Below are 57671 nucleotides of genomic sequence, written 5' to 3' on the forward strand. Positions count from 1 at the left end.
ACCCACTGACTGGCGAGCCGTATGCGGGAGAACCGCACGTACGGTTCTGAGGGAGGGGAGTCCGGCTCAACCGGACTTCCCTACCCCTATCAGGTTGGATTTGGTTCTCCATCGAACGGAGTCGATGGGCGACTTTGGACGCTGGCAACAGAGTAGAACCATTGTCCCCAATTGTTCCCTCTGGCGGCTCGCCGTCGCGAAGCGGTGTGACATTCAACCCAAGATCACCCCGTTCGTGCCAGGCTTCTCGCGGATTGAAACTGGCACGCGAACAATTGAGAACACCCGTCCACTCTTCCGTAGCACGGTGGTCTACACCGTGAGTGCGAGTGAGATTGCGCTCGGCTCGCTGGGGGCCCCAGCGAGCTACAGGTTGGATTTGGTTCTCCATCGAGCGGAGTCGATGGGCGACTTTGGACGTTGGCACCAGAGTAGAACCATTGTCCCCAATTGTTCCGTCTGGCGACTCGCCGTCGCGAAGCGGTGTGACATCGATTCAAAGTTCGCACCGTTCGTGCCAGGCTTCTCGGCGACTAGAACCTGGCACGCGAACAATTGAGAACACCCGTTCACTCTTCTGTAGCACGGCGGTCTCCACCGTGAGTGCGAGTGAGATTGCGCTCGGCTCGCCGGGGGCCCCAGCGATCTACAGGTTGGAAGCGAGCGATCAGGCTGGGGCGGGTCGGCCGTAGTAGAAGCCTTGGGCCAGGTCGAAACCGATTTCTTGGCAGGCTTCGGCTTCTTCGATCGTTTCGATGCCTTCCGCCAAGGCCGAGATATTCAGATCCTGGACCATGCTGACGAGCGACCGGAGCATTCGCATGCGATTGTCGTCGGCGACGCTCAATCCGCGAATCAGCCCGATGTCGAATTTGACGTAGTCCGGCCGAGCTTCGACCAATTCTGCCAAACGGGCTTGGCCGGCACCAAAGTCGTCATAAGCGAGCTGGATGTCCAATTCCTTCAGCGTCGAATGCAGACGCTGCATTTGTTTTGGGTTGGTCACCGCCGACTCGTGGATCTCCAACACGATCTGAGAGTTCGACGCCATGGAGCGAACCTTGCACAGCGAGTCAATCAGCGACTGGCCGTCTTCCATCTCTTTCGGGTGAGTGTCGACGAACAACATCGGCGAGTCGGGAAGTTCGCGTCCAACACGAAGCCCTTCCCAACGCAGCAGACGACTGAGCTCGACTTCCAAGTTCAATTGCTCGGCGGCCTGAAACATGGCGCCGACGGATTCAAGCCCAAACACGCTGCCACGACCCAGGATCTCGTAGCCGATCATGCGAGCCCCCACCAACGTCACAATCGGTTGAAAGTGCGGGCGGACAAGCCGCTGGCTCATCAAGCGATCGAATTGCACCAACGCGAGGGCTTGGTCACAGACATTTTCCGAGATCGTCCCCGCGGTGACTCCCGTCGGGGATTGGCGTCGCACGCGAAAAGGTGCTTCGGCAAAGTGAATCAGGTCTTCGTCGCCGACCAAGACGGGTTCGGTGACGCGTTTGCCGTTGAGGTAAGTGCCGTTCGTGCTTTCGAGATCACGCACGATGAGCTTGCTGTCTTCGATCTTCAGTTCGGCGTGGTTCCCGCTGACGGTCCGGAACTGCAGCTTCATCGCGACGCCAGATTTCCGGCCCACGATGAATGGCTCTTGATCGATGGGTGTGTGTTGCAGCGTGTCGCCGGGCCCCATGGGACCGGACAGAAACCACACGTCCTCGAGGACGGCGGTGCTGCGACGAAGTCGGTCGATGGGAAGGCTATCAACGGAAGCCATGACAACAATTTCGTGAAGGGATGGGCGGAAAACGAGCGACCACAAAAGGCCAGGGTTTTGCTCTGCTGCAAAGCTAGGTCACGAGTTGTGAACAAACACATCGTGCTTTTGAATTTCAGGCGATTTCCAACGGATGTCCTCACGACGATGACAGATTGTGCCCTAGGACGATCGGCGTGCGCCGGTTGTGCGGGATGAAGGGGTTGAGCGGGGATTGGTTGGGACGCTGATGTACTTGCGCTCGTCTCGGTGGGTGACCACCGAGCTACAGGTTGGGCTTGGTGTTCTCCATCGAGCGGAGTCGATGGGCGACTTTCGACGCTGACACCAGAGTAGAACCATTGTCCCCAATTGTTCCGTCTGGCGGCTCGCCATTGGGAAGCAGTGTGACATTCATTCCAAGGTCGCACAGTTCGTGTTGGGCGTCTCGGTGAACTGGAACAGGCGTGTGATCAGTGGGGACAACTGCTCCGCTCTTCCGTGGCACGGTGGTCTCCACCGTGAGTGCGCGGGAAGTTGCGCTCGGCTCGCTGGGGGCCCCAGCGAGCTACGGTTGGCCGTTGCTCTGCCATTGAGCGGAGTCGATGGGCAACTTTGGACGCTGGCATCAGAGTAGAACCATTGTCCCCAATTGTTCCGTCTGGCGGCTCGCCGTTGGGAAGCAGTGTGGCATTCATTCCAAGGTCGCAGCGTTCGCGTTGGGCGTCTCGGTGAACTGGAACAGGCGTGTGATCAGAGGGGACAACTGTTCCGCTCTTCCGTGGCACGGTGGTCTCCACCGTGAGTGCGCGGGAAGTTGCGCTCGGCTCGCTGGGGGCCCCAGCGATCTACAGGTTGATTGACCATTTCGAAACGAAAAAAGGCCGGCCTCTTTCGTTGGAAAGAAGCCGGCCTTTGAATGTCATCAAGCGATTGCTAGGCAGTTCGCTCAGCTGCAGCCCATCGAGTTGCCGCAGTTGTGGCACAAGTAGCAGTTGCCGTTTCGGACGGTGATACTGCCGCAGTTGTCACAACTCGGAGCATCGGTTTGGAAACGTGAGAACTGGTCCGATTGTCCGCCCAAGCCGTCAGTGGACTTTTCAGCCACCGCACCGTTGGCAGCCCCATCGGCCGAATGACCGTTGGAGTGCCCGTTGGCTGCACTGCCGTTGCTGGTTCCATTTTGCAGGCTTGCCAACAAAGTGGCTCGTTCAACCAAAGCCACCGCGGCACCCGCGTCGGCTCGCAGTTCCGCCATCACGGGACTGTTGTTGTTCGACGTTGCACCCGCGGGAGCGGTCGTCATGTCAGGGCCATTGCCGCCCGTCTTTGCCGCACCTTCCGCACTGGGTGAGTAGTCATTGCCGGACATGAACGTGATGCCCAACCAACGAGCGATGTAATCGACGACGCTCTTGGCAATGCGGATGTCCTTGTTGGACGTGTGCCCCATTGGCTCGAACCGAGTGTGGCTGAACTTGTTGACGATCACTTCCAACGGCACGCCGTACTGCATCGCGATCGACAGAGCGGTGCCGAAGCTGTCCATGATGCCGCCGATCGTCGACCCTTCTTTGGCCATCGTGATGAACATTTCACCTGGGCGTCCATCAGGATACAAACCGACGCACAAGTAACCTTCGTGCCCAGCGATGCTGAACTTGTGAGTCAAGCTTTGACGTGTGTCAGGCAAACGTTCGCGACGTGGTTTGTAAACAATCTTCTCGACCGTTTCGACCTTCACCGCTTCGGCTGCGTCCGTGGCCTTCTGTTCGTCCGACTTGGTGTTCAAAGGTTGCGACTGCTTGCTGCCGTCACGATAAATCGCGATCGCCTTCAGCCCCAATTCCCAGCCCCAGAAGTAAGCGTCCGCGATGTCTTGCGGGGTCACATCGGTGGGCATGTTGACCGTTTTGCTGATCGCACCCGAAAGGAACGGTTGAGCAGCGGCCATCATCGTGATGTGTGCACGCCAGCCGATGCTGCGAACACCGTTGGCAGGCTTGAAAGCACAATCGAACACGGCCAAGTGTTCGTCTTGCAAACCAGGAGCACCTTCGATGGTGTCGTTGGCATCGACGTACTTCAGAATCTCTTCGATGGTGTCGGCGTTGTAGCCGAGCGTCTTCAAGCCGAGCTTCACGGTTTGATTGACGATCTTCAACATCCCGCCACCGGCGAGCTGCTTGTATTTCACGAGTGCGATGTCGGGCTCGATGCCCGTCGTGTCGCAGTCCATCATGAAGCTGATCGTGCCGGTCGGTGCCAACACGGTTGCCTGTGCGTTGCGGAAGCCGTACTTCTCGCCGATTTCCAAGACACCGTCCCACAATTCGCGGGCGGCTTCTTTCAGTTCGGCTGGGCCATCGTCGTTGATTTCTTCGCAAGCGTCGCGGTGCATTTGCATGACGCGGAGCATCGGTGCTTCGTTTTCGGCGTAGCCGTCAAACGTTCCGACGACGCTGGCGATTTCTGCGCTGGTGCGGTTGGCTTCACCGTGCAACAACGAAGTCAACGAACCACACATGCCGCGGGCTGCGTCGCTGTCGTAAGGCAATCCAGCCGTCATGACGACGCTGCCCAGGTTCGAATAACCGAGTCCCAGCGGGCGATACTTGTGGCTGTTGCGAGCGATGGGCTCGGTCGGATAGCTGGCGTGATCGACCAAGATTTCTTGGGCAATGAAGAACGTCCGGCAAGCGGAACGGAAGCTTTCGTGATTGAACGATCCGTCCGATTGGACGAACTTCATCAAGTTGATGCTGGCCAGGTTGCACGCGGTGTCGTCCAGGAACATGTATTCCGAGCAAGGGTTCGATGCGTTGATCGCTCCGCTGTTCGGGCACGTGTGCCACTTGTTGATCGTCGTGTCGTATTGCACACCTGGGTCGCCGCAGTGCCATGCGCACTCGGCCATTTTGTTGAGCAATTCTTTGGCGACATAGCTTGGTGGCTCGGTGGTCGGCTTGTCCGTGATCCAACGCGTTTGGAAGGTTTCGTTCTTGCGAACCGCTTCCATGTATTCGTCCGTCAAACGCACCGACAAGTTCGCGTTTTGGAAACAAACGCTGGCGTAAGCTTCGCCGTTGAAGTTCGAATCGTAGCCTTCACGAATCAACGCGTGAGCCTTCTTCTCTTCCGCCCATTTGCACTCAATGAACTCGAGAATATCTGGGTGCCAGACTTTGAGCGATTGCATCTTGGCCGCACGACGAGTCTTGCCGCCCGACTTCACCACACCAGCGATCGAGTCGTAGACACGCATGAACGACAGGGGACCGGAAGGTGTTCCACCGCCGGACAGCTTTTCGCGTTGGCTGCGGATGGTCGACAGGTCGGTTCCCGTTCCGCTGCCGAATTTGAACAACATCGCCTCGCTGCACGCCAGACGCATGATGTCTTCCATGTTGTCATCCACCGACTGGATGAAACAGGCTGACCCTTGTGGGTATTCGTATGGGTTGTCGGGCTGGGCGGTGGTGTTTTCGGTGCGATCCCAGTGCCAGTTGCACATGTCGCCTTCGACGTTGTACTGAGTGTGCAAACCAACGTTGAACCACACTGGGCTGTTGAACGCACCGTGCTGGTGCAAGCACAACCAAGTCAGGTCGCGATAGAAACGCTCGCCGTCTTCGGGGGTGTCGAAGTAACCGTCGGCCAAGCCCCAATCGCTGATCGTTCGAGTGACGCGGTGGATCAGTTGGCGAACGCTTCGTTCACGTTCTTCGGTGTTCTTGGGGTCGCCGTAGAAGTACTTCGAAACAACGACGTTGGTCGCCAGTTGGCTCCAAGAGGCCGGGACTTCACAGTCGGTTTGCTCGAACAGAGCGTTGCCCGATTCGTCCTTGATCGCAGCCGAACGCAAATCCCAAGCGGTCGTGGCGAACGGGGTGCGCCCGTCATCGGGGCAGAACTTCGATTCAATCTTCAGACCGGCGCGATCGCCTCGCAGGGCGGTGCCGAACTTCTCGCGTGCGTACTCAACGCCGTGCTCGGAATCGACCTTTTCCAGAGCAGGGTCATTGGCGGGGATGCGGGAGGTCGCGTTCGACTCAGGCAGAACAGTGGACATAGCGCGTCACAAACTCCTTAAAGAGATCGTCCGTGGACGGTGCACCAGAAGTTGACATTCGCGGTCCTCGCGAAACTTCCGATCCCGTCAAATTTGAAATGAGAGCTGGCAGTCGCCACTGAGTGCTGCTTCCGTGAGCGAAACGAACTACCGCGTGATCCATGATGTCGATATCGGATCATTGATCGTCAAAATCGATGCAAAGTGATTTGCTATCACTACCGGTAGTGGTTTCCATGCCGTCGAGGCACTACATGTGGGCGACGGGCGGAATATTAGAGGTTCCCACGATTGTGTCAATCTCGATTTTAAAACTGCCGTAAACAGAGACCAGCAATTGGTTTGCGCGCGGCTCTCATTTTGAACACCTGACATCTTTCGGCCCCGAACCGCCGACGTAAAGCTCGCCCTGGTGAAGAGTTAGTGAATCTCCCGAGAAGAGATGCTGCCCTCGTGGAAAACTTGTCGGCAATCAAAATTTTCTTCTCATCACGCACCAACTGCCCGGTCACTTGGGACGATCGCAGAAGGTGGGTAAGAGGTAGTGGAAAGGGGGTCAGGGCCACAGGGCCACAGGGCCACAGGGGCTCAGGGGCTCAGGGGCTCAGGGGCTCAGGGGCTCAGGGGCTCAGGGGCTCAGGGGCTCAGGGAGCAAGAGGCAGGGGGGTTGATTGAAAAAGTGAAATTGACAATTTCAAATTGTAAAATCGGAGGGGTGGGCTCTGCCTTGATTGCGTTCGATGCTCGGCCTGGTGACCAGAGCCGGACCTGTCCTGCTACAGACGCCAGCTCGGCAGATGGCAAGTCACTTTGCAATTTACAATTGTCAATTTCACTTTTTCAATTTTGCCCCTCCCCTCTCCCCAAACTTTGTTTCGGAAGAGGTGCGACATGGGGAAAACGCCAACAAGCGGTATCAGACTGCTCGACCTCGGAGGATGAAGGGCTGCACGAGCACGAGCACGAGCACGAGCACGAGCACGAGCACGAGCACGAGCACGAGCACGAGCACGAGCTAGAAGCTAGAAGCTAGAAGCTAGAAGCTAGAAGCTAGAAGCTAGAAAAGCCGCCACTCTCTGTGGCCCTGAGTTCCTGAGGCCCTTTTCCACTTCATGCCTTGACCAGCGTGGCGGGATCCGATTATCGTCAGATCCATGAGCGGACAACTTTGCCTCCTACTGAATCTCGACCTCGGCCTTCTAGCGAACGGCCTGAGCGGATTCATGGTGGACGCCTGACGGCGGTTGTCTCAATTTTCCATCGAATGAATTAGCCCGGGCCGCACTTGCCGCGACTCGGGTTTTTTTGTGCCCGAATGCATGTGCGGCGGGTGCGATTCCGGGGCTCTGAAGTTTATCTTCTTCCCTATCCGAGATTGCAGTCCCATGTCTGACCAACCGACACCTGATGCCATGACCGACGCCGCGAAGCCCCAAACCTCCGAGCCCTTGGCCACTCGCCAAATCCGCATCTTCGACACCACGTTGCGAGATGGCGAGCAATCGCCGGGTGCCAGCATGAACTTGGCGGAGAAGCTCGAGGTCGCTTCGGCTCTGGTCGATTTGGGTGTCGACATCATCGAAGCCGGTTTCCCGATCGCTTCACCAGGTGACTTCGAATCCGTCCGGCAAATCGCCACCACCGTTCGCGGTGCGACGATCTGCGGGTTGGCTCGTTGTGCTGAAAAGGACATCGATCGAGCATGGGAAGCTTTGAAGACCGCCCCACAAGCTCGTATTCATGTGTTCTTGGCCACCAGTGCCATCCACCGCGAATTCAAATTGCGGATGACGCCGGACGAGATCGTCGAACGGGCGGTCGCCGGGGTTCGCCGTGCCGCTTCGCACTGCGACGACGTGGAGTTTTCACCCGAAGACGCTTGCCGGACCGAGCACGATTTCTTGTGCCGCGTGGTCGAAGCCGCGATTGATGCGGGAGCCACCACGATCAACGTGCCCGACACGGTCGGCTACACGACACCGGGCGAAATCTACGACCGCTTCAAAATGTTGCGGGACCGTGTGCCGAACATGGACAAAGCCGTCTTGAGCACGCACTGCCACGATGACTTGGGCATGGCGGTCGCCAATTCCTTGGCCGCGGTCGACGCGGGCGCCGGACAGATCGAGTGTACGATCAACGGCATCGGTGAACGCGCCGGCAACGCGGCCCTCGAAGAATTGGTGATGGCGATGAAGACCCGCGAGGATTTCTATCACTGCCAAACCAACATCAATTCAAAACGATTGGTTCCCGTCAGTCGCTTGGTCAGCAAGACAACCGGCATCAATGTGCAACGCAATAAAGCGATCGTCGGTCGCAACGCGTTCGCGCACGAGTCAGGCATTCACCAAGACGGGATGCTGAAGGAACGCACCACGTATGAAATCATGTCGCCCGAAGAAGTCGGATTCACCAAGACCGATTTGGTCTTGGGCAAACACAGCGGACGCGCGGCGTTGGCTGATCGAGCCAAGCAGTTGGGCATGACGTTGACCGGGGAACAATTGCAAGAAGTCTTCGAGGCCTTCAAGGAACTTGCCGACAAGAAGAAAGAGATCTACGACGGTGACATCGTCGCGTTGGTCCAACAGAAAATCAGCGAGACGGTGGCTCCGGAATGGACGTTGGTCGATTACGAAGTCACCAGCGGCAAGAACCAAACACCAAACGTGCGAGTCACCCTGCGTCGCGACGAGCAAGACTTCACCGAGCAAGTTGCTCAGGGTGATGGACCGATTGATGCTGCGTTTTGGGCGGTTGAAAAGATCACCGGCATCCAAGTCGTCTGCAAGGACTTTCGAGTTCGCAGTGCGACGCTGGGCCGTGACGCGATCGGCGAAGTCAACTTGGAAGTCGAGCACGAAGGCAAGACTTATCGCGGGACTGGCGTGAGCACGGACAGTGTCGAGAGCACGATTCTCGCGATGCTGAATGCGATCAACCGGATCGTCGCGGGATCTGATTCCGATCCCGGCGAATTGCCTCAGCCCTGATCAAGGACGCCCATCCAACGTCCCACATTCCATGTAGCTCGCTGGGGCTGTCCAGCGAGCCGAGCGCAACCGTAGCTCACTGGGGCCCCCCAGTGAGCCGAGCGCACGTTCACCGTAGGGACCACCGTGCTACAGGTTTGGGAGCGTTTGGGATGCGACGCCACTTGGCGACTGAGAGCTGGCTACCGGAACAATTGGGGACAAGTGTTCTACTCTGGTTCCGGACGAACGTGCGATAATCTTAGCGGAGCGGCGCAAGCCGCCCGGTGGGAACCGGAGGGCTCGCGCCCATTCCGCTAATTGCTCAGCGATCCAAATTATCGGGTCGTTTCTTCAGCGTCACCTCGACCGTCATCGGCTCGCCATCGCGGGTCAGTTCGACGTTCAACAATGTTCCCTGCCCAAGATTCGCGATCAGACGCATCAGGTGGCCAACGTCGCTGACTCGCACGCCATCGATTTCCAACAGGATGTCGCCGATTTCCAAACCAGCGAGGGCGGCGGGTGAATCCTCGCCCGTCACCCCCGAAATCAATGCTCCGCGAACTCGCAGGTCATCTCCGCGGTGCATGGAATCGGGAACTTCTGACAGCAGAACGCCCAGCCATCCGCGTTCGACCTTGCCCGTCGCACGGATTCGATCGTAGATCTGGCGAGTCACATTGCTGGGGATCGAAAAGCTAACGCCTTGGTATGTGTCGCCCACGATTGCGGTGTTGATGCCGATCAACCGACCACGAGCGTCAACCAACGGGCCGCCGCTGTTGCCTGGATTGACCGCCACATCGCTTTGCATGAAATCTTGATACCGTGCGCTGGAACCATGTTGAACACCGGCCCGAACGACACGGTGCTTGCCGCTCAAGATGCCGAACGTGATCGTACGATCCAAACCGAAAGGACTGCCAACCGCCCAAACCGGAGAACCGACGCGCAGTGCATCGCTGTCGCCCCAAGCGATTGGGATCAGCCCGTCCGCATCAACTTTCAACACCGCCAGATCGGTCGGCATGTCGCTGCCGACCAAGGAAGCGGGCAGGCGACGTCCATCACTGAGAGTCACGCTCATCGCGACACCATCAGCAATCACGTGCCGATTGGTCAGGATGTAGCCGCCTTCATCGATGACCACGCCACTACCTTGATCCGACAACGTGTAGCTGTCTTCGCCGAGCAAGCGTTGCAGGTTGCGGTCTTCTTCGGAAACGGATCGTTCCACGTCGATGTGCACGACCGTTGGTCCGACGGCCGACGTCACCATTTCGTAAGCTCGACTGAGCGAATCCAACGAGACGTTTCGCAAACCTTCGACACCGGTTTCGTTTTCCGCTCGCATCTCACCTCGATGCCAGGCGTAACGAATCTCTTCCACAATGTGTGGGACGCTGTAACGAGCAAGCAACAGCATCAACGCCATCGTGGCCAACAAAGTCAGGCTTTGCAGAATCGGATGCGGTTGCGGAGAGACGGGCTGGCCTCGATCCACGTCAGACGATCGATCCGACACGGGTGGCTTGGAGATCGGTGGCGGGGGACCTTCCGATTTTTCATCCCGGCGCAAATTCGAACTCGGCGATGGGTTGCTCGTGGATTCGGATCCGTTTGTATCGCCATCGATGGCGTTCGCTGCGTCGTTACTTGTCGAAGCTCCAAACCACTCTGCCTCCATTCCATCTTTGGCCGCGTTCAGCATGGCTGCTTCGGCGTCTTTGTCGGATGAAAAAACCGAGGGCACAGGGATGGGAGTGATCCCATCGAGCGACATCGGTTCGTCAGAGGGTTTGTCGGTTCGCATGGCCACATTTCCAAAAGGAAGACGCCTCCGGCCGAAACCGAAAGCGAGGAAGTGCTGGTCCCCGTGGGAGAGATGCATTCAGGATGGAGATTGATTGTAGCGACCCGACGATGCGAGACCGTAACAATTTTGGTTCTTCCCCCATTCGCAGAGGGGGACGCCGAAGCAATCCGAGGCCGATCGCAGCGGTTTTCGCGACTGAAAGGCCACTTTTTGTCCCGGAGCCGGCTGGATCAATCTTTTGGACGGCTTCCCTCCGTTTCGAAACCTAAACTTGCTGCGCGCGTTCGGTGCGCGGTCAAACAAATTCGTCTCAAAAGACCCGCAAGAATTTGTGCTCGATTCGTGCATCCGTTGTTTTGGTGTTTGCCGGAGCAACCCTGATGTCCCCAACGCGAAAACACCGACTTGCGGCCTTTGTGGAAAGATTCCACCGCATGGTCTTGTGGAATGTCCGATATCTAGGTGTGTCCCGGACACCGATTGCCTCCCAGCAAGGTTTGCCCAACGCAAACAAGTGGTTCCACGGACGACCAATTTAAACCAAACCTTCCATGGAGATTCCCTATGAGCCGTTTCCTCGTTCCTGCCGTTTTGGCTTTGGCTGTTGTTGCTTGTAACGTTCAAGAAGCAAGTGCTTTCGGACACCTGAAGTCTTTGTTCGGTGGATGTGACAGTGGCTGTGACGTCGCTTGCGAACCAACCTGCGGCTGCGAGCCAATCTGCGAACCCGTTTGCGGTTGCGAAGTTGTTGAGCCTTGCTGTGCACCAAAACAAGGCCTGCTTCAGCGTTTGTTCGCTAAGAAGCACGGCTGCGACGCTTGCTGCGAGCCAGTTTGTGAGCCTGTCTGCGGATGTGAGCCAGTTTGCGAACCAGTTTGCGGTTGCGAAGTTGTCGACCCTTGCTGCGACAGCGCACCTTGCTGCGATCGTCCAGTAATGGGCTTGTTCAAGAAGCTGTTCAGCCGCAAGAACGCTTGCTGCGACAGCGGATGCGACATCGTTGAGCCAACTTGCGGTTGCGAGTACATCGAGCCTTCTTGCGGCTTCGAAGCACCAGCTTGCGGTTGCGGACACTGATCCGAAGAAGACAAAACTGAATCAAACGACTTGATCCGTGTACGAAGCCACGGGTTGAGTCGCCCTTGAGATTCCGATTGCCCTCGCGTCTGAAACTTCGGTTTCAGGTGCGAGGGTTTTTCATGCGCGCGTGGCAATCACTTGACGCAGCTCAGCATTCCTGACCGGCTGACTGCGATCCGATTTGACACCCTGGACACCAGTGCATCTTTCGAGACGCGATGGACTCCACCACGATGTTTGCATCGCATCGCGGGCACAATGCTTTTCCGTAAACCCGAAAGCGTTCGTGGTCCTCAAGATCTTTCAGCGGCTTGCCCGCTTCCTTCGCGGTCACGGTGATGATGCGTCCGTGCTTCAATCCCAACTTCATCATCTTGACCAATGACTTCCACAATTCGTTGAACTGAATTTTGGAAAGTTTGGCGCCGGGAAGTCGCGGGTCCAGACCGATTTCGAAAAGCACTTCGGCTCGAAAGATGTTGCCGACGCCGGCGACGACAGCCTGCTCCAATAGCAGACCGCCGATGGGTTTGCTGCTCTTTGAGATCGCAGCCCAAACCTCCGCCCGGTCACCACCGTCAAGAGGATCGGGTCCCAGCGAATCAAGAACAGATTGCTGAGTTTCGCGGTCGATCAATCGGCACTGGCTCGGCCCGCGAAGATCGAGCGTGAGCGTCTGACTGACCATTCGCAATCGGACTTGTCCCACAGGCGGTTCCGGCGGCGATGTTTGCTCGGCGTAACTTCCGTAGCGTCCCAAATGAATGTGAACGATACGGTTGCCTTCGAATTCATAGAACAGATGCTTGCCCGACGCTCGAACCGATTCGAGCACGTGGCCGCTGACTGCGTTGGCTCCTTCACTGAAGCGACCCTGCGGACTGGAGACTTCCAATCGTTCGCCCGCATATCGCCGATTGTGCTCTCGAGCCAAGTAGTGAGTTTTGTGTCCTTCAGGCATGACAAACCGATGATCCGACGCGGCGTAGCAAAAGATCTCGTAGTGTAGGCATGAGGCTATACGGATCGACGCAAACGGCCGGCGAGCAATCAATGCTCCGCGATTGGTCGTGAAGATACAGCGAACCAAGAGCAGCAAGTTGAAGATTCAGCAGCAGAGAACACTTCTCGGCTGTGCCTCTTTCGCGATACGTTTGGGAAGACAACCCAGAGCAGCGGGCCGATACCGACGCCGATCACCACCTTAGCATCGCCCCACGAAACATGGGCTATGCCGAGGCCCGCGGCCAGCGACTATGGTGCCGGCGCGACACCGGTTGTTGCCCGTTTCACCCCCGTTCCAAGATTCTGAATGTCCGCGATCGCGAGCCGATTGGCTCCCCGTTTACCGTTTTACTACGGCTACTGGATGCTGCCGCTTGCGATGGCGATGCAGGTCGGAACCAGCCCCGGCCAAACATTCGCGGTCAGCGCGTTCACTCCGGCTCTGCTGACATCGCTCGAGCTTTCCGAAAGCCGGTTGGCACTCGCGTACATGATCGGCACGCTGCTCGCCGCGGTTCCGCTCTCGACCGTCGGTCCGATTTCAGATCGCATCGGTTTGCGTTGGTCTTCCTTGGGAATTGTCACGGCCCTGGCGGCGACGTGCTGGTACGCTTCGACTGTCCAAGGTTTCGCCACCCTGCTGATCGCGTTTTTCTTGCTCCGATTTTTGGGTCAAGGCTCGCTGACTTTGTTGTCAGGCAACACCACATCCATGTGGTTTCGCCGACGAATCGGCAGGGTCTCCGCGATCATCAGCATTGGGACGTCCTTCGCATTCGCGTACGTGCCGGGCATCTTGGCGGGAGCAATCGAAAACAACGGGTGGCGATCGACCTATCAAACGCTGGCGTGGATCTTGGTCATCGGATTGTTACCCTTGATCGCGTTGTTCTTTTGCAATCGCCCCGAAGACATCGGACAACGACTGGACGGTTGGTCCGAGTCCGACCTTCGCGAAGACAGCGATTCGGTCGTGACGATCGAACGGTCTTGGGCATTGAGGGAAGTGATCCGAACGAAGTCGTACTACGTGATCGCGTTGACCAGCGCGACGTGGGCGATGATTGGCACCGGGATCGTCTTTTATCTGTTCACGATGTGTGCTGATCGAGGGTTTGATTCCACCACGGCTGCGAACTTGATGAAAACGTTCGGCCTGTCGATGCTGGCGTTCCAATTCGTCGGCAGCCTGGCCGCCGACCATCTGCGGCTGAACTTGTTGCTGGGTCTCGGAGCCACCATGCTGACGGCCGGATTGGTTGTGTTGGCCCCGGCCGAGTCCGCCTCGGCCATGCATGCTTACTCGTTTCTATTTGGTGGCGGCCAAGGCGTGTTGATCGCAACAACCGGAGTCGTCTGGGTTCGGTACTACGGCCGCGAACATTTGGGCAGCATCCGCGGCGCGGTTTGGTGCGCGACCGTCGCGGGCAGCGGATGTGGTCCGCTGATCATGGGAGCGGTGAAAGACATGAGCGGCTCTTACGTGCCGGCCATCTGGATCTTCACGGCACTGATGTCACCGCTGGCCATCGCCGCATGGTGGATTCGCCCACCAATGCCGGAGGACGATTCAACGGACGGTGATGCGGAAGACGACGACTCGCCGAACGAACCACGGCTTGCGGCTCAAGCGTCTTTGTAGACGACTTTCGACGTACCTTCGACAATTCGGCCGATGGGTAAGCACTCGATGCCAGCCTTAGCGACTTGGCTGGCGACACTGGCGGCATAGTATTCGTTGACGACGACCGCCATGCCAATGCCCATGTTGAACACGCGTCGCATCTCGGAGGTTGCCACGTCACCGGTTTGTTGTAACCAACGGAAAATCGGGTTGGGCGTCCAAGCATTCGGATCGATTTCCGCATTCACACCCGGTGGCAAAATCCGATCCAAGTTTTCTTCAATGCCGCCGCCGGTAATGTGAGCGATTCCGTGCAGGACTTGTTTGACTCGATAGTGAGCCTGGATCGAACGAATTGCCGAAACATAGATCTTCGTCGGACGCAGGCAGACTTGCGCGAGCGTTTCAGGAGTCTTGGTCTCTTCGTTCAATTCGTCAATCACATCGCTCCACTGATGCCCATGATCGGCAATGATCTTTCGAACAAGCGAGAACCCATTGCTGTGCAGTCCCGATGCTTGCAGCCCCAGCACAACATCACCGGGGGCGATTAAGTGCCCGTCGACCAACCGTTTGCGTTCGACGACGCCGACTGCGAACCCGGCCAAGTCATAGTCATCGGTGCCGTACATGTCCGGCATGATGGCGGTTTCGCCGCCTAGCAGGGCCAAGTCACCGTCGACGCAACCATCGCTGATGCCTTGAACGATGCGTTCCAAACGAGCGGGGTCGTCTCGCCCCATCGCCACGTAATCGAGGAAGAACAAAGGTTCCGCGCCGGTACAAATCAAATCATTGACGCACATGGCGACGAGATCGATGCCGACCGTTTCGTGCTGATTCATCGTCTGAGCGATTTTCAGCTTGGTCCCGACCCCATCGGTGCCGCTGACCAGAACCGGTTCTTCGTAGTTGCGAGCGAACAGTTTGCCGGGGAAATCCAAGCGAAACAGTCCGGCGAAACCACCGTCACTGGGCATAACGCGGGGGCTGAACGTGCGGTGCATCAGCCGAGGCAGGCGGCTCATCGATTCAGCGTAGACATCCAGATCGACGCCGGCGTCTTTGTAGGTCGAAGCCATGAACGAGAAATTTGACGGGGAGGACGGGCTTGGAAACGCCCAATCATGACCGCCGAACCTCGAAATGACGAGACCGGGCCCCGAAATGGCGTGCCCCAACCAAATTCTCGCCTGAATTCCGGATTTCTCTGCACGGATTCACCGCCTGCACGTCACTAACAAGGGTGGAGGACATCCGAATCGTGTGTCTTCCGAACGAAACCGATTTGTTTTTTGGCTGATATTGCCGTCCCACCAGCCCCGCTTTTTGACCGGACTGTCCGATGCGTTTGACCCTGCGAACCTTGCTGGCTTATCTCGACGACATGCTCGACGACAACGACGAGAAGTTGTTGAAGCAGAAAATCGAGGAAAGCAGCTACGCGACTTCGTTGGTGGCCCGGATCCAATCCGCGATGGACCACCCCAGTTTGAGTGCGATGTCGCCTGACGCGGTCGGCCCGCTGGAAAATGCCAACGTCATCAGCGAATACCTCGACAGCACCCTGTCAGCGGAACAAATCGCGGAGGTCGAACGAGTCTGCTTGGAATCCGACACGACTTTGGCCGAAGCCGCCGCGTGCCACCAGATTTTGACAATGGTTCTGGGGCAACCCGCGCGAGTCAGCGATGGATTGAAAGAACGAATCTACGCGTTGCCCTCCAGCGAAGCGCTTCGCAATATGGAACAGCAAATCGAACGGGCTCCCGACGCGAGTCCGTCCAAGACGATTTCGAGTGCGGAAACGGCTTCTTATTCGTCGCTGGATATTCCCGGTGATGGGAATGCTGCCACGGAAGTCCCCGGCGCCGGGGGCTCCGACGACGCCACAATCGGCCAAGACGACACCCATTCGGCCCAGCCAATCACTCCGGTCGGGCCCAGTGATTCCGGCGTGGCGGACGCTCCGACTCGTTTGAGAAATCCCGTCGGTCATTCCGCCAACCCATCCTCGTCTCGGTCCGAAGCCGAATTGGTGGCTCGGACCACGCGAGCGATGATGCGAGAGGATGGCTACGGTGGGATGGTGCGTCCTTCGCGAATCACACCTTGGTTGGTGTCGCTCGCCTTGGTTGCCGTTTTGCTGTTCGCGCTCGGCAAGATCTTTGCTCCGTTGAGCGAACGCCGGATCGCTGAACAAGACAATTCAAATGACGATCTCGTCACCAGCACAGACTTGGACACGCCATCGCCCGCCGCACCGATCGCCGAAACAGACACGGATCAATCAACCTCACCACCGGTTTCCGATTCGGCACCGACCAAGCCAAACGCGTCCGAAGACGTTGAAACAGATTCGGCAGATGTCGCCCCGTCGCCTGGTCAGGATTCTTCGAACAGCGATGCCGTCATTCCAGCCCCCACAACTCCGGCTGAGTCGACCAATCCTGGGACCGAACCGGCCGAGACCTCCGCGGGCGAAACCACTCCAGACAAATCGCCGACGACCGGTGAAGACGTCCCAGACACCACACCGGAGGAAATGCCTGAGGCCGTCGATGCGGCACCACCAATTCCGCCGGGAATGAATCCACCGGAGACATCGCCCGCTGAAACAGACACCAGCACGGATGCGACTGACGCGGATGCCCCGCCCGCGCCAGCCCCATCACCGAGCGTTCCCAGTGGCAAACAAGTTGCTCATTTGGTCAACGAGCAATCGGTTGTTCTAGCTCAAGGGCGTCAAGCGACCACCGATGATGGTGAAGAACCCGCCACCGACAACACAGCGGGCTGGCGACGCTTGTGGCCTGCCGTGAAGAAGGCCGCTGGCGAAGACGCGGAAGCGAATCCTGAAATCGCCGAGGACGATCGACTGCGATTTGTTGGTGCCGGTCAAACGGTGCTGGCACCTTCGTTGTACCGTCCGATTTTGGCGGGTGATCAAGGCGTCGAATGGACGCTCGCTGGGCCGACTCGTTTGGCAATTTCAGAAGTGCAATCTTCTCAAGCGACTTCACCGGAAGAAGCCGACACAGCAGAAGCGGAAGAGAACGTTGCCGACGAAGATGCAGCAGACGACCAAACGAAAAACGCTTCGCTCGCTCAAACAATCACTCGTTTGCACGATGGAAGATTGTTGCTGGCGTCAACGCAAGAGAACGTGACGGCGACCTGGCAACTGGGTCCTCGCACGATCGAGTTGACCATGCCTGAATCGCAAACCGTTTTGGCGATTGAAGTGACCCACTTCCGACCGCTTGGAATGGACCCACGCGTTCCCGCCAACCGCATGCCGGTCTACCGAGTCATCGCGGTCCAAGGCTCAGTCCAATTGAAAGAACAACCGTCGGAAGGAGCAGAAGCCGAAGTCGATCAGAATCCTGAAATCGTGACGCTCGAGTCCGGTCAGCAATGGCAAGGACGTGGCAAATCGGAAGCCGTGGTGAGTGACGTCGAACGATTGCCGAACTGGATCGACCCGCCGGAAAAAGCCGATTTGTTGGTCACCTCCGCCCGCGAGGGTTTGCTGGACTTCGTCAGTCGAGATGGCTCCTTCGATGACAAGGAACTCGAAAAAGAACTTCGCGAAGCGATGGCATTTCGCCGCGTCGAAGTCTCGGCCTTGGCCGCCCAAACGTTGCTGCTGATTGGACGAGCCGATGTCTACTTCGGCGCGACCGGCATCCTCAGCACGCCCCGCCATCGCCTGTATTTCACCGAGCACTTCCGACAACTACGCCAGCACATGGCGTCGGATGCGGAAGCGGCGAAAGCGATCGATGAGGCCATCGAACAGGCCGAACGAGCGGATGGCGACACGCTGTTTGAATTGCTGGTTGGCTACAACAATGACCAGCTCGAAGCTGGTGCGGATGCCAAGTTGATTGAGCATTTGAATTCGAGCTCGATGTCGGTTCGAGTCCTAGCGATCGAAAACCTGCGAGACATCGTGGGAGACACGTTGGGCTATCGTCCCGACCAAGAGAATGTGGCTCGACGAACCAGCGACATCAAGAAATGGCAGGCTCGTTTGCGTCGCGGCGACATTCGTTATTCGGCGGAAGATTAAAATTCAGCCGAAGACTGATGTGCGAATGATCATCCACGGCGACAGCTGCCTGTCGCGAAAATTTGTGTCGCGCCGGCGTCGTGGATAAGATGCGACGCCCCCATCCTCCCAATTCTCGCTCTCCCCACATCGAGATCCCCACCATGATGTCATTCTCGTTTTCCCTCACTCGCACCGTCGCGATGGCCGCTGTGGCCACCGCGGTGGTTTCGGTCGGCACCGTGTCTCGTGCGGTCGCTCAAACACCATCGACAATCGGACACGTTGAACGACTGGATGATTCCCTGAATCAATACATCGCTTCGGACACAAAGATCGAAGTGCTGGCGAGCGGATTCACTTGGACCGAAGGCCCCGTCTGGGTCCCAGCAAAAAAAGATGGCGAGGAAGGCTCGTTGTTGTTCAGCGACATTCCACGCAACAGCATCTTTTGTTGGAGTGAAAGCAAAGGCATCGAGTTGTTCTTGCAACCCAGCGGATACACCGGCAACACCTACTATGGATTGGAACCCGGCAGCAACGGATTGATGCTGGACGCGAAAGGTCGCTTGGTCATGTGCGAGCACGGTGACCGCCGCGTATCGGTTCTGACCGTCGATGGTGGCAAACGAACGATCGTTGACAACTACCAAGGCAAACGACTGAACAGTCCCAATGATTTGGTGTTCGACCAAGCTGGCAACTTGTACTTCACCGACCCGCCTTATGGTTTGCCCGAGCGTGCCGAAGATAAACGACGGGAACTGGATTTCTGTGGCGTGTACCGAGTCGCGAAATCGGGCGAAGTGACTTTGCTGACGGATTCAATCGCTCGCCCCAATGGCATCGGATTGTCACCGGATGAGAAAACCTTGTACGTCGCTCAAAGCGATCCTCAAGAACCGATCTGGATGGCCTACCCACTGAAGTCCGATGGCACGCTCGGTCAGCGACGAGTGCTCGGCAACGCAAGCGAAGCGATGAAAGAATTCCCGGGGCTTCCCGACGGCATGGCCGTTCATAGCGATGGAACTTTGTTCGCCAGTGGCCCCGGCGGAATCTATGTCATGAACCCAGATGGCAAACGGTTGGGTCGAATCATCACGGGTGGAAGAACGAGCAATTGCACGTTCGACAGCGACGAAAAGTGGCTGTACATGACCGCCGATGACAAGCTCTGCCGGATCCGGATCGCTCGCTGAATTTGATCGCGAACAAGCGTGAGGGTCGGCGATCCCCTCCGCGGCGAATCTTAAGGCATAGCGACAGGGCATTTCGCGTCCGATTGTGACGCGCCGCGGACGAAAACTCCTTTCTCGCAATCACGCTTGATTGGCGGAAGCGACCAGAATTGGACTAAAATAGATGTCCATCGTCCGCGGATGATCGGCCGCTTGCGGGTACATTCCCCGCGGGCGGACGTTCTATTCTTGTCTCGCCCCGCTTCCAACCCGCTCGCTCATCCTTTTCTCACGATGAGCCACCACCGGGATTTGCGGGGCACTTCTCGTCTAACTTCGCCGAGCGTTTTTCATGAAATCGATCGTCCTGTCCCTCTCCGGGCTTTTGATCGCGGGATCCCTCGCTTGTCCTTCATTGGTCTCCACCGCCAAGGCTGCCGCTCCAGCGGTTCCGCCTCAGGTGGCGATGATCAACGATTCGGTCGAACAAGTCTGGCGTGACTTCTCGATTCGTCCCGCCGCGGAAGCCGACGACGCGACCTGGTGCCGACGGGTTTACCTAGACGTCATCGGACGAATTCCATCGTTCGAAGAGCTGTCGGAATTCATGGGCGACCGTGACTCCAACAAACGAGCCAATCTGGTCGATCGTTTGCTCAACGACGATCGCTACACCGAAGAATATGCCAACCATTGGTCGACCGTTTGGACCAACTTGCTGATCGGTCGCAGCGGCGGAACCGACCGGCGAGATTTGACCAACCGAACGGGCATGCAAAAGTACCTTCGCGACAGCTTCGCCGGGAACAAGACATATGACCAACTCGCGTATGAGTTGGTCACCGCCGAAGGTTCCACCATGCCTGGCAACGCCAACTTCAACGGCGCGGTCAATTTCTTGGTCGACAAAGTCAATGCGGAAAAAGGCACGCTCGCGACCAGCAGCGTTTCGCGAATCTTCTTGGGGCAACAAGTTCAGTGCACCCAGTGCCACAACCACCCGTTCAACCAGTGGAAGCAACAGAAGTTTTGGGAGTTCAACGCGTTCTTCCGTCAGACTCGCGCACTGCGGCGGTTTGTCGACGGAACGCGAGACATTGAGTCCGCCGAATTGGTCAGTCAAGACTTCGCCGGAGAAGCCAACGACCCCGAAGACGCGCTTGTGTTTTACGAACTGCGAAACGGTCTTCAAAAGGTCGCTTATCCAGTCTTCACCGACGGCACCGAAATCGAAAAGAGTGGCTTTGTCGAAGACGTCAATCGTCGAGAAGAACTCGGACGCTTGATGCTGCAAAGCGAGTACCTCGACAAGATGATCGTCAACCGCATGTGGTCGATGTTCCTCGGCTATGGCTTCACTCGCCCGATCGATGACCTGGGTCCACACAACCCATCGTCGCATCCTGAGTTGCTGGAAAACCTTGGCAAAGAATTTCGAGCCAACAGCTATGACCTGAAGAAGCTGATCACCTGGATCACGCTCAGCCGACCCTATCAATTGGCATCGACTCTGAGCACCAGCAATGAGATTGACGACCCAACGATCGGCGAGTCACCCAAATTTTCGCGGTTCTACTTGCGTCAGATGAGTGCCGAACAACTCTACGCATCCATGGTCACCGCCAGCAACGCTCAATCCAAAGGCAGCTACGAACAACAGGAAGCCGAGCGTCGTCGATGGTTGTCGCAGTTCGTCGTCGCGTTTGGAAACGACGAAGGAACCGAGACGACGACTTTCAACGGATCGATTCCTCAAGCCTTGATGTTGTTCAACGGTGACTTGACCAAGAACGCAATCAGCTTGGAAGCCGGTTCGTTCCTGGATCAACTCAGCCAATCCGGTCGCTCACCGAAAGACCGTGTGACACGATTGTTCCTCAGTGGTTTGGCGCGTCGCCCGACCAAGAACGAAGTGTCGATCGCCAGCAAGCTGCTGGTCGCCCGCAAAGGCAACGAGCCCGAGATGTTGCAAGACATGTGGTGGGCGATCCTGAACAGCAACGAATTCATCATGCAGCATTGACGCTGCGTTGAATCGACCTCGAGACCCGTCACCTCGGCGAGTCTTCTTCTCAAAACAAACCCGCGGCGGTTCGTCCACCGCCTCAAACCGACCACCTTTTCTTTCTCGGAGTTCACCATGGATCTTTCCACCCCCAACGGCATGACTCGTCGTCACTTCATGAGCCACTTGGCTGGCTCATCCGCAGCCGCCTCGGCCGCGTGGACTTTGGGTGGCAACATCGCCGCGCAAGCCGATGAGATGCGACGCAATCGCAAATCCGCGATCTTGCTCTGGATGGGTGGCGGCCCCGCGACGATCGACATTTGGGATCTCAAACCCGGTGCTCCGACTGGCGGTCCCTTCCGTCCGATCTCGACGACCGGCAACGCTCAAATCTGCGAGCACATGCCGATGGTCGCTCAACAAATGAAGCACCTATCGGTCGTGCGAAGCATGTCGACGCGAGAGGCGGATCACAGCCGCGGCAGTTACTACATGCACACGGGTTACGTCCCTAACCCAAACATCGAACACCCCAGCTACGGCAGCGTGATCGCTCATGAGTTGATCGAACAACGTCCCGAGTTGGAGATCCCGCCGTTTGTCTCGGTTGGTGGCGCGGGTGCCGGACCTGGTTTCCTTGGGATGGCATGGTCGCCATTTTCGGTCACCAGCAACGGTCGCGTTCGCAACCTGAAGATGAATCTGGACGACCAACGATTGCTGCAACGCATGGCCGCTCTCAACATGATCGAGACCGGATTCGCGAAACGCACGCGTGATACGCCCGCGGCCGAACACGCGAAAGTCTTGGGCAAAACGTTGGACCTGATGACCAGCGAGCAAATGGAGGCCTTCCGCGTCGAGAAAGAGCCCGACGAAGTCAAAGAACGCTACGGAACCGACAACTTCGGCCAAGGTTGTCTGCTCGCCCGCCGTTTGGTCGAAGCCGGTGTTCCCTTCATCGAAGTCGATCTGGGCGGATGGGACATGCACAACAATATTCACGCGACGTTGAAGGACACGAAACTGCCAAACTTGGACCGAGCCATGAGTGCTTTGGTGGAAGACTTGGCTCAGCGAGAATTGCTGCAAGACACCGTCGTGATGTGGATGGGCGAATTCGGCCGAACTCCTCGGATCAACGCCAATGCGGGCCGAGATCACTTCGCTCGTGCGTGGTCCTGCGTCGTCGGTGGAGCGGGAATCAAGGGCGGTTTGGCTGTCGGCGAGACCAATTCCGACGGAACTGCGGTTGAGACAGAACCCTTTAGCAGCGAAGATCTGATGACGACAGTCTGCAAAGGCTTGGGAATTTCAACCGAAACCACCTTCACCAGCAACAACGGACGACCGATGAAAATTGCTGGCGGCGGAAAGCTCATTCGTGAATTGGTGGCCTGAGACCCAGGCCAATGGATGTGTGAGTGAACTTTCACCAGCTGAATTGGTTGTCCGCCACCAAGATGGAATTTGGCGGTATTTGCGACTGCTCGGATGTGACGCCGCCACGGCGGACGATTTGACGCAGGAGACGTTTCTGCGTGTACTTCGACGAGACAACTTCGTTCAACATTCAGACGAAGCCACCTCAGAATATTTGCGACGGACGGCTTACAACCTCCTCGTTTCCTATCACCGAAAGTTTGGACGGATCCACCTTTCTGATTCACCCGAGTTGCTGGACGAAAGTTGGCAGCGTTGGGCGGGCAAGGATTTGACGGGCAATGAAACCGTCGAGGCCCTCCGAGAATGCATGGAGAGCCTGACCGAACGTGCTCGCGACGCCTTGGCGATGCGTTTCGTTCACAACACACCTCGCGTGCAGATTGGTGAAAACCTCGGCATCTCCGACCACGGAGCCCGAAACCTGATGCAGCGAGCCAAAGCACAACTTCGAGATTGTGTGGAAGAAAAACTTCGCACCGTTACTCAATCGTCATGAATACCAACCCATCACCCGCCGAACCGCACGACGAAGGACCTGAGAACCAGGGACCTGATTCGTTGCGTGATGAGGCCATGTTGGACCTGCTCTTGCAGGAAGCTCTCGGTGGTCCAACACCTCCCGACCAAACTGGACTCATCCTACGACGTTTGGCTGATGAGGACGAAGGTTCACCTTCCAAACGCGCGGGGTCCAAGAACGGATCCGTCAGTGCGACTTCGCAATCACCGACGTTCACCTCAAAACTTTCGATCGTCACCCTTTTGATCGGCACCGCCGCTGCCTTGTTGCTGAGCGTCGGTGTTGCTGTCGGTTTGAAGTACCGATCCGACTTGGCGCTGCAGGCAAAAGCCGACGAAGCAGCCAAGAACACTCCGTCGATTCCTGGCCCTGCGCCAGTCGCCGAGAATCAAGAAGGTGCGTCCACGCCAACTCCCGAACCGGCGCCGCGAAAACGTCCTCGCCCGATCGAGTTGGCTGGCGATCCATCGAGCAGCACAGGCTCTGACGAATCCACAACGGATCCGGCGGACTCGCGCGATCAACCAAACGTTCAACCGAACCGAACTCCTGGCTCCGCCCCGCCGATCACGCTGGTCTCACAGAATGTCGACAAGCGTTGGCAATCGCACTGGAAGCGTCTCGGCGTCAGCCCAACGCCTTCACGAGACAAGGAATCGATTCAACAAGAATTGGCCGATCGTCTGGGGCTTGTGATTCCCCTCGATGCCATCGGCGATGTCGAAGCCACGCGAGTCGCAATCCAGAAACCATCCAACCGACAAGCGATCAGCAACCGCTTGCTGGCCGCATTCCTTGGAAAGAATCCCAAGCAGGAAAACGCCGCCGAGTCTCTCAGCGAAGTGCTGAAGTCGGGATCCGGCGCGGACCGATTGATCGCGTCTTGGATGCGTCCTTCATCGGAAGATGCAACGCCTCAGGGCGACAAACAATCGGATTCGAAGAAAGCCGCCGCGACGCCGTGGATTCGAATGTTGCAGCCGGCGGACTTGCACGAAGTCACTGTCAAAACGGCCGCCTTGACGAATCACCAAGACTTGCGTTGCCAGCGTTGCCACGATGTTCCCAACGCGGGCAACGAAGTCCCGTCGCAGTCCGATTACTGGACCGCCGCCGCTGGGTTGGCTCCGTTGCTGAATCCATCGCGAGCGAACAAGGACATCTTCTACGACACATTGGATGGTCGCCGGCAATTGGCGAGTCCTCCGTCCGACAAACAAGCCGAGACCTGGTCCAACAACTTGGTCGGCTCGCGAGATCTTGCCGAAGGCATCGTGTCGACGCTTTTCGCGTTGGTTCATGATTCCCCATCCACGACCAGCCCGTTTGATCTGTCTGTTGCCTCTGCAGCATCCGTGCCTCCTGAGACGCTTCGTCCTTTGGTCGACGATCTGATCGCCAGTGATTTCGATGTGCTTCGTTGCCTATCAATTCTGCTTTCCGATGCCGTGATGACTCGCTCGGTGCCCGATGCGATGTCGCCGCAAGGAATCTTGGTTGCCGACGATCAGCAGTGGTCCAATGCCGTCTCCGCGGTCCACGCGATGGCGGCTCGATCGCCGTTCCGTCGTCCTGGCTCCGCTCAACGTCGATTGCAAGTCGCACAGCTGGATGCCAAGCCAAACTGGCCGGCTGACAGCGGTCGTGACGCGTTGCTGGCTCAGCCTCTCGGCAGCGAGTTGTCCGCCGATGGAACACCCTCCGGCGCCGGTGACCGCCGTCCAGACAAGGACCGCGATCGCAAGGCCGCGGTGGCCTCCACGGGCTATCCCATGCGGTCTTCAATGATCGTTCCCGGCTGGATTTCTCGTCTGCCTGATTTCGACAGCCGCTTGGATCACGTCGCCCATTTGGCGGGTCAGCTGAAGCTCAGCTCCTCCGAACGGGAACTGGCACACCAGGCGCTCGCGTCGGGAGATGACGAGGCGTTGATTTTCGAACGATTATGGTGGATCATCCGGCCCAACAGTTGATTGTTTGTGGCCCATGAACGGATCCGAATGTTTTGAAGACTTCCCCAGCGTTCGGACAAATTCACGTTTCAGATTGCGTCGAAGGCATGGCAGAGCTGCCGGCCGGATGCATCGATTTGGCGTTCGCTGACCCGCCGTTCAACATCGGCTACACCTACGACGTCTACGACGACTCGTTGGAAACGGACGAGTACCTGCAGTGGTCCGAGAGCTGGATTCGCGGTGTGCACCGGGTGCTGGCCGACGACGGAGCCTTCTGGCTGGCGATTGGTGACGAATACGCTGCCGAACTGAAAGTGCTCGCACAAAAGATCGGCTTCCAGTGCCGCAGTTGGGTCATCTGGTATTACACCTTTGGCGTGCACTGCAAATACAAGTTCACGCGTTCGCACGCCCACCTGTTTCACTTCGTCAAAGACGAAAAACACTTCAAGTTCAACGCCGACGATCCATCCGTGCGTGTGCCGTCGGCCCGGCAATTGGTTTACAACGACCGCCGAGCCAACAGCAAAGGCCGGATGCCTGATGACACTTGGATCCTGCGTCCTCAGGACCTGCCTTACGGCTTCACGGCCGACGAAGACATCTGGTACTTCCCCCGAGTCGCGGGCACGTTCAAAGAGCGTGCCGGTTTCCACGGATGTCAAATGCCCGAACAGTTGCTCGGACGCATCATCAGAGCCTGCAGCGACCCCGGCGACAAAGTGCTGGATCCCTTCAGCGGCAGTGCCACCACCGTCGCCGTTGCCAAGAAACTCGGTCGCGAATTCATCAGCTTTGAAATGAGCGAAGAATACGTTTCGCTCGGAACCGAACGTCTCGAACAAATTCGTGTTGGCGATCCGCTGACAGGTGCCGCAGACCCTCTTCGCAGTGCCCCGGCCACCAACGGAAAGAAGAACGAAACCAAAGCGGAGAAACTCGCTCGCGAAGAGGAACGACAACGCTGGGCAACCCAACAAGTGGGACCTCAGTTGGAATTCCAGTTTGAAACCCTGCGTTCCATGACCGATGGCGAATTGATCAACGCCTTCCGCGAAATCCATGATGGCCACTCCGTCGATCGGGTGCTGCTCGATCCGGTCCTCAGCGATCGCCTGGAATCCGCCTGTCGCCGGATCTCCGAACGCGAGCCCGCTGCCTCCCGCCGCCAGCGACTAATCGAACTTCGCGCGTCCGGTGCACTCACCGCCGAGGGCGTTCACACGCAACGTCCCACAACGATCCCCACCACCACTCTCGAACGATTCAGCTACGCCGCTGAATTGGCGTGGGCGATCCTAGTGCAACGTTATCCCGAACACAGCTTGGACGATGTCTTTACCGATCCGAAGTTACTTTCAGAATTTGATCGAGAAGCAGTGATGCATGCGGCTGACGCTGATCCATTGACGCTTCGTTGGTGTGCGACCCAACTGCGATCATGGGCGACTACCGCCCGAGAGCACCAACCCGGGGCGGACGAACCTGAGCGATCATCCCCCAAGTTCTCAGCAGCCAAAAACTGGACCACCACCGCCGGACCGAGTTCGAAAAGCGGCTCCTCCAAAGGCGGCCTGTACCAGGTGCTCGCCCAAGACGATTCCGTGTTGTTCGTGGGCGAAACCTCCGACTTCTCCGTTCGTTTTGGCGACCACCTGGCCGACGAATCAGCAGAACGCTTTTGGCGAAACGAGGCCGGTGGCCAACCCAAAGTCCGCACCGCGTTGATCCAGGACGCGACGGGCCCCGAACGACGCCTCGCGATGTGCCAATGGCTGCAACAAAATCCGGCAACCTCACGGAACCTCGTTTCCTTGTGGAGCACCGGCATTTCACTGAGCGTAAACGCCCCTTCTTGATAAGCACGCTCGGAATGAGCATGCCGAGAAACTACAATCGTTGGAACTGAATACCGATCCAGCATCCAACTCGGTCTCTGAGCTGACATTTGGCTGCCATTGGTTCGAAGTCTCCAACGCAGCAAGTTACTCAATTCGAGAGAAGAGCTTTGATTCCTGGTCGAGCCCAAAGGAACCGCCGCGGACAAAGTTCGCGCCGCAGGAGTGCGACTGCCAACCACCGTCGCGTGCGACTGGAGCAATTGGAATCGCGATGGATGCTCGCCGCCGATGCCACATCGGATATCCCCGATAGCACGCCGCTCGTGTTTGCTCCCGTTGTGGAAGGACGAGACCTGCAAATTGCACGCTCGACCGGCGATCTGAATCAGACCAGCAATCGATTTTCGCTTTCGACTGAGGAGCAAACGGAACTTTCGCTCTACGTCAATTCAGGTGGTTTAGCACTCACATTCAGTGCCACTCTTTTCGACGAGGAGGGGAACTATGTCACCAAGAGTGATCCATATTCCCCACACGATTACAAATCGATCCTCGTCCCGGAAGCTGGTGAGTATCTACTTGAAGTTGATCCGTCATTTTCCTCCGACGATGCCAACAACTATCAGCTGAGGGTACTGCAGGGGAGCTTGCCCTTCGAAACCGAATCGCTTGCCCCACTTCTTTCGGAACTTCAGGGCATCGGAACAGCAAGCGTTGCCGGTGTGATTTCCAGCGGACTGCACGACGAAGACATCGACTCCTACTCGCTCGGAGTTCTGGCGGAAGGAACGCGAGTCGATTTGACCGCCAGCATTCCCAGTGGCGGGACAGCCGCACCGATCATCGAGCTTCGTGGCCCCCGCGGCATCGTTGTCGATCAAAATCCCGCTCGAGACAAGGTTGAAGCCGTTATCCCAAGTCCCGGCACATACGAGGTGCGAGTGCGGCAGGAAACAGTCTTTGACAATAGCCGATATCAATTTCGAGGTCGGAATACAAAGACAGAAGCGGAACAATTGGCCCACGAAAGCGGCGGACACTTGCTCGCGATCAACAGCGCCGAAGAACAATCGCTTTTTGAACCAATCGATAGCGAAACCTGGATTGGAATCAGTCTGGGCGAAGAAGAGTCTGTCGATTCGCTGAGGTGGTCCAGCGGCGAAGAACTTACCTATACCAATTGGCAGGAAGGTGAGCCAGCCTTGCACTCGCATGAATCGCATGGCGATGGAGTCATGGATCAGTCTGGCAAATGGACGCTGAAAGACGTCTTCTCCTACATCAGCAAGTCGACCATCATCGAAATTCCGCGAAACGAAGATGATCCGGTGTCTTCGTTTGCAGGTCCCGATGCACTGTATCTGCTAGACGTTGTCGTCACCGACACGGATGCCCCTCAAGTCGTATCGATATCGGGAATCCCCACCCACGATATCATCGCAGATTCGCCATTGGTTGAGTTTGGTTTTGAGTTGAGTGAGCCAGTCCAAGCGACTGGCGACCTGAACCATATCATTGATCTACGTGAGGCTGGCGTCGATGGCGAATTCTTTACCGATGATGATCGACTCTTCCATACAACATCCAAACTTGATTCACCGACTGAACTCGTCGTCTGCATCATGGACGGTCCCATCGCAGATGGCCACTATCAGATTTCCATCTCGGATCAACTAACGGACTTGTTCGGGAATCCTTTGGCCGCTGGTGCTGGGTACAGCAAATCGTTCGAAATCGCGATTGATGCCGAACGTTTCGTTTTTGAAGGAGTCGACAACGACACCATTGAAACGGCGACGCCGATTCCATTGACGCCTGACTCGGGAGGAACAGGACTTTCGCACACGACGCGAACCGGCCTGGGGCTAAACAGCTACTACGGAGACCCGGACTATTGGACATTTGACGTAGCAGCGGCATCTGAAATCACCGTCCGCATTTCGGGCAACGGAAGAGGACTGACATTACTGGACGCGGATGAAAATGTGCTGGCATCCGATGTAAGTGTGATTGACGCAGCCTCATTGTCAAAAGCAGGCCAGTACTTTGTCCGGATCGTAGGATCCAGAGGATCAGATGCAAACGCACCCTATCAGCTTTCTCTAGATGTCTCCGAATCGATTGCGATGGAAACTGATTCCAGACAATCGAATCACAATTCAACAACCGAAGACATTGAGTTTGACGAAACGACCAATCCGCGATTGGCCAAAGTCACCGGAGCATTGGCTTTCGGCTCGGACTCCCCACAAGACAGATTTTTCCTGGGAACATTGAACGCGGGCTCAACAGTCTCGCTCCGATCGATCCTTCCGCACTGGAGCACACTGAAACCTTTCGTTGAACTCTATCGTGGTTACGAGAGAATTCTTGACATCAATGTTTCAGAAGAAGTCTTCGAAGGCACGATTGCAACGGACGGAAGGTACTATGCCGTCGTACGGGCTGACACGGGATACGGTCTGCATGGCCAGTACATCCTCGACATCGAGATTGATGACGACATCACCCCGAAACTTCTCGGAACCCCGGGCTTGCCCGCAGCAGACGAAGTAGGCAATGAACTGATCGGTCGCTTCGAATTGAACTTCAGCGAAGAAGTGTTGTTGGACAACAACTCGATTGATCTGCGTGAAGCGGGCGAGGACGGTCAATTCGATACCGATGACGACCGGTCATTCGACGTCGAACTGACAACCGATGAAACCAGTTCCAATTTCGAGTTCATCGTGACGGATGGCCCGCTCGACACAGGGCAATTCCGTCTGACGCTGAATGCCGACATCACGGACTTATCCGGAAACACATTGGATGGCGACAACGTCGTCTCGCAATTTTTCCAATTGGATGCCGTCGACAGCACAGAAATCTTCGAAGGTTTCGACAACGACCAGCGTGATCGAGCGACCGTTTTGCCACTCCAATTGGATCCAACCGGAACCGGATTTTCGCGAACGCCTCGATCGGGCGTGGGTCTCATTGAAACCTTCAACGACACCGATTGGTGGAGCTTCGAGGCTGAGGCTTTACAAACCATTCGCGTCACGCTGACGACGGAGATGATTAACACCCTGGATCTCACGGTCACGGACTCCGAGGGCCACGCAATCGTTGGCTCTCTGTCAACGCACCAACAAGGCGACAAGTCGACGTTGGTCAACCGTTTCCGAGCTCCGAGCGACGGCGAATACTACATCCACATTCAAAAGCGAACCTTGATTTCCAGCGAGTATCAACGCGACTACGAATTGCGCGTCGATACTGTTGCCGGCCAGACGCTGGAATCGAGAGAACAGGCAAACCAGTACAAAGGACATGGCGACACAATCGCGTTGAACTCGACGCCGGATGGATCGCTGAGGGGATCAATCGCTGGGACACTCCTCCTTTCAGATCGTGATACGTACGAACTCGGCTCCCTCGAACCGAATCTTCAAGTTCGGTTCACCATCGATCGACCTGAGTGGAGTCAAGTCGAACCTGTCATCGGTCTTTATGGTGTGGGCTCAGCGTTCACCGAAATCTCTCCCGACGAAGATGGTAGTTTTCGAGCGTTGACGACCGACCGTGGGGAATATGAAGTGTTTGTCGCGGCAAATCCGGAAGGGAACGGCGCCGGTTTCGATGGACAGTATGTGTTGAACGTGGAAGTCATCGACACCGTGCCGTTCCAAGTCACGGAAATCCGCGGGCTACCTTCGGACAATGTCGAGACCGACCAGATGCTGTCGGATTTCGAAGTGACCTTCAATCGCAACCTAAGTGAAAGCTCGTTCGAATCATCCGAAGTCTCCATCGTGGAAGCCGGTGCAGACGGTCAGTTCGGTACCTCGGACGATCAAACCTACGCACTCAGGCACGAATTCGCGTACGCCCATGGAGAAGCACAGCGTGACCGTCTCCACTTCTCCGTTGAGTCTGGAGTGAACGTTCTGCGTGAGGGCAAGTATCGACTGCACCTGCCCGCTAGCTTCGAATCGCGATATGGCGAACCGCTCGAGGAAGGCGATGGCTATTCGACAGACTTCTCGATCGATGAATTGCCAGAAGGGTATCTTTTTGAGGGTCCCGCAAACGATGACCGGACTGGCGCAGTCCATCTCGATCCTGAGGCACCTGGTTCGAATTGGTTGGTCCGGGGCATCGGATCGTTGGAACGAGATGACGACATCGATTTTTGGAGCATCGACGCGTCAGCCGGCGATTGGGTCACCGTTTGGACACCCAATCGATCCAGCTCTTATTTTGCAACGTCAGGCCTTTCGAACGAAGCTGGCCAATACATGACCGCGAGCTCGCGTCATCACCAATATCCGCAGCAGGGTGCATTCCAACACTATGTGATCCCCACTGATGGCGAGTACTTCGTAGCGGTTGAAGGCAACACAGCCCAACTTCCGAATGACCGGCTGTATGAACTCTGGGTTCACATTGCTCCATTGGCTGATGGTGAGGCGCCGATCGAAGGATTCCACCTCAACCATCCCATTTTTCAAAAGACTGATCACGGAGAGACCGCCGTTATCGCCGACTCCTTCATCAGCGACGAGTTCGGCTTCTTCTACCCCTATCATGAAACAACTTACGACATAGGTCATCTGCCGGAACACACTGACGTTCGGATCGATACCCGTTCGACGACCTGGACGTTCGCAAATTCGTTTCTCCTTCTTGATCCAATTGCCAATCGAAGGTCTCAAAAATTTGTCGTGACAGGAACAATCACGGGCGACCCGGGTACCGATCTAACAATTGGCCCAACGCATCATTACCCGGGACATATCCCAACCTCTCAGCAGCGCGCAGACTACATCGTTGAGATTCAGTCGTTTGACGTGACCGCCCCTAAAATCTCGCTGGACATCGAGACTGATTCAGACACACATCTTGTCCGTGCCTCAGCAAGTGACAGTGACGAACTCGGTCGCCAAGGTTCGGGTGTCACACAATTGTCACTGTTTTCGATCCATGATGGATCGCTCTCGCATCGACAGTCCGGCACGACTAACCGCATCGAACACACAATCACCTCTGCCCATGCCTCCCATTTCTTTGCAACCGCAACCGACCGTGTCGGAAACCGGTCCATCCTCGACCTGAGCGGTCAAGACCTGGGGTCAATATCGATCGACTCGTCCATCGCGGACAATTCCCTTGTGACATGGCCCTCTCAAATTGCCGTCGGGCCTGGCACCAGCCTCACTTGGTCGGGACAATGGGAGGTGCTGCTACCCATCATCCGCGACAACCGCCTGTACCACCGCGTGACAGCAGGCGATCAGGTGATCGAATTCGAAACCACGTCCGAAGATCAAAACCCCGTCATTCCATACGACGTTGATCGTAGCGGAAGCGTCTCGGCTCTGGATGCACTGCTGGTAATCAACCATCTCAGTAGCGCACACGCCCAAACCGAAACACGGTTGAGTCTTAGTGGTCACTACTTTGACGTCAATGGAGATTCTCGATCAACCGCACTGGACGCGTTGCAAGTCATCAACCAATTGCGTTTTGGTCCTTCCTCAGGAGCGTCAGAATTCATTCCAATCGAAAACACCGCTACTCAACCGTTCATCTGTCGATTCGGACCGACGGAAGATGCATACGACACAACTCATCCGATGAGTGATACGGCGATCCCGCCCCAATCGCTCAACCAATTCATCGATGCGACACCCGCCGTTCCTGTATCGCAACCCTTATGGAAAATCGACACATCATCACGCGGTGAGCCAGGAACGTCACTTGATCCAACAACCGTCGATGAAGTCCTCACTTCATCGACGAACGCGTTGTTAGAACATTTGCTCTAAGGTGAAAAACCACGGGTTCGGCGATTTGTTGCGGAACTTTGGAACTCAACTACCGAACATTTCATCGATCTGTTCGATGTAGTCAAGTGCTTCTTCAATGGACTCGACTTGGGCCCCGGGGACTCGACCTGCTCGATCGCATTCACCCAGAGTGATCAAGTCTTCATACCAATGATGAGCGACCAAACGCTTGCGCCGCCGCGCTCCGATCGTGCGATCATGGATTTTGTGTGCCTCCATGTGATTGGCGATCAGCCAGCTCGTTCGATTTGACACGAACCCTTCGATCGATTCCAAGCCTGCCAACACGTGGTCATCCGGATCGATTGCTTTGCCGACGTCATGCAACAACGCTGCGAGCAAAAACTCTTCGTCATAGGGCATCTGTTCCTTGGCGTGCCCGTAGACTTGCAGACTGTGGAACAACGCATCGCCTTCGGGATGAAATCGCAGGTTTTGCTGAACGTTTTCCAAAGGAACCAACAACGACAGAAAGACGGCGAAACGATCCGGGCAGGAATCCATTTCATTCAACCTCGCAGCTTGTTGCTGCGGATCGATGTTGTGCTCCAACACAATCAGTCGTTCCAACTGGGACAAGCTGGACCGTTCAATCGCTTTGTTTGTGATCGAACTACGGAACCGAAAACCGAGCAAGGATGGATGATAGACAGTGAGCTCGATTGGAAATTCATCGCGAACATGGATGTGCGTGAAAACCCTCTGCTCCCCATCCTTCTGCACGCGTTTGCGTTGCAGGTCATAGTAGACGCCAAATTCGTCGAGCTTCAGCGTGATGCGATGCGGATTGGACGCAAAGACGTGAATGTCCACGTCGGAACCTTGCCGAATGGCGCCGCTGAGAACACTGCCGATCAACCGGGGATGAAACTCCTTCAACTGACGCAGCCACCATGCGGCTCGCAATCGCATTTCCAGCAAGCGATGCCTTTGGTGATCGCTTCCCTCATGCAACCGAGCGAGAATTTGAACTTGCTCGCGAATCTCGGCGTTGGAGGGCAAGTCAGCCGGTTTGACCCATCCTTTGTGGATCCTTCGAGCCGCCTTTTGCTTGGCTTGGTAGTACTCACTGACGTCGCGCGAGTACATCAAACGTGCCGCCTCCCAAGCAATTTGGCGGCGTAGTTTCATCGATGACATGAATGGGGTTTGACGACGCAAACCCAGCAAACGAGAAAAGAAAACATCGAGTTGTGCGACTGTTCTCGCACACTCTGCGAAATTGTCAAATCAAAAACTATATGCAATCGTAATCTCGACGGAGCAAAGCTGCTCAAGTCGAATCGTCTCGCTCACGTCACTCGGAAGCGGCGGGCGAGCCACATCGATGGGATCATCAATGCGAAGACGCAGAGCGATGGGATGGCTCCGGCACCGAGCATGGTGATCGCGGCCATCAATGGGATGATCGCCATGATCGCGGATTTGATGGTCAACTGAATGCGTTTGGGCGACGGTGATTGCCACGCCGTCCAACCTCTCGCCAGCGTCGGCACAATCATCAACGCAATCGTCGCGGGGAAGATCACGGCCGGATCAATTTGCCAACCTTTGGTCCAGTTCACTGGCACGTCAGCGTTCGACAACACACCTGCAAAACGCGGTGCGAGAGCCAGCACGACTCCGCCGAGTGTCATGCCAAACCAACCCAGCGGCAGATGCATGCTGCGATCACCAATCGCTTCGCGACGCGCGAACGTGGTGACGCCGGTGATGTACAGTCCCATACCGATCGCGAAGGCGAACGTGACGGGTGTGATGTGCATCCAGACGGGTTCGCCCAGCACGGAGACGCGTCCCTGCCATTGTTCCGCAGGGATTACCGAGTGAGCCGCGGTGGATCCCAGCAGGAAGCTCAGAACACGACATCCGCCCATCAGCACCGAAGCGATGCGAGTTCGTTTGAACGGACCGTCGTAGGCGACGATGCAAACGCTCAAGAGTATGGCGATCACACCCGGAACCAACCCGATCAATGACGCGAGAATAATCCCAATGACAAGCAAGGTCCAACCGACCAACCGTGCATCGGCCAGTCGAATTTCGCGACGTGGGAGTGGTCGTTCGCTGCGGGCTCGACGATCGGCTCGGATGTCAAAAACATCGTTGAGCACCATTCCACCCCAGTACAACGCGACTCCGGATGCCACCACCAAAGCCATCGAGGGCCAGATGGAACCAGCCGTGTCATCTCCTGATCGCAACCAACCGCTGGCGCCGAGCACCAACAAGAACGCGGCCGATACATCAGCGACGACGGTGAATCCGTTGGGCAATCGAACCAGTTTCGCCCATGAGAACAAGCGGGTTCCCAGCGTGACATCCGTGGGAAGCGAAGAGCGAGATGATTTGGAATTCATTAGCGACGGAGCAGTCGACTTTGACGTTCCGTGATCGCGATCCCGTAGCGGGACAGGTAGCGATCGGTCTCGTTGGTGAACTCGACGTCAAGGTCTTGATTTTCGAATCGAAAACGTCCGATCGGCGGTGGCGAAATCGGACGCAACGAATACAGCTCAATCAAACTGATCAAAGGACAATTCAGCATTCGTTGACTGGATGTTCGCGGCTCGACCGTGGAATCGTCAACCACACTGGCTTCGCTCGCATTGATGTCAGCGTCGCTTGGCCCACCGTCATCGGACGCAGACAAGGCTTTCTCCCCGTCAACGGAAGATGGCATTGCTGGATCGCCCCAGTATTCGATTCGCAGTGGCAGTCCCTTGCCAAAGTCAGACTCGGGATCATTGCTGCGGGCGATCAACACCACGACCTGTGTGGGACAGAGCTCTGGCCATGTCGTCGTGCCAAACTCTTGTAAACGCTGTGCTCGCACATCGTCTCGCAACGTTCCTTTGACAATCCAAACGTCGCGTCCTTCGAGTTGGCCGGATTGCAACGTCAGGTCATGTTCTGATGCGATGGTGTCCAGCATTTCTGTCCAGGCGCCGACTCGCACGCTGGGTTTCAACGCGGCGGGTGAGCTGGAACTCAGCGAGCCGCGACCAAAGAGCGAGGCGAGTGAATCATTGACCCACTGGTCAAGACGTCCCACATCAACTCGTCGCAAAGTGATCTGTTCGCCGATCTGCTCTCGTGTCCAAGCCAATCGGCCGTCGCTGACTTGTTGCAGCGTGTGTTTGCCGTCGCCATCCAGCATCGTGACTTGCAAATTGAACTGCCCGCTGCCCTGGCCAGCTTGTTCATAGGTCCCCACACCCAAAATTTCGCGACCGCTGACCCAAACCCGCTGGCGAACTTTCGCGTCAAATGCAGGTCCCTGAGCAACTCGTTGAATGGTTTGTGAGATCAACCGGTCCGCGGGACCATTCGTTTTCGGCTCAATCGAAGTTGTTGAATTCGATGCAATGTCGTTGCAAACCGCCGTTGCGATGCCTCCCAGGAAGAAGCAACCAACGAGGCAAAACGCCAGCTTTCCCAGCGTTTTCCGCATCCGATGAGACTTCCCGGCCAACCGCCGACTCACCCTGGTACCGCAGCGGTCGTGATGGTCCAGACAGTCAAAACAGTCGTGCGGGTGAATCTTCATGGGGAGGTTATGACGATTTTGCCAAAGAAATGCCCCCTCGCGTGCCGATGAGCTGAGCAGTGACTGATCCTGACAGAACAGTTGCGGGGAAGGTTGGCCGATCTTAGGTCGTTTTCCCGCTTCGCGTCCAGTCAGATCTGGTCACAACTGAACACCACTGACTTTCCATTTTGATTTGATTCAACGATTGAATCACAACCAGTTCTTGTTCCACGCCGCGTGAAACGCGAATGAGTCGCTTGTCGACTTGTTCAATTCATGACGAGTGTTGGGGGAAGAACCCAGCGACCCAAGACGGGGGAAAAGATGAAACGAATCGTCACTCATTTGGCGCTTGCGGCGGCCACGGCGATCCTCGCCACCGGATGTGTGCCGGTTCGCCACAACCTGCCTCCGGAACAGCGGATGATGCAACCTGGCCCAGGCGTCGGAGGCCCCGGCCCCGGTGTGTTGGGTCCTCAAGCCTACGGCATGATGGGAGCGAACACTCCTGCGGCTGCAACAGGCACCGAAGGCATGATCACTGAGGGAGCCATCGATGGCGTCCTCGGCGAAGTGCCTTCCAGCATCGCGAAGGCAGGGCAGAGCAACCCCGAAATTCAGCAAGTCGGTTTCCGTCAACTCGCCGGTGGCGATTGCGGATGCGGCGGTAGCTGCGGTGGCGGCGGATGTCTCGGTGGCGGATCGAACATTCCTCCTGGCGGCGGCGTGGCAATGATGCCACCACCCGGCATGATGCCTGGGATGGTTTCGACTGCTCAGGTTACCTTTGGCAATCCAGATGGCATGCAAGTTCGCTATGACCAATCCGGTGCCGGCATGTTCGACAGCGAACCCATGGTGGTTCCCGCTCGTCAGAACTTCCCACAAGGCGGTCTGTATCGCTTGAAGTTGACCAACATTCCTAGCCGTCCCGGTGTGGAATTGTACCCAACCGTTGAATTGGCCTACGCCAACCCACGGACCGGTGCTTACTTGGCTCACAACTCGGTGCCGATCCAGTTCACCGAAGAAGACTTCGACCAAGTCTTGACTGGTAACTTCGTCACCAAAGTCATCTACCTACCGGATCCCGAGTTCCAAGGTCCTGCCTTGGCCGGTATCGACACACTTGTCAGCACCCGCCTCGATCCAGGCATCGACCCAATCGTCGAAGCCGACCGTCGCGGTAGCATCTTGGCCATCATCCGTTTGGGTGACAAAGACATCGAGATGGCTGGCGGCAACGGCGGAATGGCAATGGGCGGCATGATGGGTCCCCCCATCGCTGGCTTGCCTGCTCCTTTCGCTCCAGCGATGACCGATGGATGCGGCGGACCAAGTGCTGGCAAGTCTGGCACACCGATGGGATTGCCCGGCATGATCGCTGGCGTCAACGCTCCTCAGTACGGAATGCCGCACACTGGCACGCCAATCGGATTGCCTGGACCACCTCACATTCCATTGGGTGCTCCCGCTGGTTTGAAGAAGCATGTGATTCGCAACCACACTCACATGAACATTCCACAACCTGTTGAGAAGATGCGAATCGATGTTCGCCAACAACCTGGCATGAGCTACCCCAACCCGGTCAGCCGTGTTCGGATCACTGAGCAGAACATCAACCCAGGCGTTCCAAACGGTCGACCTCACTACGACAAAGCCAGCCAAGGCGTTTACTAATCAGTGACGCTTGGAATGGAAAGTCGGTGACCACCGAAAACAATCAGGCTCACGGGCCTGATTGATACGAACAACGACGCGGTGCTTTGTTTCGACAAAGCACCGCATCGTCACTGCCCAGAGCAACGAAAGAACCTGGCCAGAGAATGAATATCGCAACCGGATTGAGACTCATGGCAATCGCACGCATTACTCCGCCCAGCAACATGCTGAACGCTGGATGGGCTCTGCCGTCAATCGCGGTCGCCTGTGTGATCGCACTTAGCGTTTCAGCGACAGCTGCTGACCCATCGCAGTATCTTTCGCCCAACGGACAACACCGTTTGTTCAACGGCGCCATGCCACCTGGCATGATCGCTTCGACGCGGCAAATGGCTGGACCAGGCGGAACGGCAGCGATGGGTGTGCAAGCACCGTACTACCAGCCGGTTCAGATTCGAGGCCCGCAAGGCGTTCGATTCGCGTTGCCTCAAATGGGCAGCTTTCAAGATTCAGAACCAGGCTTAATGGCGGGCCTCTTAGTCGGCCAAGTCTACCGCTTTCAAATCAGCGGGATTCGTGGAGCGGAAGGCGCCGAGCTTTTCCCGACCTTGGAGATGGTTGATCGAACCTATCCACCACCGGGTTTGGCGACACGATATCCAGTCATCGTCACGATCGATGAAGAAGACCTGCAAGCGGCTTTGGACGGGCAATTGGTCACGCGAGTGATCTACCTCGAAGATCCACAAACCGCCGTACCACTCGCTCAAGAACCCACGACAGACAGCGACACCGGCGGTGAAACCCCGATCGATGTCTCACAGTTCCAAGACCCACTGCAAGTGGCTGATCGCCTCGGCCGAGTTGTCGCGATTTTGCGAATCGGGTCGCTCGCTCCGCCACGTTCACACGAACTGGCACCACAGTTTTTCTTTGGCTATCCCACGTGGGCTCCCATCTTCAAGCCGGAATCATGATGCAACCTGCTCGCCTTTCCGAGATCGCGATCCAGTCGCAACCAACGAACTGCGCACGTCTGTGTTTGGCTTGGTTTGCCGTTGGATTGGCCGCGTTGATGATCAGCGGTTGTGCCACTCCGGTTGCATCGCCGACCAACTCGCTCACGTCGCAGCCTGTTCGCGCGGCCCAGCCAAACCAGCAAATTGCGCAGACTCCCGTCGCTGCAACTCAACCTCCGCTGGATGTCGCATCGCTGTATGGTTCCACTTCGGTGACCTCCAATGTCCCCGGAGCAAACTCCTCGATCAATTCGACTTCGATCGCCCAGGTGGGTTTCCGAAATCGGGTCGCGTGCGGTTGTGGAAGCAACGCCTGTGCAGGCGAATGCGGTTCAACGAACGGACTGACGAGCGACTGTCTTGCTTGCCAGCCCATGCCGATGATGCGTGCACCGTGGGGAGTCGACCCGCAGGAGTTTCTCTGCGATGGCGGCGATCATGATCCCCATGCTCGGCTGACTCGCGGTGACTTGATCACCGGTCTGCAACCCGAGGACACCGTCACTCACTACACGACCGAAGCCGGCGACATCGAATTCGCAGCCTCCAACCGAGTCTGCGTTTACTCGCCACGTTTCTCTTCCGTACGCCGCATCACGGGTGCAATCGAAAACGATCGCTCGATCACCGTCGGCGGAACGTTTCAACCTGTCGGTCCGCTCGGCATCGATCTGGATCAACCCGGATTGGTCATGACCGACACCACCAAGATCGCTCGCAGCGAACTGACGCGACGTGTCGATGCGATGCGAGATCGCAATCGAGGTGTACCTGTCGAAAACGTCCAGCAAATCGAAGTGGCCGAAGATGTGCTCGCGTTGCTGACCAACATTCGCCAACTCAGCTTGTCTGAACTGGATGAGTCGCAATTGGCTCTTGTCGAACGCTTCGCCAACGCAGCCATCGCTTGGTCGATCGACGAGTCGGTCGAAGTCGAAATCCAAGACCTGAAACCGCCAACGCTGACACGTGATCAAAAAGTCGATGCCGTCGTTGTGTATGACTTCCCCGAAGCGGGACGCGTCAACTTGATCAAGTTGGCCGACAAACAACACGCTCCGGTTGGGGACACAGTGACCTTCGCACTGCGATTGCAAAACGTGGGTGACTCACCCGTCAACGGCGTCGTCGTGACGGACAACTTGACCACGCGATTGGAATACGTCGTCGACTCGGAATCCGCCTCGATGGACACTGAGTTCAGCATCCAACCCAACCAAGCGGGCTCGGATCAATTGATCTGGAAACTGACCGAAGAACTCGGCGTCGGTGAAACCGTGACGATCGAATTCGAATGCAAAGTGCGTTGAGCCAGATCCATCAATAAAAAAAGCGTGACCAAGCAAATGCTTGGCCACGCTTTTTTCGTTTGCGTTTCAACGTCGAGTCGTGATCAACTCCAAAGCCCAGCGACGTCATCGGCCAGCAGATCAAGCAGATCATCGTCGTCCGAATCAGTGTCAGAGTCGTTGGTCACAACCGCACCGTTGGCAGAAGCATCGGTCGAAGCAACTGCTCCGCCTGTGACCTTGTCTTCGGCAGCCAGATCGCCAATGGCTTGGTCTGATGCATCACTCGCGAGCGTTTGGATGCCTGTCGAGAGAGGCTCACCAGCCGCGGCAGTCGATTCGCCAGCAGAATCATCGTTCAAGTAGTTGATGACTCGCAAAGCGTCGATCGCACTCACGCGACGGTCACCGTTGACGTCGTGATAGAACAATTGCGAATTCGCTGACCCTGGTTCACCAGCGGCCGCCGAATCCAATCGCGACAATTCGTTGATCACCAACAAAGCGTCGATGGCGGTGACGAGGTTGTCGCCGTTCACGTCAGCAGGCAGATTGGTGTTCTGCAGTGGCTCACCGCTTCCGGTGATCGTGAACGACAGCGAATCGTAGATGATCTGCGATGGATCAACTGGTTCGTCGCGGTCATCCAACAATGTGTCTTGGAACGGGAATCGGTCGGCGGGCGAGCCAGTGACCGTCGCGGTACCCGGTGCGATGGCCTCGAAGTACAACGTTGCCAACAATGGGCTGACGCCCGTCGCAGGTTGACCAGTGTCACTTCTCAGCGATCCGAACTCGTCGATCAATCCGGCACGCGTGTTGACGCCAACAGCCGCCGACGAGTTGAATTCGTCCGCGAACACGACATCGAACCCGAAATCATCGCCAGAGATCGTGTCCGATGGGACGATTCGTCCTGCGTCATACAAGACGTCCAAGAAACCAGCGAAGACGGGATATGGATCGAACTGAGTCAGGTCTTCCGCGACAACGCGGATGCCGAAGCGTTGACCGATCGAAACAGTCGAGATGGGTGAGCCAGATTCATCGACCAATTCAAAGTCGAATTCGGCCAAGGCGTTTTGGTTGGCTCCGACGACCAAGCTCACTTCTGCGATGCTAGTGACGATCCCGAACGTTGGGCTGGAAACCGTTGTCACATAAGTGAACGAATCGAAACCGCTGAAACCGATGTCCGCGGTGTATCCGATGTAGTCATCCGATGGATCGCTCGGCGTGCCGTTGTCACGAACAATCGCGACTCCGTTGGCAGCACCTTGATTGATTTCGAATGAGATGACTTCGCCACCGGTTCCCAACAAATCATTGTCGAGAACATCGAGCTGCGATTCGACAACGCTAGTGATCAACGCTCCGTTGCTGTCGAAACCTTGTGGGAAGGAATCATCCAACGCCGAAGGGAAATCGGGTCCAGGAGGTGCAATCGCGACTTCGACGGATCCGTATCGAATTTGACCGAAGTTCAAAGCAGACGATTCGTCAATGAGAATCGTTTCGCTTACGGCGGCGTCAGAAGGATCAGCTTGGAAGACTGCGATCCCCGAACCAATCGCTTGCATTGTGACCGTGAACAGTTCGGCTGGTCCGACGTGCGAAGCGACATCTTCAGAAGTATTGACGGAGTTCAAGTTCGAGATGGACTGAGCCGCACCGATTTCATCCAGCAAACCAGGGGTCAGAGTGTTGCCCAGCTGGAAGCTACCAGGTGTTTCAAACTTGGGCCCAAACGTGATGTCGAACGGGAATGCATCGGCGGAATTCGTATCAACGGTTGTAACCAATTCACTGGAGTACAACACATCGAGGAAAGCAGATGCTAGACCTTGAGCTTCAAACTGGGACAAGTTCCTCAGGTCGTCCACGCTGACTCGCAAGCGGAAGACGTCGCCTTGTTGCAATGTTGGACGTGGCGTGTCGTTGACTTCGTCCAAAATTTCCAAGGTGAACGATGCCAAGTCATCTGCATCAGCGTCCGGATTGATCGAAACGGTCACAGTAGCCGTCGAGAAGTTGTTCTCACTGTCTTGGACCGTGTACATGAACTGTTCTGATCCGGTGAAACCAGGGGCCGGCGTGTAGCGGACCGATTGGTTGTTTTGGGTCAGCACAACTGTTCCGCCAGCCGTCCCGTTGGTGACCGACGCCAGCGTCAATCCGCCAGGAGCATCCGATGCGATGTCATTGTCCAGAACGTTCAGTGGGAAACCACCGCTGCTGTTTGCATTCGCAGGGATGCGATAGATGTCATCCAGAGCGATTGGATCTTCGGTTTGGAAGGTCACATTAACGCTGACGGTGGCGGTCGCCACGTTGCCCTGAGTGTCAATCACACGGTACTGGATTGTGTCTTGACCGACAAAGTTGTTTGGCGGCGTGTAAAGCAATTGCTGCTGACCCGCACCACCTGAACTGATTGTCACAACGCCTTGAGTCGCGGCGGTTCCTTGTGTGGTGATTGTCAGTGGGTTGGACGCCGAATTGAAGTCATTGGCCAAGACATCAATCGGGAAGCCTTGACTGTTACGAGGCACCGAGACGCTGTCGTCATTGGCGAGATCGCCATTATTGAGCAGTCGAACGGCGTAGTCTTCCACTTCGCCTGAATCAACAAAACCAGTCGCCGAAACGTTGGTGTCTTGGCTTAATCGGAAACGAGCGAACGTGTCCAGCAAACCGCCAACAGGCAAGGTGAAGCTTGGCAACGTGATCGGTACCGAACTCACGCCTGTCGCCAGAGCTTGGTTTGTGATGAAGCGTTCATCTGAATCAAAGGTGCCGCTACCATCGACGTCGATCCAACCTTGCAGATAAGCCTGCCCACCGGTTGAGTTGTTGACCGTCACTTGGATCGAACTGGTTGTCCCAGGAACCAATGGTCCGGTGAACTGGATGCCATCTTCATCGGCACCATCACCCGTCGCATCAGCCGTCGGCTGCCCGTCGCTTTCGCGATCAACGGTGGCACCCAGCGAAAGTCCGCTGAGGATACCGTGACTGGCACCATTGGATGCACTCAATGTTCCATAGGAATCAGGAGCGTCACCAAAATCACGTGACGAACGGCCACCGAAGTTGTAGTTGTCGACGGGTCCGCTTCCCGGCGTGACGGTGTATTCACCGGACAAAGGAACGGTGCGTTCGAACCCAGCCTCTTCCACTTCGCGAATCGCGTAAGAGTAATTCACATCCGGCAAGTCGATTGAATACAGACCATTCTCATCGGTGATCGCGAAGGGCTCGCCAAGGTCGGGAAGATTGTCTCCGTCCAAATCAGCGTAGATGTAGGCACCCTCGACGCCAGGCTCGCCCGCATCGTAGAGACCGTTTTCGTTCACGTCTTCAAACTTCCGACCGGTTACGTCCGAAAGCACTTGGCGGAAACCAAAGCTTGGCAGCGTGCTGCCAGTTCCCAAGGTGACCGAACGACTGACGGGCGTGGTTGCCACGAAGTTGGTTGGCGTCATCGCGATGACGTTGTAGCTGCCCGAGGCACCAAACAAGCTGTAGGTACCGTCCGCAGCAGTGACGGTTGATGGATCAGTCGAGCTCAAAACGCCATCGCCATTGACGTCCAAGAAGACCGTCACACCACCAAGTCCCGTGTCTCCGGTGAATGTGCCGCTGCCATTTGCGTCATTGAAAATCCGTCCGGTCGCAGCTGAACCAACGGTTCCGGTTGCCAAGGCGTAGGCAATGGAATGAGCGGTGTAGTTGGTTCCAAAAATGCCTTCGACCAGAGAGAAGAAATCAGTCTCAAAGGTGGGAGGATTGTCATCGTTGGTGCCATAGATCCCATCAACACCGAGTCCCGCCAGCTGGTCGAATGAGTTTTGGCTACCACCTTCATTGCCAACATTCACAATCAAATTGTCGCCATCAGTGTGCCGGATGCCCATGATGTGTGCGGCTTCGTGAGCAGCAACGGCGCCCAAGAATGACGCCAGAACATCGAACTCACTCGATGCCTGTGAGCGAGGGAAAGCCTGAGCAACGGGAACCCAAGTATCCAGTTGAACGATGGCGTATTCGTCGAGCCTAAAGTTTCCGACATCAACCGTTTCGGCAACCGTCGCCGCGAAGCCGTAATTGACCGAAGTTCCAGTCACCACGACACGCGACACATTTGGATTGCTGCCGGGATCGGCATGCTCCAAACTATTGAGGATGGTGACGCCGTAATCGCCAGGATTGCCTGTTGAGTCGAAGTCACCATTGATGTTCTTTGCACCCACGTCTTCGAAGATGCGTTCAACTTCGGCCGCGATCGAAAGTTGCAAATCCTCGATTGCACCCGCAGCTTGATTGACAACACCCAATCCGCTCAGCGTTTGTTCAATGCCCGGGATCAGCGCGACGCCACCCAAAAGTGGGTCACCAGCGGGGGCATAGATTTCTCGGAGAACCGAACGGGGAAACGCACCGCCGTCAAAGTCCAAGAAGATGACCTGTCCCTCTCCAACCGGCAAACTTTCAGTCACCGGCCGGTAAGTCCGCAGACCCAACGTGTAATCGACACTGTTCGACTCAGCTGAAACCAATACCGAATACCGTCCGGCTTCTGGAACGATCTGGGCAAAGGCTTGGTTACCGAGCGTTTGCAGCGGTGAGTCAACTGGATACGTGTCGTACTGAGGGAACGAGCCGGCCAAAACGCCCTCAACGCCAAACCACACTTGGCCGTTGGGTAGCATCACCGTGAATTGGGCGGATCCGCCAATAGTCGCGACGTCCAAGATATCGCCGGCTTGCAAATCAAAAGAGAAGACGTCGATGTCAGTCGTGACGCCACCGCTCGACCGTGGGAAGATCCCAGCTGTTCCGCTCAGGTCAATCGTGTCCCGCTGTCCCGCCGCATTCCCCAATGGCAAGAACTCGGCGTCCTGAAAGAAGTCGTTCTCGCCAAATTCACCGCGAGCTTCCGACTCGAACATCGGGAATGACGAAACGGATCCGACGTTGCGTGGACCTTCGTATTCGTCCAAAGCTGGTGTGCTGGGCACGATTCCGCCGGCGGCTAGGAGTTGGCGTGATTCCAACCCTTCCATCATCAAACGGCGTTTCTGTGTTCGTTTACTGCGCCGGTCACTACGGCGTTTCGAGCGTCCTTTGCCCGCATTGGAATCGGAAGGATTTCGCTCCGAAGCGGCTTGAGAAGTCCAATCCGACGACGGTTGAGAAGGCTGACGATGAATCATCGAGGGTCTCTGGCAGGATGGGCCCCTGGGGACCAGAAAAGGGGAAGCAGTGCTGTCACACGTCTCTTGACGCTTCGCGACGATGCGGAAGTGGCCACAAACAGCAAACCGCGACAGCGAGTCTAGTTAGGGGCGATCCGGTGTCAACGAAATGCCTACTTTGTGACGTCAACACGATCGACAAAGTTCCCCGAATGAACCGGTCACTTCTTACAACCCGCACAACCGTTCCCCATTGGAACCTCTGAAACCCTGAAATGGGGCAGCAGTCGTGACGAATTGGCGGACTTTTCCGGTCGCCGGGAGTCGATTCGACCGGAACCATCCACCGAGTCGATGTCATTCTCGGTTCCGGATGAATCCGTTCGTCCGCTCCCAGACCTCTTCGTCTCCTGTTTGGATCGCTCATGTTTGGCAAATCCCGCGCGTCATCAAAACCAACTTCTGCCGCCGAGACGCCCACCTGCTCCATGAACAGCCCGTATTCCCAACGAATTCTGGGCATTTGGCGAGTTGGACAATCCATCGCCAAGGGCAACGGAACCGAATTGTTCCTCGCCCAAGCCGCCGACGCCGCCGACAGTCCCCGATGGGACTACGTGCTAAAAACTGTCGCAAACACCAGCAACCAAGGTGTTCCGGCTGCTCAACCAGCTCGACGTTTCTCGCAAATCATTGCGTCCTCCGGCATTAAACACCCCAATCTGGTGCCTGTCCTGGATCAATCCGACGGAGTCACTTCGCCGTACGTGGTGATGCCACGTTTGAATGCTCTCAATCTGACTGATCGGATCTCAGAAATCCCTCAATTTGCGTTGCCGGTCGCCCTGTGGTGGACCAGGCAACTTGCACAGGCCACACAGGCCCTGCACCAAAATGGATGGATCCACGGAGACATCACCCCCGACAACGTGTTGGTCGATTCGCAAGGGCACGTGACCCTAATCGATCTTGGGAACGCAGCTCGAATCCATTCACCGATGCAGCCACTGTTTCGCGGCACCGCCGATTACGCCGCGCCGGAACTTGCCGCAGGGAACACCGCCGCCCTGCCGGCGATGGACATTCACTCGCTCGGTCGCATCCTGCTGCAGACTTTGGCACTGACCGAACCAACCCAGTCCCGCAGCGTCGAACCAGTCGCTGATTTGATCGAACAAATGATCTCGCCGGATCCGCTTGAACGTCCCAGCACGACGGACGTTGTCGCGAGGCTGCTCAAGCTCGAAATTGAAACACTCGGCTGCCACATCGTTCCGGAACGCAAAACGATTCGCCGCGCCGCCTAGCGGAAAACACGCTCACGCGGTTTCGCGTGAGTTCGAATCCCGCTCGTCCGTCGCCGATCACTCGGGGACCGAAGCCTGGGGCAGGAATCGGGACCACGCAATCAAGAACAGGCCTGTCACCGCGTAGCCCGCGACGTATTCCATCACCACAGGTAGATACTTCTCGGGCAATCCCAACGAGCTTGATTCATCGAAGAGCAACGGGACAAACAAGCGGTTGCCTTCGATTGGCGAATGCATCACGCCAAAGCAGGTCAACACCGCAGCACCTAGCATCACGACGCCGGCCAAAACCAGCTTGCGATCAATCATCGACGCCAGCATCCAAGACCAAAGCAAACCGGTCACGATGAACCCGTTGCTGAGCATTCGCAGCGTCTGCAAATCGTGTTTGAGTGGACCACCCTCCAGCGATTCCATTGTGTGCCCGCCTTGCAGCAGCAACGAATCACCAAAGATTCGATCTGGCAAACTCATTGCTAAATATGCGAGCGCTGGCAAGCAAGCAATCACCACGGCGGCGTAGTGTTTACGAGGCGTCGCCATAAAGGTCTGCGACGTGATTTCCAATCCCACGAACACCAAAATAGGATAGACGGCCGGTGCCGGGATCCACGCGTTCAACAACGCGAAGTACCCGACGACTCCCGCTGATCCAACCAACAACGCCGTTGCCAACGTGTAAGCGGCGCGACCGCCCATGGCTTTGTAAGCCGGGTGTCCAATGTACGGCGTCGTTTGAATCACTCCACCCGACAAACCCGCCAAAAACGTCGCCGCGGCCTCCACGCCCAACACGGTTCGAGCGTCGTACTCATCTCCCGCCGACGCGGCTGATTCAGTGCAATCGATTCCGCCAACCACCGTTGCCAAAGCGAATGGCAACACAAACGGAAGGAACGGTACTGCGTCAGGGAAGGCGCCCCACCAAGTCCCTTGCCATGACTCCATCCACTGCGTCGGAAACCAAACGGTCGGCTCAGTCGTTGGAAGCTCATATCCCGCGACGCCAACCAAACACAGCAAGTAATAAACGCCACCGGCAACAATCAATGCTCCTAGTGTCCCTGGAGTCCGACCGGGAAGCGGAACGTGTGCAATCAATGACCCAAGCACCAACACCATCGCCAACAATCCCGGCAGCGGCGAACCCAGGATGTGCGTCAGTGGGAAAAAGCTGATCAGCACCAACGCGATCGCAGCCAATGATCCCAGCAATCCGGCTCGCGGAATCGCGTCCCGAACAACTTGGCCAAACGGAGCCAAGACCAACTTCAAGACGCCGCACATCACCGTGCACCAAATTCCGATGTGCCATGTGTGGCGAGCCGCTTCCAATTCCGTCATCCCGCCAGCTCTCGCGGCCAAGAACGCCGGCCCCAACACCAACAGAATCATTCCAAACGTCGAGGGTGTATCCAAACCCAAAGGCATCGCGGTCACATCATCTCGGTTCTCTCGACGCCCCATTCGCAATGCAATGAAGAAGAACGCGATATCGCCCAACATCACGCCCAGCGCCGTACCGGGAACCATGTGAGTCACAGTGAACTCCGCTGGCAAACCAAAGCCAGCGAGCAACGCCGTCATCAACAACAACCCCGCCACGTTGTCGAGCATCAATCCAAAGAACGCATTGATGTCCCCCGATGTCGCCCACCACATCGAACGGGAATCCTGGCCTGTTGTTTGCTCTGCACCAGACATGAAAAACCTGTTGTTGACGAATTGAGCCAGTTGCGCTATTTCAGGGGCCCTAGTTCTAACCGGATTGGAAACCGCGTGGAGCCACCGTGCGATATTCAGCCCCGAGCGTTTCTGTATCGAGCATTGTCCCCCATTCAACGGCGTTTGCATTGCTAACCGACGTTGCCTCGGTTACTTGCAATCGGCATCCACTCCGGCATTTCACTGATTCACTCGCGGTCCCCAACCACCAAGCCATCGGAAACACCATGAAGAGCATGATCGTCATTCCCGCTCGCTTGGCCTCCTCACGTCTCAGCCAGAAGCTGTTGCTGCAAGCGGGTGGCAAATCAGTCCTGCAACACACCTATGAAGCCGCGCTGAAATCGTCCATCGCGGAAGAAGTCATCGTCGCGGTGGATGATCCTCGACTCGCGGCCGAGGTCGATTCGTTCGGCGGTCAAGCTCGATTGACCAGCGTGGATTGCCAGAGCGGAACCGACCGAATCGCCGAGATCGCGTTGTTGCATGAAGATGTCAACATCTTCATCAACGTCCAAGGCGACGAACCCGAGATTGATCCAAAGACAATCGATGCAGTCGCAAAGCTTTTGATGCATCACCCAGATTCCGACATCGCGACCGCCGCATGTCCGATTCGCGATCGAGAACGCGTCGAAGATCCCAATTGCGTCAAGGCAGTCTTGGGCGACGACCACCGGGCCATCACATTCAGCCGTGCCGCCATTCCGCATCCGCGCGACGGATTGACCGACGCTCTACTCAAGGCGGGCACTCCGAACTACTGGCAACACATCGGGCTGTATGCCTACCGCCGCGAATTCTTGCTCTGGTTTGTGACTCAGCCGCCCGGACGTCTGGAGCAAATTGAAAAGCTCGAGCAACTTCGAGCCATCGAAGCGGGCAAGACAATCGTGGTCGCTCCCGTCGAGGACTGTGCCCCGGGAATCGACACGCTGGAAGACTTCCGCGCGTTCACGGCACGAATCGAGTCGGAGTGAACGCAAGCGGGCGTCGCAGTCAAATTGCAACGCCCGATAGAAGACTCGAAAAATCGACCTACCTAGCGGCGACCAAATGGTCGGATGGTTGCACGACCCGATTGTGCACCATCGGTGCCGATCACGACGCGACGAAGTGGACGATACGTCAGTGGAGTCTGCTCAGCGCTGTCGACCCAGCGAACCGTGTTTCCATAGACGTGAAACAATCGACCGGGCCGTTCCGTGATCGGGGTCGCCTGGATCTGAGCTCGATAGTCTCCCGTCGGCACGACGACGGCGCTCCATTCTTCTGCAGCAACTCTGGTTGAACTGCTCGCCATGGAAGTTCCCAAACTCACTGCCGCCAACAAAGCCAACATAGAACTGGACAAAGAACGCATCGCTGATTTTCTCCTGAAGGAATGTCTGACACCTGCAACCATACGTCAAGAAAACAATTTAGGAGGCCTGGGTCAAGTATTCGGAGCAAAATCTCAATGAAGACTTCGGCACTTCCTCAAAACTGAGCGAATCCAGCCACCGCAGAGAGCCTGCAGGTTCCAAACTGCCAATAAAAAACCCGGCATCGAATGCCGGGCCAGATTTGATCGTGTTGAGCGGCGGTCAAGAAATCGACCGACACCTGATGTCGCTACATCTCCACCGCAACCGTCGCGGGAGCCTCATCGATGTTGTTCTCAAACGAGCCCGAATTCATGTTCGCATCGCTCAGCGTGATGATCACAAACAACGCCACGAAGACGAACGACGAGAGAAACACAATCAGGTTGAATGGTTTGTCAAACGCCAGGTGCATGAAGAACAAACCGACCAAAACCGCTTTGATCGTCGCGATGAACATCACGACAGCGATATCGAAACTACCCAAGTCAAAATTGGATTGAGCGACGGTGACGATGGTCAAAAACACCAAGGCACCGAACACACCAAACAACATCGGCAACGGCAAAGGGTGAGCGAAATCGCCCTCGGCGTGGCCATCATGAGCGTGAGCGTCGGTGGTAGCGGAATGTCCGTGGTCAGACATGTTGCAGCTTTCGATGTGTCGTTGTTTGAAAATGAATTCGGGAAAGGTCTGTCAGTCAGCTGGACTAGCGAATCAGGTACAGCAATGGGAACAGATAGATCCAAATCAAGTCGACCAAGTGCCAATAAAGACCGACGTAGTCGACTGGACCAAAGTACTGGCGGTTGAAATCCTGGCGGATGGCACGAACCAACAACCAAACCAGAACACCGATACCAGCCAAAATGTGAATCGCGTGAACGCCGGTCATGCAGTAGTAGATGCCAAAGAACACACCCGCTTGGCGAGGAGTGTTGACATCACCTTCGATCGTCGAAATACCCGCGTCACTTGCGGACGGGTCCGTCAGGACTTTGCCCTCGGCAATCGATTGCTGAGTTTGCTCGGCGACGACCAAGTCCTTCAGACCGGTGTTGGTTTCGTTTTCGGCCAGCAACTTCACCGCCGCGTAATCGTCTCCCAGTGGGGTCTCGACCATCGCGGACTCAGATTCCGCCGAATGATCGCCAGCAGCAACCACGTGCGAATGATCGGTCTCATCGTGATCTTCACCGGCATGTTCGGCGTGCTCCTCACCATGAGCTCCATCAGCGTGATCGCCTGCTGCGGCAACGTGTTCGCCGTCATGATGCTCGCCCCCAGACTCCAACAAGGTGCCCAATCCAACGCCACCAAAGAAGCTCAAGGCGACGACCAACAACGGCTTCGCACAAGCGTACTGGAAGTCCTTGCCGGTCAACTTCGAAATGACCAGCCATACAAAGACGCCGGCAGCGATCACTGCGAACGGAGCGCAGAGGAAATACAAACTGTGTGTCAGGAAGTACGCCATCGACTCCGAGAAACCGTGTTGTTCAACCAACTGGTTTGCGGTCGGATGCTCATTGGCGGCACTGTAGAAGTACGATCCCGGAGGAAGCAGTCCCATGCCCCATTTGTGCGAATACTCAATCGACTTCACACCCAAGAAAACCATCGCACAAGACAACGTCGTCGCGATCAACGCCACCAACTTCTTGTGTTCTTCGGTTTGAGAGCAGCGAACGGCCCACGCCATTGTCAACGAACTGAACAGCAGCACGCCGGTGTTGATTGCACCCAGCTTGGTGTTCAAAAACTCGCTGCAACCGACGAACACATCCGGCCGAAGCATTCGGAAGATGGCGTACGCACAGAACATCCCACTGAAGAACAAAATTTCAGTGACCAAGAACAACCAAATGCCCAGCTTGCCGCTGTCAAATTGCTGTTCCGGAGTCTCAAAGTGGTGCGCCAACCATGACGGATGGTCGTGATCGTGCCCATGCGAATCATCCGCGTGAGCATCGGTTGAAGAAGATACTGAGTCGATCGTTGCCATGAGCGGTGGGCCGACGTTTGGACTGTTTCAAGACGGAAAGCGGCACCAATCGGATGCCGCGGGATTTATAACAAGTGCCTCAGCGCGTCGCACGGTCCATCCAGATGGACAATTCGACGCACGGCAGATCTGAACTACTTTTGGCCGCCAGCGTGGGCGGGGACTTCTTCCGGTGTCGACTCGGGAACGAGTTTCCGTTCCGGTTCCGTCATGATGTAACGCTCGTTCTCAGCGTCCCATTCCAGGTTGTGGAAGTCATACGGATCGCCAACGACGGGCGGACGTTCGAAGTTGTAATACGGCGGTGGGCTGGTGCACTGCCATTCAAGCGTCACGCCACCCCAAGGGTTGGCGGGAGCACGACGGCCTTTGATTAGCGAAACCATCAGGACGACGAACGCATACAGCAAACCAATTCCGAGCAACAAAGCACCAAACGTGCTGAGTTGGTGAAGAGTCGCGAATTCGGGATCGTAGGTCGCGTAACGGCGAGGCATCCCGCGGCTACCCAAAACAAACTGTGGCAAGAACGTGCCATTGAATCCGAGGAAAACCAACAGAGCGGCGATTCGCCCGTGTGTCTCGTTGTAAAGCTTCCCGACCATCTTCGGCCACCAGTGGAACACACCACCGAGGAACGCGATCAACGTTCCACCGACCATCACATAGTGGAAGTGAGCCACCACGAAGTAGGTGTCGTGAAGGTGCAAGTCTGTCGCGAGCGTTCCGAGGAACAACCCGGTCAAACCACCAATCGTGAACAAGAAGATGAACGAAATCGCATAACACATCGGCGTCGTCAGGCTGATCGAGCCCTTGTACATCGTCGCCAGCCAGTTGAACACCTTGATCGCCGACGGCACTGAAACCGTGAACGTGAGTGCCGAGAAAACGATCGTGGTCAACGAGCTCATTCCCGCGGTGAACATGTGGTGTCCCCAGACCAAAAAGCCCAACAGAGCAATCGCGATCGAGGAGTAGGCGATGAAGCGATAGCCAAAGATGTGCTTGTGACTGTGGACGCTTATCAGTTCACTGATGATGCCGAAGGCCGGCAAAATCATGATGTAAACAGCGGGGTGGCTGTAGAACCAGAAGAAGTGCTGGTAGGTCACCGGGTCACCGTTGAACTCAGGATCAAAAATCCCGATGTGCATCGTGCGTTCGGCGATCAACAACAGCAACGTGATACCGAGCACTGGCGTTGCCAACACTTGGATAATGCTGGTCGCGTAGGTTGCCCACAGGAACAAAGGCATCTTGAACCATGTCATCCCTGGGGGACGCATCGTGTTGATCGTCACGATGAAGTTCAGCCCGGTGAAGATCGAACTGAAACCCAAGATGAAAGCACCGAGCGTCGCCAAAATCACCGACGTGTCAGTCGTCGTACTGTAAGGCGTGTAGAACGTCCAACCGGTATCCAGACCGCTGCTGAAAAGCGCGGTCACGAAGAACAACGCACCAAACACCCACAGATAGAAACTGCTGAGGTTCAGCCGCGGGAATCCCACGTCCTTCGCACCCAGCATCACCGGCACAAGGAAGTTCCCCAGTGCCGCCGGGATACTCGGGATGATGAATAGGAAAACCATGATCGCCCCGTGAAGGGTGAACACTTGGTTGTAGATATTGTTTGCCTCAGCGCCCGAGAACATCCATCCGTTGGGATCGAGCAAGTGCAAACGAATGGCGAGAGCCAACAAACCGCCGACCGCGAATGCACTCATCACGCCGATCAAATACATCAACCCGATGCGTTTGTGATCCAGCGTGAACATCCAGCTGAGGATGCCCGAGGAGTTGGTCAGGTAGTTCTCGCGTTCGGTTGGATAACCGGGGTCGCGAGCGCCCGCTGGGAGTGTTGCGTTGGACATATTGGCGTCCCTTCTGGAGACCGTAAAACGTGTCGGTGATGGGTGTGCTTTGAAAAGGCTTCAGTCAGTTTACCGAATCAGCCTGAATCTCTAAACGAATTATTCGGCGGATTCTTCGTCCGATTCAGCCTCGGCACCAGCCGGCTGCGTGGGTGCGTTTGCACTGATGGACTTCAAGTAGGCGATGATCGAGGCGATGTCATCGTCGCTGAGCTGCCCCTTGTAGCTCGGCATGACGGGCTGGTATCCGGCGACAACTTTCGCCTTGGGAGCAAGAATCGATTCGCGAATGTAGTTTTCATCGACGAGTTGATTTTCGCCGGTCGTCAGAGCGTGCTGGCTGCCGTACACGTCCAAGAACGAGGGCCCAACCAGTTTGGATCCGTCCACTGAGTGGCAACCGGAACAACCACGCCGGGCGTAGAGCAATTCGCCCCACTCTTCCATGGAAACATCGCCGCGACTGCTGTTCGCTTTGATCCACGCTTCTAGTTCGGCTTGCGTTTCGTGAACCACGACCACTGTTTGCATTTCCGAGTGGTTCTTGCCGCAATACTCGGTGCAGTACAGGTCGAAGAAGGTGTAGCCCTCGGGGGTGACTTGCAACTCTCTCTCGCCATCTTCCGTTTCGATGGTGTGGACCTTGTCGTAGTCCCAAGTTGCTCCTTCGCTCTGCTTCTTCAGCTTGGCGAGTGCCTCATCGCTGATTTGCTCACTGGCAACCGTGGGTTTGAACCACATGTAGTTGTAGCGGCCCGGCACGATGTCTTTCTTCGCACGGAACGCCGGAACAAACAGACTGTGAATCACGTCGGTGCTTCGCATCGAGAGTTTGGTGGGCTCATCCTTGACGATGTGCAACTCGGGGTGGAACGTGCCGTTCCCGTAGTCCATCGTCCATCCCCACTTGAAGGCTTGCACGCCAACGTCGTAGGAACCTTCGGGCGGAGTCCGCATGTCCAGGAACGAGATCGAACCTTGGACGAACATCCAAACCAACAACACGGAAGGACCAATCGACCAGGTCAACTCCAACGTGGTGTGGTGCGAAATCTGGCTTTCCGCCTTGGTTCCGCGAGCTTTGATGTATTTGAAAAGGCACCAAACCATGAACGCCATCATCGGCACGAAGAATGCCAAGCTGATGTAGAGGATCAGGTCATAAACCCAATCGACTTCTTCGGCGAACGATGAACCTTGGATTGGAAACCAAAAGTCCGCGTTCTTGTCAGCCAACAAAGTTGGAAACGTCATGGCGAGCGATTCGATTGCAGGAAACATTTGAGTGAATGATTTTCAGGTCGCAGTGGATTCGGTTGTTTGGTCTCGCGAAAGTCGCAAGCGATGGTCAGTCGGCATTCCCAGATAAATGCCACTGCGTTGGTTTCAATGGTGCATGGTCCGATGCGTCATCAGGCCCCGCGGTTGAGTCGTCAGTGTCGTCCGGAGCCGATTTCGATGGTGAACCCTTCCGGCCCAGCCAGTAAGGCAACAACGCGAGTCCGAGCAACGTGATCGTGATCAGGCCGCCAGCTCGCATCATCTTCCAAGCTTGTGGCACATAGCTGTTCTCGTTCGGGTCGTAGCTGTAACACCACAGCACGAACTGATCGACGATGTCGCCCACATTGCCTTGGCCAGCCTCGACCAACGCCAACTTCATCTGATCCGGTGGGAAAGCAACGCCCAGCGAGTAACGCGTGATCACACCATCGGGCGAGACAAATGCCAGCATCGCCGGGTGAGCGTACTCTTTAGTGCGTGAGTTGTACTTGTACGAGAATCCAACTTCCTTGGCCAAACGTTCGACGTTGGCTTTGGTCGTCCGAGTGAATGACCAGCCCTCGTCTGCCTTCTCATGCGAAGGAACTTGTTCGACGTATCGCTTTTTCGTATCGCGGAGTCGTTGGTCGGTCTCGGTTGGATCAATGCTGACGCTGAGCAACTGAAAATCTTCGCCGATCTTCAGGTCGTCCATTTTGTCGAGTGACTGAGCAAGCTGGTTCAGCTGCACGTTGCAGAGCATCGGGCAGTTGCTGTAGTTCAGCGTCAAAATCAACGATCGTTCGCCGTCGAGGTAGTGACTCAGCGTGAACTTGCGTCCCTTCGAATCGACCAGCTTCATGTCGCCGGGCAAATTATTCCCAAGTCGCTGCTCGACGGTGACGTCTTCAACACCCTTCGGCACGCCGTCATTGAGAAGAACCGGTGCGCCCTGATCGATCGATCCGGTGCTCGGCTGAGCGCAAACCGGCGAACCAGCACTTGCTGCAAACACGAGCACTCCAGCCGCGACCATCCAACTTGCCATTGGCAAGCGGTTCGTCATTCGGCGGGAGGATGTCGTGTTCATAAAGATCGTATTGTTGTCAGTCAGACGGGAAGGAAGCTCAGGCTTCGTCGTGCGATTGAGATTCCTTGACCATTTTTTTCATTTCATCTTCAACGGGCACGGTCACATTCCCGGTCTCGGGATCCACGCCATAACGCGATATCTCGGCCGATTGGTCCGCGAGCACTGCGTTTTGGCGGGTGTACGAGGCCGATTGAACCTTGCGTCCATCGACGATGTCCGCCATCGCGAAGTACAGGACCTGAACCGCTAACACGGTAACCGCAGTGACCAAGATCGAGATCACGCTGATAACCGCGATTCGTTTGACATTGAGGTCGTCGTAGGCTGCCATGAGTAAGGATTCAGTAGAAAGGAGATGGGTGGTGTCCGAACAGCGGCAAATTGCCGCGAAACGCAGATCGGTTTAGAAATTCTCGAATGCCAGCGACTCACCCAATCGAGGGTCGCGAACCGCAACAACACGAGTACCAGCGGCCAATTTGAGCATCAGGCCCAACATCAAAGCGATCATTCCAATCACGCAAATCAAAGTGGCGATGATTCCGGTTGCTCCCCCCAGACCCATGCCAGCTTCGGGCATGATGATCCAGTACAGATCAACGAGGTGCAAAACCAAGATGTAGGCGGCCCAGCAAGTGATCAGCCAAGGCCGACGACGAACGTGGCGACTCATCGTGCCCGCGAAAGGCAATCCCCAGTGAAGGACCATCAGCAGGACCGAAACATTGAACCATCCGTCGGTTGATCGGGTGTAGAACCAATGGGTTTCTTCGGGAATGTTGGCGTACCAAATCAACATGTATTGGCTGAACGAAATGTATCCCCAAAAACAAATGAATCCGAAGATCAACTTGCCCAAGTCGTGGTAGTGCTCCACGGTGACTTCGTCTCGCATCGCGCCGGCACGCTGCAGCAAAAAGCTGAACAAGCAAATCGCACAGTGAGCGGACAGGATACTGCCCGTGAAGATGTAAACGCCGAACATGGTCGAGAACCACATTGGTGCGAGGCTCATCACCCAATCGAACGCCGCGAACGACGTGCAGAACGAGAATGCGATGATGGCGGGGCCGCTGCGAGCCTGCAGGTTTTCGGTGATCGTGATCTCGCCGGTTTCGTCTTGGCGTTGGCTACCGCGGTAGTACCACGCTGCGATT

At 56.3% G+C, this 57671-nt stretch carries 34 protein-coding genes (1 of these 34 running past the window's edge); 16 read left to right on the top strand and 18 right to left on the bottom strand.

Annotation, left to right across the window (positions count from 1 at the left end; genetic code table 11):
- Positions 1–667 precede the first annotated feature (667 nt).
- Both CEE69_RS20385 and CEE69_RS20395 read right to left on the bottom strand, forming a co-directional pair.
- On the bottom strand, positions 668–1783 hold the full coding sequence (locus tag CEE69_RS20385) for an EAL domain-containing protein (RefSeq protein ID WP_099262470.1): 1116 nt from the start codon (positions 1781–1783) through the stop codon (positions 668–670).
- Between the two features lie 928 nt (positions 1784–2711).
- Complete coding sequence (locus tag CEE69_RS20395; RefSeq protein ID WP_099262472.1) at positions 2712–5834, bottom strand: vitamin B12-dependent ribonucleotide reductase; 3123 nt, start codon at positions 5832–5834, stop codon at positions 2712–2714.
- 1385 nt (positions 5835–7219) lie between these two features.
- Here CEE69_RS20395 and CEE69_RS20405 point away from each other — a divergent pair.
- A complete protein-coding gene (locus CEE69_RS20405) occupies positions 7220–8830 on the top strand; it encodes a 2-isopropylmalate synthase (RefSeq protein ID WP_099262473.1) in 1611 nt (536 codons plus the stop codon).
- A gap of 304 nt (positions 8831–9134) precedes the next feature.
- Here CEE69_RS20405 and CEE69_RS20410 read toward each other — a convergent pair whose 3' ends face one another.
- Together CEE69_RS20410 and CEE69_RS20425 are read right to left on the bottom strand one after the other, a co-directional pair.
- Positions 9135–10625, bottom strand: coding sequence for a S1C family serine protease (locus tag CEE69_RS20410; protein ID WP_099262474.1), 1491 nt, complete (start codon positions 10623–10625; stop codon positions 9135–9137).
- Between the two features lie 1231 nt (positions 10626–11856).
- On the bottom strand, positions 11857–12669 hold the full coding sequence (locus CEE69_RS20425; RefSeq protein ID WP_099262591.1) for an Fpg/Nei family DNA glycosylase: 813 nt from the start codon (positions 12667–12669) through the stop codon (positions 11857–11859).
- 351 nt (positions 12670–13020) lie between these two features.
- On the opposite strand from CEE69_RS20425, the gene CEE69_RS20430 reads away from it, so the two are divergent.
- Entirely contained in the window at positions 13021–14355 is a 1335-nt protein-coding gene (locus CEE69_RS20430; protein ID WP_099262476.1) for an MFS transporter, read from the top strand.
- On the opposite strand, the gene purM is transcribed toward CEE69_RS20430, so the two are convergent.
- Positions 14340–15419: a phosphoribosylformylglycinamidine cyclo-ligase gene (purM, locus tag CEE69_RS20435; RefSeq protein ID WP_099262477.1), complete on the bottom strand. Its 1080-nt coding sequence runs from the start codon at positions 15417–15419 to the stop codon at positions 14340–14342. The two genes, CEE69_RS20430 and purM, sit on opposite strands and share 16 nt — an antisense overlap.
- Positions 15420–15682: 263 nt before the next feature.
- On the opposite strand from purM, the gene CEE69_RS20440 reads away from it, so the two are divergent.
- The 8 genes from CEE69_RS20440 to CEE69_RS20475 all read left to right on the top strand — a co-directional run bounded on the left by CEE69_RS20440 (position 15683) and on the right by CEE69_RS20475 (position 33155).
- On the top strand, positions 15683–18412 hold the full coding sequence (locus CEE69_RS20440) for a RodZ family helix-turn-helix domain-containing protein (protein WP_099262478.1): 2730 nt from the start codon (positions 15683–15685) through the stop codon (positions 18410–18412).
- A gap of 143 nt (positions 18413–18555) precedes the next feature.
- Complete coding sequence (locus tag CEE69_RS20445) at positions 18556–19593, top strand: SMP-30/gluconolactonase/LRE family protein (protein ID WP_099262479.1); 1038 nt, start codon at positions 18556–18558, stop codon at positions 19591–19593.
- 331 nt (positions 19594–19924) lie between these two features.
- Positions 19925–21595, top strand: coding sequence for a DUF1549 domain-containing protein (locus tag CEE69_RS20450; protein ID WP_233215468.1), 1671 nt, complete (start codon positions 19925–19927; stop codon positions 21593–21595).
- A gap of 117 nt (positions 21596–21712) precedes the next feature.
- On the top strand, positions 21713–22981 hold the full coding sequence (locus tag CEE69_RS20455) for a DUF1501 domain-containing protein (protein ID WP_099262480.1): 1269 nt from the start codon (positions 21713–21715) through the stop codon (positions 22979–22981).
- A gap of 19 nt (positions 22982–23000) precedes the next feature.
- Positions 23001–23522, top strand: a complete 522-nt coding sequence (locus CEE69_RS20460) for an RNA polymerase sigma factor (protein ID WP_099262481.1) — start codon at positions 23001–23003, stop codon at positions 23520–23522.
- Complete coding sequence (locus CEE69_RS20465) at positions 23519–25519, top strand: hypothetical protein (protein ID WP_099262482.1); 2001 nt, start codon at positions 23519–23521, stop codon at positions 25517–25519. Before CEE69_RS20460 ends, CEE69_RS20465 begins: the two co-directional genes overlap by 4 nt.
- Before the next feature lie 32 nt (positions 25520–25551).
- Positions 25552–27360 (top strand): DNA-methyltransferase, encoded by a 1809-nt coding sequence (locus CEE69_RS20470; RefSeq protein ID WP_099262483.1) that lies wholly within the window; start codon positions 25552–25554, stop codon positions 27358–27360.
- Positions 27361–27617: 257 nt separating this feature from the next.
- Positions 27618–33155, top strand: coding sequence for a pre-peptidase C-terminal domain-containing protein (locus tag CEE69_RS20475; RefSeq protein WP_233215470.1), 5538 nt, complete (start codon positions 27618–27620; stop codon positions 33153–33155).
- 45 nt (positions 33156–33200) lie between these two features.
- Here the strand turns inward: CEE69_RS20475 and CEE69_RS20480 are convergent, their stop codons facing one another.
- From CEE69_RS20480 to CEE69_RS20490, 3 genes are all read right to left on the bottom strand, one after another.
- Entirely contained in the window at positions 33201–34316 is a 1116-nt protein-coding gene (locus tag CEE69_RS20480) for an HD domain-containing protein (protein ID WP_099262485.1), read from the bottom strand.
- Between the two features lie 152 nt (positions 34317–34468).
- Positions 34469–35536, bottom strand: coding sequence for a UbiA family prenyltransferase (locus tag CEE69_RS20485; protein ID WP_099262486.1), 1068 nt, complete (start codon positions 35534–35536; stop codon positions 34469–34471).
- The gene (locus CEE69_RS20490) at positions 35536–36630 is read right to left on the bottom strand and encodes a hypothetical protein (RefSeq protein ID WP_390179989.1); all 1095 of its coding nucleotides are present in this window, start codon (positions 36628–36630) and stop codon (positions 35536–35538) included. The genes CEE69_RS20485 and CEE69_RS20490 overlap by 1 nt, the downstream gene beginning before the upstream one ends.
- 402 nt (positions 36631–37032) lie before the next feature.
- Between CEE69_RS20490 and CEE69_RS20495 the strand changes: the two genes are divergently transcribed.
- The 3 genes from CEE69_RS20495 (at position 37033) to CEE69_RS20505 (ending at position 40699) form a co-directional block, all read left to right on the top strand.
- Positions 37033–38388, top strand: coding sequence for a hypothetical protein (locus CEE69_RS20495; protein WP_099262488.1), 1356 nt, complete (start codon positions 37033–37035; stop codon positions 38386–38388).
- 173 nt (positions 38389–38561) lie between these two features.
- Positions 38562–39347, top strand: coding sequence for a hypothetical protein (locus CEE69_RS20500; protein ID WP_099262489.1), 786 nt, complete (start codon positions 38562–38564; stop codon positions 39345–39347).
- Positions 39344–40699 (top strand): DUF11 domain-containing protein, encoded by a 1356-nt coding sequence (locus CEE69_RS20505; protein ID WP_099262490.1) that lies wholly within the window; start codon positions 39344–39346, stop codon positions 40697–40699. The genes CEE69_RS20500 and CEE69_RS20505 overlap by 4 nt, the downstream gene beginning before the upstream one ends.
- Before the next feature lie 83 nt (positions 40700–40782).
- Here CEE69_RS20505 and CEE69_RS20510 read toward each other — a convergent pair whose 3' ends face one another.
- A complete protein-coding gene (locus tag CEE69_RS20510; RefSeq protein WP_099262491.1) occupies positions 40783–45894 on the bottom strand; it encodes an Ig-like domain-containing protein in 5112 nt (1703 codons plus the stop codon).
- A gap of 470 nt (positions 45895–46364) precedes the next feature.
- Here CEE69_RS20510 and CEE69_RS20515 point away from each other — a divergent pair, with 470 nt between their 5' ends.
- A complete protein-coding gene (locus CEE69_RS20515; RefSeq protein ID WP_099262593.1) occupies positions 46365–47183 on the top strand; it encodes a protein kinase family protein in 819 nt (272 codons plus the stop codon).
- Between the two features lie 57 nt (positions 47184–47240).
- Here CEE69_RS20515 and CEE69_RS20520 read toward each other — a convergent pair whose 3' ends face one another.
- Positions 47241–48848, bottom strand: a complete 1608-nt coding sequence (locus tag CEE69_RS20520; RefSeq protein WP_099262594.1) for a permease — start codon at positions 48846–48848, stop codon at positions 47241–47243.
- 290 nt (positions 48849–49138) lie between these two features.
- On the opposite strand from CEE69_RS20520, the gene kdsB reads away from it, so the two are divergent.
- Positions 49139–49891 (top strand): 3-deoxy-manno-octulosonate cytidylyltransferase, encoded by a 753-nt coding sequence (kdsB, locus tag CEE69_RS20530; RefSeq protein ID WP_099262493.1) that lies wholly within the window; start codon positions 49139–49141, stop codon positions 49889–49891.
- Between the two features lie 62 nt (positions 49892–49953).
- Here the strand turns inward: kdsB and CEE69_RS20535 are convergent, their stop codons facing one another.
- Positions 49954–50214, bottom strand: a complete 261-nt coding sequence (locus tag CEE69_RS20535; protein ID WP_233215471.1) for a hypothetical protein — start codon at positions 50212–50214, stop codon at positions 49954–49956.
- Between CEE69_RS20535 and CEE69_RS32895 the strand changes: the two genes are divergently transcribed.
- Positions 50213–50374 (top strand): hypothetical protein, encoded by a 162-nt coding sequence (locus CEE69_RS32895; RefSeq protein WP_199169915.1) that lies wholly within the window; start codon positions 50213–50215, stop codon positions 50372–50374. The two genes, CEE69_RS20535 and CEE69_RS32895, sit on opposite strands and share 2 nt — an antisense overlap.
- 151 nt (positions 50375–50525) lie before the next feature.
- On the opposite strand, the gene CEE69_RS20540 is transcribed toward CEE69_RS32895, so the two are convergent.
- From CEE69_RS20540 to CEE69_RS20570, 7 genes are all read right to left on the bottom strand, one after another.
- Positions 50526–50921, bottom strand: coding sequence for a cytochrome C oxidase subunit IV family protein (locus CEE69_RS20540; protein ID WP_099262495.1), 396 nt, complete (start codon positions 50919–50921; stop codon positions 50526–50528).
- Positions 50922–50985: 64 nt separating this feature from the next.
- Complete coding sequence (locus CEE69_RS20545) at positions 50986–52281, bottom strand: cytochrome c oxidase subunit 3 (protein ID WP_099262496.1); 1296 nt, start codon at positions 52279–52281, stop codon at positions 50986–50988.
- 134 nt (positions 52282–52415) lie between these two features.
- Positions 52416–54158 (bottom strand): cytochrome c oxidase subunit I, encoded by a 1743-nt coding sequence (locus CEE69_RS20550; protein WP_099262497.1) that lies wholly within the window; start codon positions 54156–54158, stop codon positions 52416–52418.
- Between the two features lie 99 nt (positions 54159–54257).
- Complete coding sequence (locus tag CEE69_RS20555) at positions 54258–55439, bottom strand: cytochrome c oxidase subunit II (RefSeq protein ID WP_099262498.1); 1182 nt, start codon at positions 55437–55439, stop codon at positions 54258–54260.
- Between the two features lie 67 nt (positions 55440–55506).
- The gene (locus tag CEE69_RS20560) at positions 55507–56511 is read right to left on the bottom strand and encodes an SCO family protein (RefSeq protein ID WP_099262499.1); all 1005 of its coding nucleotides are present in this window, start codon (positions 56509–56511) and stop codon (positions 55507–55509) included.
- Positions 56512–56548: 37 nt separating this feature from the next.
- Positions 56549–56845 (bottom strand): hypothetical protein, encoded by a 297-nt coding sequence (locus CEE69_RS20565; RefSeq protein ID WP_099262500.1) that lies wholly within the window; start codon positions 56843–56845, stop codon positions 56549–56551.
- Between the two features lie 72 nt (positions 56846–56917).
- Positions 56918–57671, bottom strand: partial view of a hypothetical protein gene (locus CEE69_RS20570; RefSeq protein ID WP_099262501.1) — the 3' portion only. 488 nt of this gene lie beyond the right edge of the window; only the last 754 of its 1242 coding nucleotides appear in the window; its start codon lies off the right edge, out of view — the gene reads right to left on this strand; the stop codon is at positions 56918–56920.

The sequence above is a fragment of the Rhodopirellula bahusiensis genome (genome assembly GCF_002727185.1).
Lineage (GTDB): Bacteria > Planctomycetota > Planctomycetia > Pirellulales > Pirellulaceae > Rhodopirellula > Rhodopirellula bahusiensis.

Bases quoted from the DNA above. Each gene is read 5' to 3' on its own strand.
- CEE69_RS20450 (WP_233215468.1), top strand. From the start codon at position 19,925: ATGAAATCGATCGTCCTGTCCCTCTCCGGGCTTTTGATCGCGGGATCC.
- CEE69_RS20385 (WP_099262470.1), bottom strand. From the start codon at position 1,783: ATGGCTTCCGTTGATAGCCTTCCCATCGACCGACTTCGTCGCAGCACC.
- CEE69_RS20550 (WP_099262497.1), bottom strand. From the start codon at position 54,158: ATGTCCAACGCAACACTCCCAGCGGGCGCTCGCGACCCCGGTTATCCA.
- CEE69_RS20510 (WP_099262491.1), bottom strand. From the start codon at position 45,894: ATGATTCATCGTCAGCCTTCTCAACCGTCGTCGGATTGGACTTCTCAA.
- CEE69_RS20440 (WP_099262478.1), top strand. From the start codon at position 15,683: ATGCGTTTGACCCTGCGAACCTTGCTGGCTTATCTCGACGACATGCTC.
- CEE69_RS20520 (WP_099262594.1), bottom strand. From the start codon at position 48,848: ATGTGGTGGGCGACATCGGGGGACATCAATGCGTTCTTTGGATTGATG.
- CEE69_RS20555 (WP_099262498.1), bottom strand. From the start codon at position 55,439: ATGTTTCCTGCAATCGAATCGCTCGCCATGACGTTTCCAACTTTGTTG.
- CEE69_RS20475 (WP_233215470.1), top strand. From the start codon at position 27,618: ATGCTCGCCGCCGATGCCACATCGGATATCCCCGATAGCACGCCGCTC.
- CEE69_RS32895 (WP_199169915.1), top strand. From the start codon at position 50,213: ATGGAAGTTCCCAAACTCACTGCCGCCAACAAAGCCAACATAGAACTG.
- CEE69_RS20500 (WP_099262489.1), top strand. From the start codon at position 38,562: ATGGCAATCGCACGCATTACTCCGCCCAGCAACATGCTGAACGCTGGA.
- CEE69_RS20490 (WP_390179989.1), bottom strand. From the start codon at position 36,630: ATGCGGAAAACGCTGGGAAAGCTGGCGTTTTGCCTCGTTGGTTGCTTC.
- CEE69_RS20430 (WP_099262476.1), top strand. From the start codon at position 13,021: ATGTCCGCGATCGCGAGCCGATTGGCTCCCCGTTTACCGTTTTACTAC.
- CEE69_RS20515 (WP_099262593.1), top strand. From the start codon at position 46,365: ATGAACAGCCCGTATTCCCAACGAATTCTGGGCATTTGGCGAGTTGGA.
- CEE69_RS20505 (WP_099262490.1), top strand. From the start codon at position 39,344: ATGATGCAACCTGCTCGCCTTTCCGAGATCGCGATCCAGTCGCAACCA.
- CEE69_RS20410 (WP_099262474.1), bottom strand. From the start codon at position 10,625: ATGCGAACCGACAAACCCTCTGACGAACCGATGTCGCTCGATGGGATC.
- CEE69_RS20480 (WP_099262485.1), bottom strand. From the start codon at position 34,316: ATGTCATCGATGAAACTACGCCGCCAAATTGCTTGGGAGGCGGCACGT.
- CEE69_RS20540 (WP_099262495.1), bottom strand. From the start codon at position 50,921: ATGTCTGACCACGGACATTCCGCTACCACCGACGCTCACGCTCATGAT.
- CEE69_RS20445 (WP_099262479.1), top strand. From the start codon at position 18,556: ATGATGTCATTCTCGTTTTCCCTCACTCGCACCGTCGCGATGGCCGCT.
- purM (WP_099262477.1), bottom strand. From the start codon at position 15,419: ATGGCTTCGACCTACAAAGACGCCGGCGTCGATCTGGATGTCTACGCT.
- CEE69_RS20455 (WP_099262480.1), top strand. From the start codon at position 21,713: ATGGATCTTTCCACCCCCAACGGCATGACTCGTCGTCACTTCATGAGC.
- CEE69_RS20545 (WP_099262496.1), bottom strand. From the start codon at position 52,281: ATGGCAACGATCGACTCAGTATCTTCTTCAACCGATGCTCACGCGGAT.
- CEE69_RS20485 (WP_099262486.1), bottom strand. From the start codon at position 35,536: ATGAATTCCAAATCATCTCGCTCTTCGCTTCCCACGGATGTCACGCTG.
- CEE69_RS20395 (WP_099262472.1), bottom strand. From the start codon at position 5,834: ATGTCCACTGTTCTGCCTGAGTCGAACGCGACCTCCCGCATCCCCGCC.
- CEE69_RS20535 (WP_233215471.1), bottom strand. From the start codon at position 50,214: ATGGCGAGCAGTTCAACCAGAGTTGCTGCAGAAGAATGGAGCGCCGTC.
- CEE69_RS20465 (WP_099262482.1), top strand. From the start codon at position 23,519: ATGAATACCAACCCATCACCCGCCGAACCGCACGACGAAGGACCTGAG.
- CEE69_RS20560 (WP_099262499.1), bottom strand. From the start codon at position 56,511: ATGAACACGACATCCTCCCGCCGAATGACGAACCGCTTGCCAATGGCA.
- CEE69_RS20405 (WP_099262473.1), top strand. From the start codon at position 7,220: ATGTCTGACCAACCGACACCTGATGCCATGACCGACGCCGCGAAGCCC.
- CEE69_RS20425 (WP_099262591.1), bottom strand. From the start codon at position 12,669: ATGCCTGAAGGACACAAAACTCACTACTTGGCTCGAGAGCACAATCGG.
- kdsB (WP_099262493.1), top strand. From the start codon at position 49,139: ATGAAGAGCATGATCGTCATTCCCGCTCGCTTGGCCTCCTCACGTCTC.
- CEE69_RS20565 (WP_099262500.1), bottom strand. From the start codon at position 56,845: ATGGCAGCCTACGACGACCTCAATGTCAAACGAATCGCGGTTATCAGC.
- CEE69_RS20495 (WP_099262488.1), top strand. From the start codon at position 37,033: ATGAAACGAATCGTCACTCATTTGGCGCTTGCGGCGGCCACGGCGATC.